We start from the raw sequence: 57,671 nt of genomic DNA, 5'->3' as shown, positions 1-57,671 counted from the left end.
AAGAACGCCAGGCAAGTCTGTCGGAGCCGCAGCTACTTTTGAACGAAGGTGTTGCCGATGCGACTTTCCATGTTGTGAATGCTGCTTTACAAGCAAAAAAACCCTGCCAAGCAGGGTTTAAAACAACTGGCTTATTCAGCTTCTAGAGCGTGATTATTTCTTTTTAAAATGATAAACAACTGATTCGTATGGCCGGAGGGTGATTTCATTTTTAAAACCCTCGGAATCACTATAATTGGAAATCAGGATGCTGGAATTATATTCGTCAAGGTTTAGATCAAGCGGGATTTCTGCGCTTGATTCTTTACCGTAAAAATTATTGATAGACAATAAAATTTCATCGTCCATTGTTCTGGTGTATACAAACAGTTCTGAATGGTCACGAAGCAGAAGCTCGTAATCCCCATAGGTGATGATATTGTGTTCTTTTCTAAGGGCAATTAACTTTTGATAATGGTAAAACACCGATTCTGGATCCTTCATGGCTGCTTCCGCATTTATTTCCGGATAGTTTCCTGCAACTGGGAGCCAAGGTGTTCCTTCCGTAAATCCAGCATTTACGGAGTCATTCCATTGAACTGGAGTCCGGGAATTATCTCGCGATTTCCGCTTGATAATATCCATGATTTCATCGTTTGATTTGCCCAGGTCCTTCATGATTTTGTAATAATTCAGCGTTTCGACATCACGGTAGTCTGAAATTTCATCAAATTTAGGATCGGTCATCCCGAATTCTTCGCCCTGGTAGATGTATGGTGTACCTTGCATCATATGGATGGTGGTTGCCAGCATTTTAGCTGACTCTTTATGGTACTTTCCATCATTTCCATATCGTGTGACGATACGCGGCTGATCATGATTGCACCAAAACAATGCATTCCAGCCTCCACCTTTATTCATTTCCACCTGCCATGTTGAGAGAATATCTTTTAAGGCAAGAAAATCAAAATCTCCTACCGCCCATTTCTCGCCGCCAGGATAATCGACCTTTAAGTGATGGAAATTAAAGGTCATGCTTAACTCCTGCCGTTCCGGATTTGTGTACTTAATGCAATGGTCTATTGTTGTAGAAGACATCTCACCAACTGTCATGCCGTCATATTTAGAAAATACATTTTGGTTCATTTCGTGGATGTATTCATGGACACGCGGTCCATCAGTATAAAATCTTCGGCCGTCTCCCGGCGGAACATCACTAGGGAAATCCTGCCTTTTTGAAATAAGGTTAATAACATCGAGCCTGAACCCATCGACACCCTTTTCGAACCAGAAGTTCATCATTTCATAAACAGTATTCCGGACCTTTTCATTCTCCCAATTTAAATCGGCCTGAGTTATATCGAATAAGTGCAGATAATATTCTCCTGTTTCCGGGTCAAGCTGCCATGCAGAACCGCCAAACTTGGATACCCAATTGTTCGGCTCTTTTCCATCCTCAGCCGGCTCCTTCCATATATAATAGTCCCGGTATGGATTGTCCTTTGATTTTTTTGCCTGCTGAAACCATTCATGCTCTGTCGATGTATGGTTCACCACAATGTCCATAATAATTTTGATTTCTCTATCATGGGCTTCATTCAGCAAACGGTCAAAGTCCTGCATCGTTCCAAATTCTTCATGAATGGAATAATAATCACTGATATCATAGCCATTATCCCGCTGGGGAGATGAATAAATCGGTGTCAGCCAGATTACATCTACACCCAGTTTTTTTAAATAATCAAGTTTGTCAATGATTCCCTGGATATCTCCCACACCATTTCCAGTGGTATCGTTAAAGCTTTTTGGATAGATTTGATAGACTACCGATTTCCTCCACCATTCCTTCATATTAAAAACACCGCCTCTGTATGTTTGAAAAAATTGATCCACTGGCCTCTGAAACCCATTGTAATAATCTGTTCTTTTAAATAGCCAATGAATTTAATCAATTACTATTGTTCCTTTTTGAATCTTGCTAATATCAAAGTGAGCACAAACGGAACTACAATCGCAATAGCCATACCTATAAAGAACGGTACCCATTTTTCTGGCACAATAGAGAAAAATGCAGGCAGGCCTCCGACACCGATGGAAGGTGCCATGACCTTATTGACTGTGATAAAAATGGAAGCTATTGCTGATCCTGCCATAGCAGCAAAGAATGGATATTTGAACCGGATATTTACCCCAAACATTGCTGGTTCAGTAATTCCTAAATAAGCAGAAATCGCTGATGACAAGGACAATCCCTTAACCTTTTCATCACGTGTAACAAACATCATCGCCAGAGCAGAAGATCCCTGAGCAATATTTGAAATCGCAACAATGGGCCATAAAAATGTCCCGCCGATTGTTCCGATTAACTGAAAATCAACAGCCAGGAAGGTATGGTGCATACCTGTAATAACCAATGGAGCATATAGAGCCCCATAAATAAGCCCGCCAATTGCCGGCACTGTATCAAAAATACCGGTAAAAACAGATGTAACTGCATTTCCTAAAGCAAAAGTAACCGGTCCGATTACGATAAACGAGAGGAAACCAGTAACAAGCAAAGTAATGGGAGCAACAACTAAAAGTTTAATCGTGTCTGGAACACGTTTATTAAGAAATATCTCAATCCTCGCCAATAAATAGGATGCAAATAGAATTGGCAAGACCTGTCCTTGGTAGCCTACCTTTTCTATCTCAAATCCGAAAAGATTCCATGCCGGTATCTTTCCTTCCTCCTGTGCTGCTGCATATCCCCAGGCATTCAATAAGTCAGGATGGACCAGCATCAGCCCTAAAACAATCCCAAACAGCGGGCTGCCCCCAAATCGTTTTACAGCAGACCAGCCTATCAGGGCAGGAAGGAAAGTAAAAGCTGTATTGGCAATCAGATTTATGATCCCCGCAAAATCACTCCATTGCCGATGAACTTGAACTACCGATTTATCATCGTAAAAAATTCCGGGTCCAGTCAAAATATTATTAATTCCCATTAATAGACCGGCCGTAACAATTGCCGGCAAAATAGGGATAAAGATATCAGCGAGTGTTTTTACAGCTCTCTGAAGCGGATTCAGGTTTTTTTCAGCCGCAGCTTTTGTTTCTTCTTTTGTAGCAGTGTCTAAATTTGCAACCGACACCATTTCCTTATAAACCTCATTAACTGTTCCTTGTCCAATTACAACCTGGAATTGTCCATTTGTAGAAAACGAACCCTTTACTGCTTCTATTTTTTCTAACTCTTCTTTATTTACTTTATCTTCATCAGCCAAGGCAAAACGAAGACGTGTCACGCAATGTGTTGCGGAAGCAATATTCTCTTTACCGCCAATTGCTGCTACAATTTCTTCGGCTGCCTGCCGGTAATTTTTCGCCATTAACAATCCCTCCTATGATACCGTTTTCATTATAATGTCATGTAAGTGTTAAGACAGACATCATGTATATACAAGTTTTTTTGCATTGTTAGTTTATCTTGTATATACAAATCAGTCAAGAAATACAGAATTCGGTTTCTTTTTCTACTTTCTCCAAAAAAATAATCTTAAACCTCATGATTTTTTTCTCCCATAGAAAGGTAAAGGGTTATCATACGCAAATACAATGCTTTTCGCTTTTTTGTTGAATTAACCAAGGGATAGGGTATATACATAGTAGTAGTCTTTCTGGCAGTCCCGAAATCAACACGGCTTAATGCAGGAGGATCGCAGGGAAATATTCTTTCAGGAGGTTTTGTTAGAAATGCTATTGGATTTACTAAAGGACCTGATCTTGATCGATAGTTCAAATAAAGATGGAGCAAATGAAGCAGTGGAATACTGCGTTGAATGGCTTTCCAAGAGAGGCTTAGAGGTAAAAACAATTGAAAATAACGGCCATCTGATGCTGGTATGTGAAATCGGAAAAGGTAATAAGACGATAATCTTCAATGGCCATGTTGATGTGGTCAGCGGCAAAGCGGAACAGTTTTTTCCAATCGAACGAGACGGAAGGCTCTACGGGAGGGGTTCTGCAGACATGAAAGCCGGGGTAGCGGCCATGATGTGTGCCATGGTTCAGCTAAAAGATAAGGATTTGCGCGTGAAAATCCAGCTCCATATTGTATCTGATGAAGAAACGGGGGGCTTTAATTGTACAGGCTATCTTGTGAAGCATGGTTATCTCGGGGACTTTGCTATTTGTTCTGAGCCAACTCAGCTTGGAATTGGGCTTCAGGCAAAAGGTGTTCTTAGGCTGGAAATCACGGTCCATGGGAAACCGGCTCACGGGAGCAGGCCTTGGGAAGGTATCAATGCCATCGAAAAGGCCTGGTCTGTTTATGAGAATATTAAGCACCTGCCTTTTGCTGAAGAAAACAGCCCATTCTATAGTTCTCCCTCGATAAATCTTGCAAAAATTTATGGGGGCGATGTTTTTAATAAGGTTCCTTCCAAATGTGTGCTAACCTTTGATATCCGGTTCCTCCCGACACAGGATAAGGATGAAATCATAAAACAAATCAAGAGTACTACAGATGGAGAGGTGCTCGTAGACATGTTTTCCATGCCGGTTAACACCCAGCCTGATGATCCCTATATAACGCTCCTTAAGTCCATTATTGATAAAAACTCAAATATTGAAACACGAATGTTTGGCCAGCATGGTTCTGCTGATACTGTCTTTTACGCCGCATTTGGTATCCCAGCCATTGAATTTGGTCCAACGGGCGGGAATTGGCATGGAGATGAGGAATATGTAGAAACAGAGTCATTAATTGCATACAAAAATATGCTTGTGGATTATTGTCTGGAATTTACAGTTTCGGAGGTACATCAAAACACTTAAAAGGTAGGCCCTGCGGAAACGCGGGCTTCTTTTCTGCGAACTTTTTAAACAATCGATTAACCTTGTAACTAACTTGTAATATAAAACACGACAGTTTGAAACACTCCTGTTACATTAGTCTGGTATTATAATCCTACGATTGAAGGTTATGGTAGTAAAGTCCCATGATAGAAAGTAAAGGAGATTCTATTTTGAAGAAACTATTACTCAATGTCACAGCAGCTATTTTAGTAACATTTGGTTTTACCGGGATGGCTTCCGCAAGTTCAAGTACATATCAGGTAAAAAGCGGTGATACTTTATGGTCAATTGCCAAGAAAAACGGACTTACAGTACAGCAAATTAAAACATGGAATAAACTTACATCAGATAATATTAAGCTTTCTCAAGTTTTAAAGCTTACACCTGGCGACCAAAAAGCAGCACCTGTAAAACCTGCAGCTAAGCCAGCAGCTAAGAAAGTCGCATATAAAGAGCTTACAATGACAGCCACAGCTTACACTGCATCCTGCAAAGGCTGCAGCGGAATTACTGCTACCGGGCTAAATTTAAAAAAGAACCCTTCCATTAAAGCAATTTCAGTTGATCCGCGAATTATACCATTAGGCTCTAAGGTATATGTTGAAGGCTATGGATACGCAGTTGCAGCGGATAAGGGCCACGCAGTAAAGGGCGGCAAAATTGACGTATTTATTCCAAATAAAGCACGTGCCCTCCAGTGGGGAGCCAAGAAGGTCAAAGTAAAAGTATTTTATTAATACATTAAAAGAAGCTGCCAATCGGCAGCCTTTTTTTATGAGATCTCAATTTTCAACCCGGACTAATCCTCTTATTCAGAGTTCCTACTTTTGTTCGGAAAAGGAAATCGAGGTACATCTTCGCTTCCAGCTGAATGTTTAATCCTTTCACAGGCATTTCATACGAAAAGTCTTCTACTGCAGAATTTCTCCCATAATCCTTCTTAATTTTCTCAAAATTTGTTCCTTTGCTTCATCAATATCCAGGTTTTCGCTGTTGGCCTCATTAATAAAGCCTAATACATGTTGGGATAATGTTTTCTTGAATTTGCTCTTTTTCAAAAAGGAATTTAGCTCCTAACATTTGCTCTGCTTCATGGTTTTCCAACTCGATAATTGTTGTGATATTCAAACATCTTACCCAGCCTTTTTGCTTTGTTACCCTGATTATAGCATCCATCACACCGCAGAAATTTGACAGGAATGGCACATTTGGGGCCAAAAGTTTTATCTCGGCTTTTCCCATGACCAAAAAGACCAAAATGAACATTATAACCTAAAGGCTGTCTTTTCCGAAATTTCTGTTATTATGAATCAAAGAACTAAAGAAAGCGCTCTCATTAATGAGCACGCGAGCCTTTAACAATTAACTTTTGTTTGCCTTGGCTCACAGCTTATGTAAGACACCATTGCCCGTTGCAAACTTATTCTTTTATTTTAATAACATTGAAAAGGAGAGGAAAAAGCTTGAAAATTTTAAAAAATTTAACTGTTCAGGTAGTCATTGGAATTATCCTTGGTATTATCGTCGGCTTTATGTTCCCAGCATTCGGTGAACAACTAAAGGTTCTGGCTGATGTATTCATTAAGCTCATAAAAATGGTTATCGCACCAATCGTGTTTTTCACTGTCGTAATTGGAATCGGCGGAATGGGCGACATGAAAAAGGTCGGCCGCATCGGCGGAAAAGCCCTTCTATATTTTGAAATTGTTACTACCTTTGCACTTGCTATCGGCATCCTGGTTGTTAATATCGTTAAACCAGGCGTAGGATTCAATAAAGACGCCGTTGAAGGCGGAGATGTATCCCAGTTTACAACAGCTGCTGCTGAAACAAGCCATGGCGCAATCGAGTTTATCGTAGGAATCATTCCTGACAATATCATCGCTGCAATGGCAAAAGGCGAATTGCTTCCTATCCTATTCTTTGCCGTATTGTTCGGTCTTTCCATGGCTGCCATGGGTGAAAAAGCTAAACCAGTTGTATCCCTTTTTGAAAAAATGGCTGATGTATTCTTCGGAATCGTTAATATGATCATGAAGGTTTCCCCGATTGCCGCTTTTGGTGCAATGGCTTACACAATCGGCAAGTTCGGTGTCGGATCACTGGTTATGCTCGGAAAATTAATGGGTTCTGTTTATATCACAATGTTCTTGTTTATCGTTATCGTGCTTGGCTTGATTGCTAAGTTCTATAAATTTAACATCTTTAAATTCATTGCCTATATCAAAGAAGAAATCCTTCTTGTATTAGGTACCTCTTCTTCCGAGTCTGCTTTGCCTGCTATGATGAACAGACTTGAGAAGTATGGCTGCTCCAAATCTGTTGTAGGTTTGGTTGTACCAACAGGCTATTCCTTTAACCTGGATGGGACATCCATCTACCTATCCATGGCTGCAATCTTTATTGCCCAGGCATACGGAATTGATTTAACAATCTGGCAGGAAATTACATTACTTGGTGTACTAATGCTAACTTCTAAGGGTGCAGCTGGTGTTACTGGTTCAGGTTTCATCACACTTGCAGCTACACTTGCCGCTTTCCCTATGATTCCAGTTGAAGGAATTGCATTATTACTTGGGGTTGACCGTTTCATGTCTGAAGCACGCGCCATCACTAACCTGATTGGTAACGGTGTCGCTACAGTAGTAATCTCTAAAACAGAAAACGAATTCCATCCGGAAGTTACTACAGGCGGTCAGGCAATGGCAGGTTCTGTTGCCAAGAAAATTGCTCTTAAATAATACTAAGCCTTAAATCAATAAGTTATAGAGAACCAATCCTTATGGGTTGGTTCTTTTAGTTAATAAACTATTAAAGAAGAATTTCCTCGAATTATTAAGCTTGCTTAATGACAATTAAGAGAAAATGATAAGAACCTTTACAAGAGGGAACAATAAAATATCAAATTAGTTCAATCCTTTTATTCAAGATCTCGATGCTGAGGTGAAGGAAATGTGGGGAAGATGGCATACAATTCGGGGTTTCAAACGGCTGTCGCTTACCATCCTTTAGCAGTATGGCTCCGTCCTGGCCTTGGGACATTATTAAAGCAAGACTTTAAAATGGCTGCAAAAAAGTACAGAAAATGAGGGAAAATAGATCAAGATGATTTTCCTTCCCCATTTTTAAAAATATATAGTTTCCCATTATCAGCTGTTCTGAATTTCGGACCGGTAAAGCCCCTCTTCATCAATTCCTTTCTCATGAACATCATGACCCCGCCATGGCTGACAATCAGCACATTATCATCCTGCTCGAGAACCTTATCCAGAATCATGTTTATCCGCCTGGAAACATCCTTTTTACTAAGCGGCTGCGATTTATGGTTAAACAGCCAAGCAATTCTAATAAAAAGTAAATGGACCGGCAAAGGAAGCCTAATATTTTTTCGAAAAAATGGGGAAAGTGGAATTTCCCTCAATTCTTCCAAGAAAATAATTTCACCTTCAAAGGCCTTTCGAGCTGTTATTTCGGCCCTTGACAAATCACTTGCATAGCATATATTCCATTTGATATCGCATAAGTCAATCTCATTTTCTTCTACATCGGAAGCATCATACTCTTTAATCCACTGCATTAATTCCGCAGATGTAACTATTTTGTTTGGGTATCCTCTTGTCACCTTAAAATGGCGTAATAATCCAATCTTCATTTTTTTCACTCCACACTAACTAATTTGAACCTATAAAAACTTTACCATAAATACCCATTGTATCTGTAGATAAAAGTTTCTAATTACGGCAAAAAACTCCTTAATACTAAGGAGTTCAAGTTTTAATCAAAAAATTTAAGAACAAAACAGATCATTATATTTTCTACTCGAGGATATCAAAATCATCCGGATTTTTTTCATCCTGGATTCCTCGCTTGGAGTCAAGTTCTGCTTCCTTCTGCTTGGATGCGTTTTGGACAACGTTTCCTTCAGCATCATATTGGATTTTGTTTTTTTCGTTTTCCATTATTCAGCACCTCCTAACGTATTCCTTTTTAGAGTGCCAATAATCGTTAATTCTAATCGCATATTAGGAAGTTTTTCTCGGTTATTATGGCTGGAATTATAGAGAAGATTTATGGACAGAACCAAATAAGGAGTGCAATTTCATCTTGACTCTTCCGCATTCTCCCCGTTTTTCAATCAAAGCAATTTTAATCTCATTTTCAGCTTGGGCATATTTTTCTCTATCAGTTTTGTGTACTTTTAACTCAGTCAGCAACATAAGCAATTCTTTTTGATATTTGAAATTGGACATTTTTAATACACCCTTTCTACTGGACTTTCTAACCATTATATTGGATAAAGCATAAAATTATTTGAAATTAACAGTAATTTAACACACATTTACAGAATTTCCACCTTAGAAAAGTAAGCTGCTAAAATTCTCTTTACGTACTTATTATTTTTTGTTGACTCTAACGTTGCGTGATACTTTATATTGTAAATGAAAGGGGAGCAGAGCGATGGCAATGTTTGTGAAAGAGGTTGCTGATTTAGTAGGAATCAGTGTGCGCACACTCCATCATTATGATGAAATCGGGCTGCTGTGCCCCGAGGATACAACAGAGTCCGGTTATCGCCTTTACTCCGATGATAATCTGCAAATGCTGCAACAGATTTTATTTTTTAAAGAACTCGGCTTTCCTTTGAAGAAAATAAAAGAAATTATCAGCAGTCCTTCATTTAACTGGCAGGAAGCCTTGGAACTTCATCGAAAGATGCTGTTTGAGAAATGCCTTCGCCTGGAGAAAATGATTGCGACTATCGATAAGACTATACAATACTCGAAAGGAGATATAGCAATGACAAATGAAGAGAAATTCGAAGGGTTTGACTTTAGCCATAATCCTTATGAGCAAGAGGCACGTGACCGCTGGGGTGATAAGGCGGTCGACGATTCGAAAGCAAAAACAGGAAAAATGTCTAAAGCTCAGCAGAAAGCCGTATTTGATCAAATGAATGCGATCTACCAAAAACTCGCATCCGTGAGGCATATGCCAGCTGATTCAGTGGAAGCTCAAGCAGGGATTACAGAATGGTATGAATTATTAAACGAAATTGGCACATACTCGCTTGATGCCTTTAAAGGCTTGGGCCAGCTGTATGTAGATGATAAACGCTTCACCAAAAATATCGATAAATTTGGCGAGGGCCTGGCACAATTTATGTGCAAAGCTATGGCTGTTTTTGCCGACGAACGCAAGAAATAAACCCGCTACTTTAAATGGATCGGAAAGAGTGTAAAAAAGCAGGGCCATAGCCTTGCTTTTTCTGCTATAATAAGTGCAAACTTTTTAAATTTCAGAATATTCTTTCTCAATTGGAAAGAAGTTGGGGGAATCAGAATGTTTAGTCTATCGACGCTTGGTGCTTTTGTGGCTGTAGTGGTGGGGTTATTCTTAATACCGGGTCCCGCGGTCCTTCTTACCGCAACCCGTACCGTCCAGGGAGGCCGTAAAGCTGGTATCATGGCTGGCCTTGGAATTGCTACTGGTGACCTCGTTCATACTTTATTTGCGGCAGCAGGATTGTCAGCGATATTGATGACCTCTTCTCTTGCGTTTAATGTAATCAAAATAGCAGGAGCAGTTTATTTATTTTACCTTGGTATCCGTGCGATTCTAGAGAAGCCTTCAGATCCTGAGCTTCCAAAGGTTTCTTCCGTATCCAGTCTTCGTGCTTACGGAGAGGCTGTGTTTATTGAAGTTTTTAATCCGAAAACATCTCTCTTCTTTTTGGCCTTTTTGCCCCAATTTATACAAACTGATCGTGGAGCAAGCTTAATGCAGTTCTTGATTCTTGGACTGATCTTTGTCCTGATGAGCATAACCTATACCACGATGATCGCAGTAAGTATCAAACCATTAAGAGGGATAGTCAAGAAAATCTCCTGGATTGGCCATTGGAGCGGAAAGATTGTAGGGGCCATTTATATCGGACTCGGTTTAAGGGTAATGTTTCAAAGCCGGTAATATAAGACAAAGAAAGAGGATTTTTTTACTTCCTCTTTTTTTGTCTTATTTCGCAATCCATTCCCAAGCCTCTTCCAGCTCATCTTTTCTAAAGTGCTTCGACTCAATGCCCGGCAAATATTTTCCCAGCTCTGCCAAGGTTCCAATCCATTCCTTTTCACTGATGACTGCAAATTTGTTGAATTGCTTCCATCTCTTTGCATCGAATTTGATGCCATTTGTCATTCCCTTTAAGGTGGAGCCATCTACATCATGCATGATGGCCAGTATATTAAATTCTTCACTGTCCTTAAATCTTTCTTTTACATGGCTGTCAAGATTTACGGCATCTTCTTTTGTTGCTTTCCCTTCAAATTCTAACGCAATTGTTTTGGCATGCCTGCTTTGAAGAATGGTCAACATGTATGTATACCTCCCTTTTTATTTCCTTTCTATTTGAATTCCCCCTCCTCATCTTGTTAAAACTCAGGGGCAAGCTGAATTTAACTTTTTGAGACCTTGCATTTCTCGTTTCAGCAATCTGCTATATAAAAAAAGAGGCCCCTATTTTAAGGCATCCGCTACATTATTAAATGGAACCTCCAGAATAACTTTGGTACCTTTTCCTGGATTAGATACAATTTCAATTTGTCCCTGTACCGTTCTAGCCCGTTCTTCCATGCCGAACAGTCCCACCCCTTTGCCTGATTGATCCAACACAAATCCTTTACCGAAATCCTCTATCAGCACTCTGATGGAATAGTCACACTCATCTGGTTTGGAAAGGACCTTGGTTAAGTTACTCGGGCCTTAGTTCCAGGTGAAAGTTCAGGTACGTCTTTACTTTTATAAAAGAATATAATCGTCTGCCTTTGAGTTAAGGCCATATTCCCTGTAATATAATAAATAAGAGTTTTTCAGATATTAGTGGTATCAAAAGCAGAATGATCAGGAGGTTTTTTCATGGAGCATTTTAAATTGTTTATCAATGGCGAGTGGATGGGAGATGAGCTTGATCAAATTGAAGTCAGCAACCCTGCAACAGGGGAAATCATCGCCACAGTGCCAAATGGCGGGGCAAAAGAAGCGAAACTTGCAGCAGATGCAGCGTTCGATGCATTCAAGGAATGGGCTGAACGCTCGGTTTATGAACGCTCCGAATTAATCCGAAAATGGTATGATTTAATTAATGAAAACTTGGAAGAACTAGCCACTACAATGACAAGAGAACAGGGAAAGCCATTAAAGGAAGCAAGAGGCGAAATGGCATACGCAAACGGCTTTTTGTCCTGGTATGCCGAAGAAGGAAAACGGATATATGGAGAAACCGTGCCGGCAACACAGCGCGATAAAAGGCTGTTTGTTTCTAAGCAGCCAGTCGGGGTTGTAGCTGTAATAACCCCATGGAATTTCCCGGCAGCGATGATTACGAGAAAGGTAGCCCCTGCACTTGCAGCTGGCTGCACAGCAGTAATTAAACCGTCAGAATTTACACCGCTGACCGCTTTAAAAATTACAGAGCTTGCCGAGCAAGCGGGAATCCCTAAGGGCGTAATCAATGTTGTTACAGGCGATGCTAAAAGTATTGGCGGTGTCTGGCTTGAGGATAACCGAGTAAGAAAGTTGACCTTTACAGGCTCGACGGAGGTTGGCAGGCTTTTAATGAGGGGTTCCGCTGACACGGTGAAGAAAGTTTCATTAGAACTTGGAGGCCATGCTCCTGTTATTGTGATGGAGGATGCGGACCTAGATAAGGCCGTTAATGGTGCTATCAGTTCTAAATTCAGGAATGCCGGACAAACATGTGTATGCTCAAACCGGGTATATGTACACGAGTCTATCTACCAGGACTTTATCGACCGGCTTATCCCCAAAGTGAGGGAGTTAAAGGTTGGAAATGGTTTGGATGAAGCAACGGATATCGGCCCGCTCATAAATGAGAAAGGGGTCGAAAAGGTTAAGGCCCATATCCAGGATGCAGTCAAACTGGGTGCCAAGCTCGAAACTGGCGGCCAGGGAGAAGGGCTTTACATAGAGCCAACTGTTCTTTCCAATATAAACGACCATATGCTTTGCATGCAGGAGGAAACATTTGGCCCTGTATTGCCGATAACTTCCTTCAAAACTGTCGAGGAAGCCATCCAGCGCGCAAATGACTCTATCTATGGATTGGCTGCCTATGTGTTCACTGAAAATATCACCAGGGGTATTAGAACAGTCGAAGCGCTGGAGTATGGAATTATCGGGCTAAACGATGGGCTGCCATCGACACCGCAGGCTCCATTTGGCGGCTTTAAACAGAGCGGGCTCGGACGCGAAGGCGGACATTGGGGTATTGAGGAATATTTAGAAGTAAAATATATCTCACTCGGGCTTTAATCCAGTTTGAACTATGAAAGAAGAGGGCTTCCACCCGCAGGCGGGAGCCCTCTTCTTTGTTATTGGAGAAATAAATTATATTCGGCGAGCGAAAACGGCTGCAGTGATCCTAAAGAGGCACCCGTAATTGCACCTCTAGTGCCATTTGGCCAAATAAAATAGAAATCAGCCAAATTATCTTTTGTTTTAGCCAAATAAATTAAAATCCGGCGAAATTAATTAAATCCGGCGAAATAATTTTTAAAAATACCTTTACAGTACCTCTGGAGGCACTCTCATGTATTAATTTTGTAGCTTTTTAAACAATTTGGCGGTTATTACAGCCATTAAAATTGAATTTGTAACCATTCCGATTAACATTTCTGAAGCCGCAATAGCGTTGGAAAAGACACCTATTGATGTGATATCACCATAGCCTGTCGTGGTAAAGCTTGTAATACTGTAGTATAAAAAATCATCCCCGGAAAGATTTTTACCAGTAAAGCTAAAAGCTTTTTCTCCTTTTAACCTATAGATCAGGTAATACAGATTTGCGTACGTAAGCAGTATTAACAAAAGCAGCATTCCCGCTCCGGCTGAGATTTTCTTGAGGTTTGCTTTTGTTTGGGGAATGTAAATAATAAATTCAATAAGAAGCAATACACAGCTTACCAATATCAATATCAGAACTGATAACAAAGCGTATAGGCCTATTCCCTTTTTCAGGGTAAAAACGGAATTGATAATCAGTAATCCAATCATAGCTATATTTAGTATCGCATAAAGAGACAGCCTTGTTTTAGCAAAATCTCTCCCAGGGAAAATCTTAGTTTTCATGGAAACCTCATTGTACTTTTTATAAATAATTTTCCCATCTGGAGTTAGTTCATTCTAATTTCTTAAATATATGAAACAATTTACTTAGCTAATAGCGGATATACTTGCCAATGTTTTTCTGATTCCTTCTTCATAAGAAGTCCGCGGTATTAAACCAATCTCGCGTTCATATTTACTTCCATTTAAAACTACAGGTTCTTCCGTCAAATAGTACATCTCTAAATATTCCCTCATAAATTTATCAAAGAACCCTATGAAGCGAATCATATTCTTCGAAACAGCTGAAACCTTTTTACGATATTTTGTATATCCCATTGCTATATCAATGATTTCTTCGCCTGAAATCGTACCGGCTCCTGGAATGTTCCAATTTTGGCCGTATGCTTGATCCCGCAGAGCCAATTCCACCAGCGCCTTTGCACCATCCGGTGTATAAATATATTCTCTTTCTATCTTTTTGTCTCCGATAAACCTAGCCGTTTTTCCTTCTGCCATTGCTGTTAATGTATAGTTAAGCAGTGTATTCCCGGCATTTGGGCCGTAAAAATCAGGGAAGTGTGCAATGAACATTTCCACTCCTGACTCTTTAGCTCTCCGTTCGAGATCCACACGAATTTTCCCCTTTTTCGTGTGCGGTTTTTTCTCATCCTTTTCGCTCACTGGAACCCCTTTGGATCGGCCATACCCATATATATTATCAACAATAGCGAGCCGCGCCTTTGACTTTTTAGCTGCATTCAATATATTACCATTCAAATCCCGAAGCTTTTCCTGCCAATCCTGATAAGGGATATTCACTGCATTAAAAATTATTTCAACACCACTGGCTGCCTGGTCTAAATCCTTTTGGATAAAACCATCTCCTGCAACCACATTGACCTCCAGGTTTTGAAAGAGTTCATTTAGCCTTTCTTTATTCCGGGCAAAAACAGATACCTCAACTCCTCTTTGAACCAATTCATGAACGATTGCACTCCCCATACTTCCCGTTGCACCCAATACTAAAGCTTTTTTCATGATATGCCCTCCCATTTATTGTCCAGTGGTTAATTAAATTTAAAAAAATTTTCCTTTGCCCATTCAAATGAACCTGACATTCCGTTAAATTCATCATCATTATAAGCTGATAACCCTTTGCTTAACTTTTTAATAAGCTTCTAAATTAATTATCCAGTGGTCAATAAAATAATAAAAAAATTACACTTGCCCGATTGCCTTTAAAAGCAATTGAACATGAGATTCTGCCAGGTCCCTGGCATCTTCGTAAGATTTTCCAGTTCGGCAATAAACTGCTACGAATCCATGAAGACTTAAGAAAAGAGACCAAATTGTTTTCGCAGCAACTCGTTTGTCACAAAGAAAATATACTGCCTGGGCGAATCTTTCATAGCTATGATCCGGTTCAGTTACCGTATGGCTCTTAATCTCTTCATCAGTAATCAAAAACATAATCTCATAGTGGTTGGGATTATCGAGACCGAACTTTATGAAAGAAAGTAGAATCTGTTTAAGTTTTTCAGAATTCTCCAGATCCTGTGCCATTACCCGGTTCAGTTCACCGTCCAAAAGGGAAAAGTCTTCTTTAACCAATGCATAAAAAAGTTCTGCTTTATTCTTGAAGTGATAATAAATTGCTCCATGTGTATAATCCAATTCTTTGGCGATTTTCCTCATCGACACATTGCGATAGCCTTCTTTTACAAACAAGCTGCGAGCAGTGTCCAGAATCCGCACCTTAGATAGTTCCACATCGACTGCTTTTCTTGGTGACATCTAATTCTCCTTTTATTGACCACTGTTTAATAACAGTGTAAATTAATTCCAATAAAATTTCAAGTTCATTTTAATAAAATAGAAAAGATGTTGCCTGGACCTTTTTATAACCTTTTGCCACTTTAAAAAAATCATTTCCACATTACATTTATGAAAGATTTTTTTCGTAAATCTTAAATACAATATTGTTAACTGCACCCATTGAAAATAGCCATCCGATTGAAGATGGCTGTTTTTCTCATTAAATATTCTTTTGCCGGTCAAGCAGTTTTTCAAGTTCTTCCAATGGAAGATCCAAAAGAATGAGCCGGTCGTCAGGATGGTATATTTTATTTAAGATAAGAGCGTTAATAATTTTTTGTTTTTTCGCTATTACAAGCTTCACTAATCTCCCCATCTGCTATCCTCCTAACCAATTATCTGCCGGCCAGAGTTTATTTATCATTCTTTAAGGCTGCATGCCCTTCTTCTCCCGTTCTGATTTTGATGACATTGGCGAGTTCATAAATGAAGATCTTCCCGTCTCCTGGTTTTCCGGTATTTAGAAACTTCCTGGCTACGTCGATCACAGCCTGGACAGGCACCTCACAAACAACTATTTCTATCTTTATTCTTTCATGGAGGGTGATTTCCCGTTTTACTCCGCGATACGTTTCTACAAAACCTTTCTGAAGCCCTGTTCCTTTCACGTCTGAAACGGTGATTCCGCTAACGCCAATTTTGGCAAGCTCCTGTTTAAATTGTTCAAATTTATTTGGCCTTGTAACGATATCAATCTTTGTTAATACCTCTCCCATAGTGCCATCTCCTTAAATGGTTTCGTGATACGCCTTTTCCCCATGCAGCGTGATATCCAGACCTATTGTTTCTTGTTCTTCATTGACACGGATCGGCATGAATACATTAATCACTTTCACAATTACGAATGTAATAGCCCCAATAAAAATATAGGTGGCAATGATAGCAATTGCTTGCTTCCATAGAAGTCCAGGATCACCATAAAATAGGCCGTCAGCTCCTGCACTATTAACAGAAGTTGTAGCAAACAGACCGGTTGCGATCCCTCCCCATGTACCGCCGATACCATGCAATCCAAAAGCATCAAGTGTATCATCATAGCCAAGCTTCTTCTTCAGAGAGGAGACTCCCCAGAAACAGACTGCGCCGCCAACGAAACCTATTATTATAGAAGCAGCAGGAGTAACAAATCCGCAGGCCGGTGTGATCGCAACCAATCCCGCGATTGCACCAGAAAGTGCTCCAAGCATTGTCGGTTTCTTATTAATCATGTATTCAACTATCAGCCATCCTACAATCCCTGCCCCAGCAGCCACCGCTGTGTTGATAAAGACTGTCATGGCAACATCATTGATCGTTAATGCACTGCCGACATTAAACCCATACCAGCCAAACCAGATGAGCGTAGCCCCTAAAACGGTTAGCGGTAAATTGTGGGGCGAGCTTTCATTGCCTTCCTTTCGTTTGCCAAGCATAACTGCCAGGACCAGTCCGGTAACACCTGACGAAATATGAACCACGTTTCCTCCTGCAAAGTCAAGAGCTCCAAGTTCACGCAGCCAGCCGCCAACTCCCCATACCCAGTGGGCAACCGGTGCATACGCGACAACTGACCATATGACAATAAATAAAATATAAGCGGAAAATTTCATTCTTTCTGCTATAGCTCCTGAAATAATCGCAACTGTCAGGACTGCAAACGTCATTTGGAACATCATAAACAGATTGTGGGGGATTGTCGCGCTGTAATCCGGATTCGGTTCGAAGGTGACCCCTTTTAATCCTGCCCAGTCAAAGTTTCCCAGAAACGCATTACCTCCAGTGGAAAAAGAAATTGAATATCCAATTAGTACCCATATAATCGATACAATTGCCATTGGCATATAACTGTGCATCGCTGTGCTCAGCACATTCTTGCTTTTTACCATCCCCCCATAGAAAAGAGCAATCCCCGGAGTCATAAGCCAAACCAATAATGTTGCGAAAAACATAAATACCGAATCACCTAATTGCATACCGACTACCTCCTAATTAAATTTCATGTTAGATTTTCTAACATCATATGCTGTATGAACTTATAATAAACACAATTTTTTATAAATTCAAGCTAATTATTTAAATTCATGTTAGATTTTATAACATTACTTAATGTAAGGGGTTACAATTTTCTGAAGCATAAAAAATCCGTAACCCAATAAAATGGTCACGGATTACGTTCGATAAAGTTGGCCATAGTTCAGCTTATCTTGTCATTGAACTGCCCATTAAAAAGACTGTGGTAAAACCCTTTTTCGCTTAACAGCGAATCATGCGTGCCTTTCTCAATTATTCGGCCATTCTCCAAAACCAGTATTTGATCTGCCTGCTGGATTGTATTCAGCCGGTGGGCAATTACAAAGCTTGTGCGTCCCTTCATCAACCGCTGGAGGGCTTCCTGAATCTTCAGTTCTGTAATAGTATCAATACTTGAAGTTGCTTCATCCAGGATTAATAAAGCGGGATCAGCCAGAATCGCTCTTGCTATCGAGATCAGCTGCTTTTGACCCTGGCTTATTCCGCTTCCATCCTGATTCAGAACTGTTTCATATCCATCCTCCAATTTACTGATAAACGAATCGGCGTTTGCCATCTTTGCAGCTATTTCAACTTCATTATCGGCAGCATCCAGTCTCCCGTAACGAATATTTTCCCGGATTGTTCCTTTAAATAGAAACGAGTCCTGAAGCACAAACCCCATATGGCGCCTGAGGCTATCACGCTTTATTTTTTTACTATCGATTCCATCGATCAAAATAGTTCCGTTGTCACTGTCATAAAAACGGGATAACAGGTTAATTAATGTTGTTTTTCCCGCTCCTGTCGGGCCAATAAGAGCTACTGTTTCTCCCGCATTAGCTATAAAGGCTATATCCTTTACAGTATCTCCGCCTTTTTCATAGGAAAAAGAAACATTATGAAACTCTACCCTTCCTTTCATGTTTGGAAGTTCTATTGACATTTCTTCATCTTGTTCTTCCTCTGTCTCATCCAGGATCTCAAAAACCCTTTCTGCTCCAGCCACAGCTGATAGAAGAGTGTTAAATTGGTTAGCCAAGTCATTCAGCGGCCTTGTAAACTGCCGGGAATATTCAGTGAATATCACAATTACCCCGATTGTGATCATACCTTTTAATGCAAGGATTCCGCCAACACCCGCGATCACAGCAAAACTCATATTATTAAGTACGTTCATCAGCTTTGGAATTAACCCTGAAAAAGCCTGAGACCAGAATCCTGACTGCTTCAGCATGTCACTCTTCTCTAGAAATTCAGCAATAACCCTTTCCTCCTGCGAGAAGGTTTTGACTATCCTTTGTCCTGATATCGTCTCCTCTATAAAACCATTCAGTTGTCCAAGATTGCGCTGCTGTTCTTTATACAAAGGACCTGTTCGTTTAGTGATCCACTTTAACCCCAAAAACATCGTCGGTACGATTAATAATGTCAGAACCGTGAGCAGCGGGCTTAGCCAGAGCATTACCCCAATTGTTCCTATTAGCGTAAGCAAGCTTGAGAAAATTTGAATGACCGAGCTATTCAATGTCGAGCTGACATTTTCAATATCATTTGTTACCCTGCTCATTAGCTCACCGTGCTGCCGATGGTCAAAAAATTGAATCGGAAGCTTATGAAGATGGCCGAACAGATCAGTCCTCATCCTTGAAACCGTTTGCTGGGCAATGCCTACCATCCAATAATTTTGCATCCAAAGCGAACACGAGTAAACAAGATAGATTCCTGCCAGCCCTAACAAAAGACCGCCTAAGCCACTTGTTTTCCTTGTTACAATATAATCGTCTATGGCCATTCCGATAAGAAACGGACCTAACAGCCCAAAAGCAGAGCTTAACAGAACCATTGAAAGCACCAAACTAAGCATTCCTTTATTCGCAGCAAGATACCCCCAAATTCTTTTCAGTGTAGCCTTCCGATTTTTCCTTTTCTGCACTTTCTTTGGCGGCTGTCCCTTCTCATCCATACTGTATTTTATCTTCTTATATTGAAAAGGTTTCATTAGCTGGTTCCGCATTCGGCGTTTATCCCCTTTCCCGCCTGTGACTCATGAATCCGTTGATATAGCCCTGATTCCTTTAGAAGCTCTTCATGATTTCCTTTAGCTAATACTGTACCGTCCTCTATTAAAATAATTTTATCCGCTTTCTTTGCTGTACTGATTTTTTGAGTGATAATCAGAGTTGTACATCGAAGACCGCTAATTCCCCGCAGCAGTCGTTCCTCTGTATTAACATCCAGCGCGCTCGTACTGTCATCAAGCAATAACAATTTCGGCTTTCTCACAAGTGCCCTGGCTATCGCAATTCTTTGCTTTTGCCCTCCGGAAAGATTTACTCCTTTTTGGCCTATTAACGTGTCATATTTCGCAGGAAGCTTTTCAATGGTCTCATGAATCTGTGCAATTTTAGCTGCTGACATTATCTCATCCATGGAAGCATTCTCTTTCCCCCAGGAAATATTCCCCCTCACAGTACCTGTAAAAAGCAGTGATTCCTGCGGTACGTATCCAATCGCACCTCTTAGAGCCTCCAAGGAAATATTTCGAATATCCACTCCATCAACTTCAATACTGCCTCCCGTATTATCATATAAACGCGGGATCAGCTGAAACAAAGATGTTTTCCCGGAACCTGTTGCCCCCATTATGGCAACCATCTGGCCCTGACTGGCATTAAAAGAAATATTATGGAGTACCTCAGCATTTGCCCCTGGATAAGAAAATGAAACATTTTCAAAACGGAGAGTTGCCTGATCTTCAATAGCAATACTTCCGGGAGTATCCAACATATCTGCCTCTGTATTAAGCACATCGGCAATCCGTTGAGCAGAAGCTCTCGCCCTTGAAAATGCCATGATAATAAAAGTAAATACCGAAAAGGCAGACGTCATTTTAGTCGCATAATTCACGATCGCTACAATTTCACCTGCACTCGCAGTCCCCGCAGTGAGCTCTGCACTGCCAAACCATAAGACCGCCATGATCCCTGCATTCATAATCAGCAGCAATACCGGGAGTGCCAGTTCAATAAGCCTTAATGCCGACACAGTTTCTTCCATTAAATCCCTGTTTGCAGTTGCAAACCTTTTTCTTTCATGGCTTCTTCGGAGAAAAGCTTTAATAAGCCTCATACCGGCCAGGTTTTCCCTAAGCACCTCATTTACCGAGTCGAGTTTAGACTGCAACACCTTAAAAAGCCTGCCCGCTTTAGTCATCGTGAAAATTAAAAAGGCAAGCAGAACAGGGACAACGGCAGCCAAAATCAGTGCTAGTTTGATATGAACAAAAAAAGCCATAATCATTCCGCCAATGATGAGCAACGGCGCTCTCATCATAATCCGAAGGCTCATAAACACCGTGTTCTGCATTTGGTTTACATCATTAGTCATTCTTGTTATCAAAGATGAATTTGGAAAAATGCTCAAATTGGAGAACGAAAAGGACTGTACCTTTTCAAACAGGCTTTTCCGGATATCAAAACCAAAGCTTTGGCTCACATGTGATGCAAAAAAGGAATTAACAATTCCCGAAGCAAAAGCAAACAAAGACATCCCAATCAAAGCCATTCCCCATTTAAGGACAAGATCCAGATCTCTCCTTAAGATACCTTGGTCGATTATTTTCGCTATCAGCATCGGCTGACAAAGTTCCACAGCGAGTTCAACCAGCATCAGGCTTAAAGCAACCGCTACATGAAATCGATACGGTTTTAAAAAAGATAACACTTTTATCATAGAGCAATCCCACCTCTGTTCATTCCATGCAAAGAAACTTAGATAACCGAATATCTCGACAATATACTTAATCTTTATCATACATTCTTTATATTTAATTTTAAATAGTCTGAATCTTCACCCAGTCTCAAACTGTTTAAAGCTTTACCGCAGCATTAACGGTTTATGGCTGCCTGTTTTTTTATTAAAAGCCTTTCACCCAGCGCCACGCTGCTTACGCAAAAGGCCAGCCGCCAAAGCATAAGCTTCATTATATGCCTTCATTTAACCCTTTATTATTTCCGGCAAAACATATTCTGCAAGACAGTTTTCTTTAAATACTTTTTAGTCTGATTTTTGGGTTTGTATATGGTAAAGTGAAAGTATGAAATTGAAACAAGGAGTGAGTGTAGTGGGCGTAACTTTAAGCAAAGGGCAAAAGGTAGATTTAACCAAGTCCAACCCAGGGCTTTCCAATGTAGTTGTAGGTTTAGGCTGGGACATCAGCAGCCAAGGATCCAATTACGACCTGGATGCTTCTGCGTTTTTAGTCGGAGAAACCGGCAAAGTGCAAAGCGATTTAGATTTTGTTTTTTACAATAATCCTTCCGGAGGAAACGGGTCAGTCATATATAGCGGCGATAACCGGACCGGAGTTGGCGAGCGTGATGATGAACAAATCCGAATCGATCTGCATAGAGTTCCAGCGTCCATTCATCGGATTGCGTTCACCATTACCATTCACGATGCACAGATCAAGCAGCAAAGCTTCGGACAGGTCTCGAATGCATATGTGCGCATTTTCAATGAAATGACGAACGAAGAACTGCTTCGATTTAATCTTGGACGGGATTTTACAGTGGAAACAGCGATTGTCGCCTCTGAACTTTACCGTCATAACGGCGAATGGAAATTCAATGCTATAGCAAGCGGATTCCAGGGCGGCTTAGCTGCGCTTTGCCGCAATTTTGGCGTTACAGTGGATGACGCACCTGCTCCAGCTCCACAGGCTCAGCAGCCCTCATACACTCAGCCAGCTGCTTACAGCCAGCCGCCCGCTTCCCAATCATATCAGTCTTTTAGTTCACCACAGCAAAGCTATAGCCAGCCGGCTTTCAATAACTCACCGCAGTCCTTTAATTCTGCTCCTCCGAGCCAGGTCTACGGCAGTGAGAATATCACATGCGTCCGATGCAATTCGACGAATGTACGTACAGGAGAGAAAGGCTTCGGACTCGGGAAAGCGGCTGTCGGCGGATTAATCCTCGGCCCTATCGGATTGCTGGGCGGTTTTATAGGCAAAAATCAGCTTAAGTTCACCTGCAACAGCTGCGGCAACACCTGGTCTCCTTCTCAGACCGATTACACCGAGTGGGCGAAGCAGCAAAAAAATAAAGCAATGGAACTTTTCAATCGCTTCAAAAGCCAGGATGTACTTGATGCTGTTGTCGCTGCCTGTGCCCTGGTCGGCATGGCAGACGGCCGTCTTGATCCATCTGAACGCCAGAAGATGATGGAATTTGTTCATCAAAGTGAAGAGCTGCGTGTGTTTGATACAAATAAAGTGATTCAGCAGTTTAATATGTTTGTCCAGCGAATAGAATTTGACCAAATCATCGGCCGTGCCGAGGCCTTCAAAGCATTAGGAAAAGTAAGGTCGAAGCCTGAAATTGCCCGGCTTGTTGCCCGGTATTGCATTGCAATCGGATTTGCGGATGGGCACTTTGATCCGAACGAGCAGCGGGTCGTCAGTGAAATATGCCGTGAACTAGGCTTAAATCCAGCCGAATTTTTATCTTAAGATAGAAAAGCGGAAGCGCCCTGATCAGCCCCGACAAGCATAAGACAAGCGCTGACAGAAGGCGCTTTTTGCCTTCCGAAGTGATTGGCTTATGACCTCGAGGGGCTGGGCGCTGCAGCTAGACATTATAGAAAAGCGGAAGCGCCCTGATCAGCGGAAGAACGGCTAAAGTCGCCACGTCCTGTGGCAACGCCGTTCTGACCCACTTCCTGTGGGCCTCCGACAAGCATAAGACAAGCACTGACAGAAGGCGCTTTTTGCCTTCCGAAGTGATTGGCTTATGACCAGGGTTGCGATGGCACTTGATCGAACAATTGAGGCCGACTTAAACCGCCACGTCCTGTGGCGACGTCGGCACTAGCACGTCCTCACAAAGCTGACGCTTTGTTTCGTGCGATGTATCGCTGCCGTAGCGTTCCTTGTCCTGTGCGTCGGGGCTGGGCGCTGCAGCTAGACATCGAGAAAAGCGGAAGCGCCCTGTTCAGCCCCGACAAGCATAAGGCAAGCGCTGACAGAAGGCGCTTTTTGCCTTCCGAAGTGATTGGCTTATGACCTCGAGGGGCTGGGCGCTGCAGCTAGACATCTGTCCCATGTTAAAACAGTTCTTATTTTTAAAGGAAAAACCTTGTCCATTGAAGTGACAAGGTTTTTTCGTTGCATTTATTTATTTTGCGCTTCATAAGCGGAAAGCACTGCCCTCAATATATCTTCAGCCGCCTGAATACCTTGCCTCTCCGTTCTATGGATAGGCCTTCCCGGATTCAGAGCTGTTTCAGCTAGCTCCCCATGCAAAGGAGCAATTGCGAAGTCAGCGACCTCCAGCATACATAGATCCAGCAGCGAATCTCCCGCTGCAGCCACGAAGGTTTTCCCCATTTTTTCTTTAAGATAAGCTACTGCATCCCATTTGTTAACACATTCAGGAACAAGGTATAGCTTTCTGCCCTGCAATGACATCCGCCAGCCCTGGCATTCTATTTCTTTTCGAAAATCTGCCAGTTCATCAAGCGGAGCAAGATCCTTTTGGATAACGCAATAATGAAATAATTCATCTGCTGTCTTTTGTGACAGCACCCAATCTTCACGGGCTAGCCTGCTGAAGTTTTTCAGCAGATCCTCACTTGCTAGCGAGCTGCCATCTATCTTTTTTTCAATCTGGCGTTTCCAATCCTCATCGGCTTTTCCATTAACGAGAATATTTCCGCCGTTGCTCGTAACCGCTAAGGACGGTACGATATCGTTTTGAAAAATAGCAATGCGCCTGAATTGCTCCATCGTTCTTGTCGTGACTGGCAGGAACATCATTTTAGAGCTAACCTCTTTTAATAGTTCAATAGCTTTGTTGCTCATGAAGGAGATTTCACGCTCTTCATATGTCTCAACTAAGGTAATCTCAGGTTCCGCTTCTCCCTCTTTCAAACGGAAAGCTCTCCTGGAGTAAATTAGCGTTTGATCTAGATCACTTGCAAAAATCATATATCCGTTAACTCCTTATTGTCTTGATTAGACCGCAGCAGGAATAAGACATGCTTTGATATTCCAATACAGGCACGCCACGGTCTTCCGCCAGCAAAATGATATGTTTTAATTTTTCATCATTTTTATCCTTTACAAGGATTTTCCATGGCACTCTCCGCAGCAGCACCCTTGTTGTTTCACCGACGCCCGGCTTAATCATATTCATGCTCTCAATGCCGAACTTAGCTTGTATTTGCTTAACTTCCTCAAGCCCCCTCCAGTCCGGCACTGAAGATGATTGCTTAACAAAGGAAAGCTCTTCTTGAATTTTTTCTCTTACTTTGGGAAATTCAGCGACAACCCGTCCAATAAACTCATTTGAAACATCTTCATTTTCTAAGTGCCGGTAATATTTCGCACCATGAAAATCGCCTTCCTTGATAAACTCCTTATTGTGAACCGTACGGCTGACCAATCCTGAAACCGTGGAATTCAGGCAGGCACTTGGAATAAGAAAATCTTCCCTAGTACCGTAAATATCAGCGCAATATCCAGGATCTGCAAGGACAGCAAGTTTTTCATCGATATCATATCCGTATTCTTCCCTTAGCTGCTTGCACGATGAGGTTAATTCACGTGTAATGGCTCCTTTTCCTGTCCAGCCATCGATAAATTGAATTTTCCCCTCCGGATGCTGATCCATGATAAAACGGATTGCATTCGTATCTATTCCTTTACCGCGGATTATTGACACGCTGTAATGCGGGACACTAAAACCATGAGCAAAATACAGATATCTTTTTATCAGAATACCAATCGGCGTTCCCGCTCTCGCAAGTGACACAAGCACAGCCTGATTCCCTTTACCTTGGACGATCTGTTCAGCAACAACCCCTACAGCTATTGCGAGCTTGGAAGCATTTTCATTAAGTGACTGATGATAAAGATCCATATATTCAGAGGAAGGCTGGTATTCAATCGGCAGCATTTCTGAATAATGGACTCCTGATTGAATCGCCTCTTCCCGGTCTTCCGTGCCTCTTTCTATCATCACGCCGCTTAAATCTTTTAATAAAAAAGTGACATCATCTTCCGGGTAACTCCCCATTGAACTGAAACGGTTCTGAGTAGTAGTGCTCATTGTCTCTCCTCCCTCTTTTATTAATTCAGGAATACAGTAAACAAATTTGCCGCACCTGTCTTTTTTAGCTGCTCAACCAGCGGCTGCAAACTTTCTTCAATGATCGTTCTTTCAAAGAAAATATAAATATCATCATATTGTTTATATTCAATATTATAAAAATAGTTAGTGATCGTCTGATCTTCAGGGCAATGGAACGAAAATCCGCTCCTTACCGCATAACCCAGCTGATTTACCCTATGTATCGGGCTACGAGTGGTAGATTGATAGAAAAGATTTTCCCCCATGGCAGCTGCTATTTTCATAGGCAGATACATAAATTCACCTGTTCCAAGGCATAACGCTCTGCCTCCGGATCTTGTCTCTGCCAGTACCTGTCCGATTTCTTGGGTATACCGGTCAACTTCTGACCTCTGCTCCGCTGATAGTCCGCTGAATCTGCCGGTCATCCCCGAATAAGGAGTTTCATTGAGTTGTCCGCTGCTGTTTACCGAAGTAAAGGGTATATCTGGGATACTCTTAAAATGTGAATAAGGGTGGAGATCGATTCGATGGACCGAAGGAATGGCAGGCAGCTTACGGCTTTCATAATTCCACTCCTTTTCTTTTTCAACAGGGTCCCCATCCACCTCGATTTCTCCCGCACATAAAGCCACAGACTGAATCGAAATTCCCAGTCTTTTTTCAAGGTCTGTATACCTCTGTATATCCTGTTCAGATCTCCAATCAAGCAGTGAGGCAATGATATATTGACGGCGTGGATATTGGGAGTGAAGAGATTCAATGATATTGAGGGCAGTTTTCCCTGTAGTAATTTCATCGTCAACCAGCACAATTGGCCCATCCCCCTCCAAGAGTTCCCTGCTTACAAAACAGGCCTGGTCGGTGGCGTGTGAGTGCTCTTCTTCAAAATTAACGATTGGTTTAATTTCGTTAATTTTTTCTCGAGTCGTATGGATATAATGAGCGTTGTTAAACATATCAAACATACTGTGGCCAAGGGCGGTTGCTGTTTCAGCAAACCCGATGAACAGGGTTTCCTCAGGCAGGTTAAATGCAGCCTTGCTCATGGTGCGGTAAACCGCGTCCGCGTTTTCGCCATGAAGCAAAGCCCTGATTACTTGATTCTTACTGTCAGATGATAATCCATATATTTTTTCCATAAAGCGAATCCCCAGCAGCGCACCGCTAAGAATGGAAGTTACAGGTTTAACAGGGATATGCTTTCCAAGTATGCGGCTGACAAAAAGAAACCCCCGCTTTTTATTTTTGCGGGCAGCCATCTCAAACAAAAAATCGAGCGGGATATTATAAGGATTTTCGGTTACCTGCACTTCAACCTTGAGCGATTCAAGAATATTAAATGTAAAGTGTTTCTGGTTCTGTGAGTAAGTCGATGTATGAGTTGTGGTCATGGAACACCCCGTATGATTTTGCCTTTGTAATAATTTTTTTAGCCCAGTTATAATGAGGCTTAATTTCATTCATTTTATTGGAATGCCGGCTTTTCATCACGCCTGCTAAACCATCGGCGCTTTCAAGAATGCTCTTAGCATCCATATATTCTTCAAAAGTAATAACACTTAGAGCATGTACAGGTTTAATATGCGTAGGATGGATAATCGTTTTTCCTGTAAGTCCGTTATTTTTATCAAGATTCACTTCTTTAATCAAGCCATCCAAATATTGGTTCAGTATTCCTTTACGGAAAGACAGTCCTTCTTTTCCCATACTTTCAAATGGGCTTTGCCTTAGCTGAGGCTTGAAGATTCTATCTCCTTTTTTAAAATACTCCCACACCGGTCCGGAAACTGTATATTCCTGTTCACTGCGCGCGAACATATTGATAATGTCAGCAATGCAATCCCGGATAACCGATATATCGTAAACAGTAGTATCACTGCTCCTGCGAATACCAAAAAGGCCGCTGAAATCTGTAGCTCCTATTCTGACATTTAAAATATTGACAAAGTTTTGGTCAAGAAGCTGTTTAATTTCCAGTAAGGCTGACATCCGCGTTTCTTTATAAATAACTTCAGCAGTTTCTAAAATAGGCATTCCATATAGATGTAAATGGTTTGAGGCGTTAATGGAATGCAGAGTATCCAAATACTTCTGACCGCCTTCAAATGAGAACTTCGGAAAAACAAATCCGGTAAGCATGGCCAAAGAATTGCCAAGCTGCTCTGCGACAAACCGCATTTGCACTTCATTCCGCACCCTTATGAATATGAGCGGAAGATCTTCATATGATAAAAGCCCTTTTTCAATATTCATTGATAGCTGCTGAAGCTGAGTTATCAAATTCCATTCCGCTTTTTCGACTTCTTTATCGCTGATGGAATCCTCTAAACAAACCACCAAAGAAGTCAGTCCATCATGCTTCCTGGACACTATATCAGCACAAATAGACGCACGGATACCTGGCATATAGAGCGTGGCACCTAAAGAATGTGCAAGCAATTCCCTGTCACTATCCTTGGTAAATCTTAGAGGTGCCTGATAAAACACGGCAGCTTCCTTGTCTTTGGAAATATATTCAAAATGCCTCAACCGAAGCCCTCCTTTCATTTTGTTTGCTTTTGAATAAAAAAAGAAGCAGGATGCCGAATCCTGCTAATTTAATCTTAATTATAAACCGCGGAAGCGGCGAGGTTAACCCGCTTCTATTTCCCTTCTAAGGAAATTTCTAGTCCGCTGGACTGTTAGACCGAAAGACCATAGTTTTGGCATAACGCGGCAAGGCCGCCAGAGAATCCGCTGCCGATTGCGCTGAACTTCCAATCGGACCCATGGCGGTACAATTCGCAAATAACTACAGCTGTTTCGATAGAAAAATCTTCGCCAAGATCATAGCGCAGAACTTCCTGGCCGGTATCTTCATTAACTACGCGGACAAAAGCATTCGAAACCTGTCCAAAGTTTTGTCTTCTGGCTGCAGCGTCATGAATCGTAACTGTAATCGCAATTTTATGAATGTGGGATGGAACTTTACTGAAATCGATGTTGATCTGTTCATCATCCCCGTCCCCTGCGCCTGTTCTGTTATCGCCCGTATGCTCAACGGCTCCGCTGGGATCTTTAAGATTATTGTAAAAGATAAAATCAGTATCATTAGGGCATTTGTTATTTTGGTCCGTTAAAAAGGCAGATGCATCCAAGTCAAAATCAAAGCCGCCGGAATAGCGGTTGGTATCCCAGCCCAACCCGATGATTACCCTCGTTAAACCTGGATTTGACTTTGTTAAGTCGATTCTCTGGCCTTTTGCCAATGAAATTGACATCGAATCCCCCTTCCGAAAAAAAGCGTAAGCGCCCTGGTTACCCCTTCCGCCGCCTTGGTCTTTAGAGGCAGCAAAAGAATTGACAGGTTTTGTCCAATATATAAGGGCTTTATTTTTCTCCTGACAAAGGCAGATAAAGGCAGATGGGCGCTCACGCTAACGTCTGTACAGATTTATAAATTTGGAATCCCTTCATTCTAAGAAGAGAAACAACATGTCTTACGCTATATCAGCCTACTTGTAAACCGTAATCCGTTACAAGAGCAGCCAATCCGCCCTGGTATCCGCTGCCGATTGCGTTGAATTTCCATTCTCCGTTATGGCGGTAAAGTTCAGCTACTACAACCGCTGTTTCGATAGAGAAGTCTTCTCCAAGATCATAGCGGATTAATTCTTGGTTGGATTGCTCGCTTACTACACGGACAAACGCATTGGAAACCTGGCCAAAGTTTTGGCGGCGCGCTTCGGCATCATGAATTGTGATTGTAAAAGCAACTCTTTCAACTTCAGCCGGAATCGCAGACAGATCGATTTTAATTTGCTCATCGTCACCTTCTCCTGCACCAGTTAAGTTATCTCCGCTATGTACAACAGAACCATTTCCGCCCTGCAGGTTGTTAAAGAAAACAAAGTCTTTTTCAGAGCTTACTTTTCCTGAAGCATTAAGCAGGAATACTGAAGAGTCTAAATCGAAGTCATTTCCGCCGTCATACTTGTTTGTATCCCAGCCAAGACCCACAATAATGTTTTTCAGCCCTGGGTTGGATTTAGTTAAATCTACTTTTTGACCTTTGCTTAGAGAAATCGCCATGAATGAAAACCTCACTTTTATAATTTTTTTTATGTTAAAAAATATTAAACGTACTTATTTGCAATTTCAGTGATGGTAGTATCCTTCGTGCCATCGCCGATAGCATTGAACTTCCACTCGCCATTATGGCGATAGATTTCGCCGGCAAAAAGGGAAGTCAATCCTGAATAATTATCGGAGAGATTGAAGTGGATCAGTTCTTCTCCAGTAGAGTTGTTTACGATGCGGATAAAGGCATTTCGGATCATTCCAAAATCCTGTTTTCTGGATACCGCGGAATAAATGTTTACTACAAATACCATTTTATGAACCGAAGGAGAAACTGCATTCAGGTTAACAACGATTTGTTCATCATCTCCATCGCCGTCACCGGTCAAATTATCCCCGGAGTGTCTGACGCTTCCATCGGCACTGGTCTTATTGCCAAAGTATATTAAGTTATTCTTGTTAGTTAGTTTTCCGTTTTCATCAAGCAGGAGCACAGAAGCGTCACAATCAATATTGGGCGCACCGCCCCCTCCGAATAACCCGCCAAGAAGCCCCTTTGGTTTGTCCGGTGTTACCGGGTCCCAACCCAGGCCAACCATTAACGAAGTTAGTCCCGCTCTCCCTTTCGTCAGGTCTACCTTCTGACCTTTTTGCAATGATATTGCCAACTAAATCACTCCCTATATCCTTTTTATCCTGGATACTAAATCACGCAACCCGTGATAATTTCATTCTAACATTTCACTATGCTATTGCAAAATCTAAACCACTGTATAATTATTGCTGGATCTGCTTTCTTTGATAGTTTTCCCGCAGCTCGAGAAGACGTCTTGTTCCCTCTTCCCGGGTCCGTTTATTTTCCTCTTCGATGCTTTTCGTCTCCTCCAGCCCCTTGAGGATAATATTCCACGATTCTTCAATTGTTTCGATCTTTATGCTCGGTGCACCGGCAAGCCGGGCAATCTGTGTACTCTGGCTGGAAATATTTTTGGCATTGCGGACAAGCATCTCATTTGTCCGGCGGTCAAGCTCGCTCATGGAATCGGCAACAAGCTTTTGCCGTTTTGCAGAAACAGCCTGTATCAATCCATTTTTAAAGATCGGAATCGTAGTGACAAATGCGGAATTAATCTTCCCAATAAGCTTTGTATTCCCGCGCTGGAGGAGCCGAATTTGCGGTGCAGTCTGCAGCGCAACCATCTTGGCCATCTCAAGGTCATAGATTCTTTGCTCAAGCGTTTCAATACCGTTTCTAAGTGAATCAAGTTCCATTGCGGCAATTTGATCCCCAGAAGCGGCCCGCTGCTCATACTGCGGAAGCAGCGAAGATTTAAGCTCCTCCGCCTTCATTTCAGCAGCGATCGCATACTTTTCGAGTGATAAGTAATAATTGAAATTCTGTTCATACATTTGTTCAAGATTTTGAGTAGAATTCACCATTTCATTTTGGTACTTGGATATCTCAACATATACCTTATCAATTTCTCCGCCCATTGTCTGGTACTTCCCAAATACCTTTTCCATCATTTTTTCACCACGATTAAAGACCTTTGCGAGAATTCCTTTCTTTTCAGGGGCAAAATCCTTTTTATCGAATTTATCCATGATCCTGCCTAAATGCTTCAATAGCGCACTTGAATCCTCCATGGAGCTGGACTTCATCGTGCTAAGGATCCGGTCGGAAAACCGGGATATTTCAACTGCGGGCTCTTTGCCGAATTCCAGGAGAGACATCTGGTTTTTGACATCTATTTTTTCAGCCAGGCGGATGACTTCCGGTTCGTTCCGCAGTTTAAGCTTTATTTCCTCAGCTTTTGTTAAAGAGAGCTTGTCTGTTTTTTCATCTGCCAATTCCATCATATTAAAGTCTGCCATTTAAATCCCCTCACTTTTGGATGTTATTTTTCAGATTGATGAGCCTGCGCCAAATCGAAACAGGCCGTTCCTTATATTCCATATTAAACTCAAATTGATCCATTAAATGAATATCAAAAAACCGTTCGTCGATATATATTTCCAGATCTCTGAGACCTGAAGGATTGAATAGTAATATATCTAATCCCAGTTCATTTAATAGTATCAAAAGAGCTGCATCAGAACGCGTCAATCCTGCACCCGCCCCGTTATTATATAGGACGACCCGGGGCACCTCCTGCGGATAATCGAATTTTAAAAACAGTTTAATAACTGACTCGGGCAGCCTGGTAAGCTGGGCAAATAAATAAAGCTGTAAATCATATAAGGATTCATGGTCTTCTTTTATAAGCTTAGGGTTTTCACAAACCCGGGAAATTCCTGCAGCAATTGCGTGCTGGACACCTACTGGCAGCTGTTTATGCTTCCACCAGTTGCTTTTTATCATCTTTTCAGGATCTAGAAAACCCTCCCGGTTCAAGGAGTGATGATAGTGGTATTGCTGGTTTACCGTTACATTGTGGGTGAATGGAAAATAACGTATAAACAGTGTTAATTCCCCTTCTTTTAATTCCTCGAGCCGTTCCCAGTATTCCTTTTGACTGGCAGTTATACCCGATATTTTTGCAAATAGGGACGGAATAAAAACTGTTTGTCCTTCAATATGAAAATTGGGCCTGATGAATGCCTTTTCCCTGCTCATTAAAAACAGCTCATCATATGTTGTTTTCAGCGTAATCGAAGCAGGTACATGCGACCGGTACTGCCAGGCCTTATAAATGGGAGAATTGTCAGTGTGCAAAATCCTTTCAATCTCCTTGGATGCCTGATAGGCCACTGTTGCTTTTCTTATAGCCCTTGCTTTAGGGAATTCCCTGGGCTCCTTCTTTAAGCTGAATTCCTGCACGACCATTAGCTTTCTTTCCGGGTCCAAATTTTTGAAGATATCCACCCCATCCGGTTCAAAAATCAGCAAATCTAAGCCTAGCAATTTTGCCATATATAAAAAGTAGACCTCGCTTTTGCTTGCAGTTCCATACCACAATATGCACGGACGCCTGCCTACTGCGACTTTAATTGGAATTGTGCCATCAAGATGGTTCCAAGTCCATTTGATTAAATCAACAATCACCCTTCGGAAGTCTGGATGGTGCAGGCCTCCTGGATGTTCTTGAATAAACATTTGGAGAACCCCCGCCAGGCTTTCACGGAAATGCCTGTGTACAGAAGCATCCTCATAAGAAGGAATTAAGTCCCTTCCCTCAAGGAAAGCAATGAACCGGTTGACGGAAAGCGTTTCACTTTGATTGATTTCCAAAACGGTTTGGATGGCCTGAAACTGCTCCCGCGCGATTTCCTTACGTAAATGCCCGCTTAATACATGTACATCGATACCTGGATTTTGTGTAAGTTCAAAGAGCATATTGTAGTAATCATCTTCATCACCATCGATGCCCAAAAACCGTGCGCATACTTGCCCAAACTGGATGCTGTTGTTTTGTGTACTATAATGTTCCCGTTCGGAGAGGCTTTTTTCCAACAGGCTCAGCCATTCATTATTATTAAAGATGATCAATACAGGATTGATCTTAGAGTATTGACCGAAGGCGCCCAATTGCAAAAACTCCTTTCCCAGAAAATTTCTATCTCTATTATACGATATTTCAAAAAAAAGGTTTCAATTTAGACCTCTGCCTGTTCATTTTTTCCAAGACTTCATCTGCTAATCATTAACACCCGCAGAAGTGATATTGTTAAAATGGAAAAAACAATGAAATAAGGAGCGGATTTTTATGACTCAGTTAGTAAAAGGCCAGAGAATAAATTTGGCACAGCAATTTCCTCATTCGAACAAAATGACAATATCTATTAATTGGGAATTAAAGCCTGAGTTTGTTTCCAGCCTTTATGAAATCGATGTTTCTGTATTTATGCTTAATGAACAGCAAAAAATTCCCGCAGAAGAATATTTCGTTTTCTATAACAATCCTTCCTCACCTGGCAATGCTCTTTCTTTATCGGGCAAAGATGGAAGTTCATTTCAGCAAACCATCTCTATTGAATTTTCCGAAATCTGCAAAAAAGTAACCAAGATGGTCTTTGTATTAACTATTCATGATGCCAATTCTGCCCAGCAGAACTTCAGTCAATTCAGCTTTGTTAAAATGACGGCCAGCGATTCGGAAACCAAACAGCATTTATTTACATTCATACAGGATCAGTTCACAAAAGAAACCGCCTGTGAGCTGGCGAATATTTACTTAAAAGATTCCAGCTGGAGGTTCAATCCTGTTGGTCAGGGTTACGAAGGCGGACTGCAGGAATTTTTAAACCGCTATCATGATGATGAAGATGCAGAAGAACCGCCAGCTCAGGAGGCTATTGCCCCGCCCGATCCTGAACCAGTAATGCTGAGTAAGCTGGACTTATTAAAAAAGAAAGCAGATGTAGTTATTCTCAAAAAGTCTTTGCAAAAAACAGCTGCAAGAGTTGGCGTTGTCCTTGATATTTCCGGATCTATGCGACAATTGTATAACAATGGCACAGTTCAAAATGTGGTAGAGCGCCTCCTTGCCCTTGCCACCCGTTTCGATAATGATGGAGTATTGGATGCATGGGTTTATGACGTCCGTTTTTCAAGGCTTCCGTCTATAACAGAGGCCACTTTGCCTGATTTTGTAAATCGCGAGATTCTTAACAATAAATCCGTTTCCAAGTTCCGGATGAACAATGAACCTCCTGTAATGAGGGATGTACTCCAAAAATACCTGGAAGAGGAAAACAGCAGCCTGCCAGTGTATCTAATTTTTATTAATGACGGCGGGATTAAGAAGGCTTCACGCGGACAGGACAGTGTCACCAAGATATTAAAAGAGTCCTCTGACAAGCCTGTTTTCTGGCAATTCGCCGGAATAGGAAATGGTAACTTCGAAGTATTGAGAAAGCTGGATGAGTTGGAAGGACGTTATATTGATAATGCAAACTTCTTCCATATTCTCGATATTGAAAAAGAAACCGATGAAGAATTATACGAGAAATTATTAAATGAATTTCCTGACTGGCTGCGCGAGGCAAAAAATAACAATGTTATCGGCTAGAACTTATTACCAATTGTATGGCTAAGACAGATGGTATATTATAATGGATTGAGTAAGTAACTGCAGGAGGACCTCACTTTGTACGATCTAATTATTGCAATCTGCTGTATATCAGGGATTACTCTTTTTATCTTTCAACATAAACGCTCATTAATAAAACCTCTGCTTTGTTTTTTTCTGACTTTAATCTCGATTTCTGTTACTGCAGGCTGCACTGCTGAATCACCTGCCAAGAAGCCGGCTGATACTGAAACTGCCCAGAAAGCAGATGAGTCAGAGGAAAAGAAAGTACAGGAAAACAAAGATGTTGAGAGTGATATCCCAGCAGCAGAAAAAGAAACAAACACCGACCAGGAGTCACCTGTTAAAGAAAACCTGATCCCCGCTTTAGTAACCAGAGTGATTGACGGTGACACGATAGAAATTGATATGAATGGAAGGACAGAGGATGTCCGTCTTCTTCTTGTTGATACGCCTGAAACAAAGCATCCTTCCAAACCGGTGCAGCCTTTTGGACCGGAAGCGAGCAGCTTCGCCAAGTTAACGCTCACAGGTAAACAGGTTGGGATTGAGATTGATATTTCTGAACGCGATAAATATGGCCGCCTTCTTGCGTATATCTGGATCGGCGACAGAATGTTTAATGAAATGCTGCTGGAAAAAGGTTTGGCGAGAGTAGCTTATATTTATCCGCCGAACACCAAGTATGTCGACCAGTTCAGGAAGGTTCAGGAGAAAGCACAAAAACAAGCCATAGGTATCTGGAGCATTGAGAACTATGCTTCTGAGGAAGGCTTTGAAACCGAAGGGCAAGATGGGAATGGTTCTTCTGGAAAAACAAGTTCTTCAGCAGGAACCTCTCCCAAAACAGATTCTTGCAATATAAAAGGAAACATTAGCTCCAGCGGGGAAAAAATCTACCATGTTCCCGGAGGCCAGCATTATGAAATAACCAAGGCTGAGGAAATGTTCTGTACAAAAGAGGAAGCAGAAGCAGCAGGATATCGGGCCTCAATGCGATAAATTCACAAAATGAAATTTCGTAAGCTTCTTCTTGTTATTGAGTAATGATGGTTCACATAATCCAAAAGACGCCCAAATTCGTTTGAAATTTGGGCGTCTTTTAATAACGTTTAATTGGTTACTAGCTGTTCCTTTTTTGATAACATAACGGATTGCTCCACATGTGTAGCGAAAATATCAAGCTTAGGAATGGGAACGTCGGCATATCCATTCAGCAGCAGCTTGACAGCAAGATATGGGAAATTTACACCTGAAAGGCAGGAAATGTGCAAACCGCCAGCCATGCGCGGATTTATTTCAAGCAGCTTTGGTTTCCCCTGGCTATATTTCACCTGGATATTGTAAACGTATGGAATCTGATAAATACTATTTACTTTATTGGCTAGGTCCAGCAGTTCCGGAACATCTTCAAGCTCCCTTATCCTGCCGGCAGCTTTTTTTCGCGGCACAGCTGCCAGAAGCTGCCCGTTATATGCCAGGCAATCGATACTGTATTCCACCTCTTCCAAGTACTCCAGTACCATCAGCTCCTCAAAAGAGGATACAGACGACAGTATTTTTACAGCGTTCGCATAAGTAATCTTATGGCTGATTGGGCCAAACAAGTCTTCAACTGTGTTTTCTGTCTCTGTCACTACCCTAAAGCCTGCCCCGCCCCTGCCATTCGCAGGTTTAAAGCACGCCTTTTTTCCCTCGTTCGAAATCATATGATAAGCTTCCTCAAATTCTTCAACAGTCCGGACAATTCGATAAGCAGGGACAAGGCTTGATAAATTGTGTGCCTGGAATGATTCATACAGCTTCCCTTTATGGGACATCGTGTCCATAAGGCCGAAATCCTCACACACCAGCACATTTGTTCCGATTTCCCAAAAGCGGGCAATATTCTCCGAAACTTCAGGTGCATAATGGTATGGAATAAATGCATCAATTTGATGCTTTCTGCAAAAGTCAAGGCAATATTCGATATATTCCCCAGCCTCAAGATCCGGTTCGACTTCATAGTAATCACAAACAGTAAAGTAAACAGTGTCCTTAACAGGGTGCGTTCCGTAAATCTCAAATTCAATACCATCAGAATTTTTTTTAATTGCTTCCATTAAATGATAAGCAGTTGAAAACCAGCGGTTGAACCAAATTTTCTTCTTCATCAAATTCCTCTTCCTTTTGCAGCCTCAGTCATTTTTTCTTCCTATATTATTGTAACAGCTGCATTCATGATTGGATTTCTTTTTTTGAAGAAAGGGTATAACTAAAAAAAACGGAAGAGGAGGTTTTAGCATGAATGGTGATGATCTCTTTAGAATCATGTTTGTTGTCGCAATTGTAGCAGTGCTTGCTGCGGTGTTTTTCTCCTATTGGGCTGCCACCCGAAAGAGTGCCCGGAATAAATAACGGCTTCCTTACTCAATTTATAAGTAAGGAGTTGATATTATGCCGGAAGATAGACGTCAGCCGCATGTAGAATCATCACCGCATTTCGATGGGGCGAATGAAGGAATTGAAAATGATCCAACCGGAACAGCGGGATCCCAAATGGGCATAGTCATGGATACAAAAAAAGAATTTTCTCAAAATCGAAATGGAATCCAGATCGAACTGGAAACTTCAGAGGATATGAGGGAATTTGAAAACATGACAAAGGGAAAGAAGCTGGAAGAAATCTAATCTGTTAGGAGCCTGATGATGAGCGATTGGAACGAACAAGCAGCACCAAACAACAATATTGGTTCAAGCACACTGCTGACCTCAAAGACTCCGGCAGGACCTAAGGGGAAAGCAGACAAAAAATCTATTGGTAACCGAAAAAAGGAAAAATAGAAGAACATAGTGAATGTATTATCCATGACTTAACAAAATGCCAGCAGAACTAAAAACGATCTGCTGGCATTACTATCGGACAAAATCATATTGAGGTGAAATTACTGCGGGGATCACTATTTATTGATTGTTTATAATCTCCAAAAAACTCATCATATAATGCCCTGACAGCCGTATCTGCTTCCTCTTCCATGACTCCAAACATCATGCTGACCTCGGATGACCCCTGATTAATCATTTCCAGGTTCACTCCCGCCTGGGCTAATGCCCTCGAAGCCCGGGCTGTTGTACCGACATTGTGCCGCATACCCTCACCAACAACCATTACCAAAGCAAGATTATGTTCAATATGAACTTCATCTGCTTGAAGTTCATTTGTAATTCTTGATATGATTTCGTCCTCCATTTGCTGATTCACTATTTGGTTCTGCCTTAAAATAATGGAAATATCATCTATTCCAGAAGGGATATGTTCATAAGATAATCCAAAGTCCTCAAATATTTGCAGAATCCTGCGGCCAAATCCTATTTCTCTGTTCATTAAATATTTGCTCACATAAATACTGCAAAATCCCCCATCGCTGGCGATCCCGATTACCGGCCCATTCGTATTGCTTCGTTCATTTACAATCCGTGTTCCTGGAGCGGAAGGATTGTTTGTATTTTTGATATTCACCGGTATCCCGGCTCTAAAAGCCGGGATTAGAGCTTCTTCGTGGAAGACGGAAAACCCCGCGTAGGAAAGCTCACGCATCTCCCGGTATGTTAATTCACGGATTTCTTTAGGATGGCTGACCAGCGAAGGATTAACGGAATATACAGCATCCACATCTGTGAAATTCTCATACACTTCTGCTTTCATGCCGTTTGCCAGTATGGATCCTGTAATATCTGAGCCGCTTCTGGAAAATGTCAATACCTCCCCATCCTTGCTGTAACCGAAAAATCCAGGAAAAATCAATAAACCAGGCCACTCACGAAGTTTATAAAGGTTATCATAAGACTCAGGCAGAACCTGTGCGTTCCCAGGCTCATCACTGACATATAAGCCAGCTTCCTTAGGATTCACATAGCTTGCTTCTATTCCTCTAAATTGAAAATACGCGGCAATCAGCCTGGCATTATTATCTTCACCAGTTGCTTTCACCGCATCCAGATATCTTTCCGGATTGGTTTTATCACCGTTAAGGGCATACAGCAGTCCCGACTCTATCTCATCCATAATATCCGCAGACAATCGGAGTTCCCGCGCAATTCCTAAGTATCTATCAAGTATGTTATCTACTAAGCTATCAGCTTTTCCTTTCCTTAGATAAGCCTCTGCACATTCTATCAGCAAATCTGTAACCTTGATATCATTTGCGTGCCGTTTTCCAGGAGCTGATACAACTACAGCCTTTCGGGTTTGGTCAGAAATAACGATATCGAAAATCTTTTCGATTTGTGAGCCTGATGACAATGAAGAACCGCCAAATTTTACAACCTTCATGTTTGCATCCCCTAATGCTTCCACAGCAATTTTATTTACCATTATTGCGCATTCTTTCACAAGAATCAAGTTTTTTTCTTCTCTAAGAGAACAAATGTACATCTAATATGTACAATATAAATTAAAAAGGGTATCCCCTCGGCCTAAAGGGATACCCTTTTTATTGCTTTTTCCGACAAACTAAATGTTTTTCTTATCCCCAAACAGGGTATTGTCTGTTCCTCGATTCTCTTTATCAACATGTGCTTCCTCTCTTTTCACTGTATCAGACACATGCTTTGTTTCCTCTACTGTCCGTTTGCCAATAACAATTTCTTCAGTCACGACCGGTTTTTTGGTCACATGAATTTGTTCTTCGACAACCGGCACTCTAATCGTTTCATCTTCATCAATGCTGCCTGCATCCGCTGCAGTGTTTTTTGCAGGACGGCGTTCAACATATACTTCTTCATGCTGAACAGGAACCTCTACAGATTTTTGCTCCTCAACAACTTGTTTATTTACCTGTACTTCCCCGGTTTGAACAGCTTCCTTATTTACCTTGAGCTGTTCTTCCCGCAGCTTCATTGTTTTCTCCTCATCTCTCCCTAACCTTTTGTCTTTAGAGAAGCCGGAAGTTCCCGTGTTCATATTTTCAGATGTTTCGGAGGTATCATATCCAGCACGCAAAGAGTCCAGTCCGCGGTCCGCATTTGTGCCATAAGCATTCATATTTTCATCACTATTTGAAGTAAAAGCATTTGGCTCAAGTGCATCAGTCGCTGTGTCCGAATACGTTTCGTACGTATTGGCAGCCGGCCGTTTATCTGAATACACGGCAACCAGAATCTTATCATTATCCAAATCTGATGCGTAGCTGGAAATGTCGTTTGCAGAGATACCATAATCCTTTAAACGTTCACGTGAGTCTTTTTCGTGATCCATCATAAATGAATTTTTGAGCTTATCCATAAATGATTGATGTTCCGAATTTTCGGCAGATGGCCCATCCACCGCCAGCCCTGTCCGTGATTCGATTGGGAAAATATCCTCCCGGTTAGTAATAACTGATAAATCCGTGGCATCATATCCTTTTGATGTTAACGCTTCAATACCTTTGATAGCTTCTTCTGCTGTTTCATACACACCTACTATTTCTCTATTCATGTTGAATTCCTCCCAGTAAGTTTGTTTGTTCAGCAACCTTTGCTGTCGCTACACAAAAACTTTACCCGCCATAAAGAGGTGTAAACAATTAATAATTGACAATACCTTCCACTTCAAAAGTAGCATGTCACAGGTTTTGTCCCCTGCCTTTTTTGGTATACAACAATAAACATCTTTGAAAGGATATGAAAAAGACAATGGTACAAGTAACGATGAGAGTAGATTATTTAGGAAAAACCTATGAAACAAATGTGTTGGCAAAGCCTGAAGCAAACGAGGAAGAAATTTACCAGCAGGCGCTCGACCAAGTAAAAAAACAATGGAGTCTTGAAGATTCCATTCAATGAGGACCGGCCCGTATGCCTGTTTAAGGATTAACATTAAAAAGGCTAAGAGCCACTTACCTGCGCACTCTGTAAAAAAAGTGCCATGTCGATGACAGGCACTTTCCCTATTTTCATAGTTATATTTCGCTTACTCAATTCCCTTATCAATCTCTTTAACCATTTCAGCTACTGAGATTAATCCGCCTCCAGACAGATACCAATAATCAGGGCTTAAATACACGATATTATTATCTTTGTAAGCATTTGTGTTTTTAACCAGATCGTTTTCCACTACATTTTTTGCTGAAGAAGTACCACCTTCAACTACAGCCCCTCTATCAACAACAAATAAATAGTCTGGATTTTTTTCAACGATATATTCAAAAGAAATGCTTTGTCCGTGCTTTGAAACCTCGATATTTTCGTCAGCCGCATCAACACCAAAGACATCATGGATCAGGCCAAACCGGGAATTCTTTCCATAAGCACTGATTTTTCCATCATTAGCTAGGATGATAAGAGCTTTTTTATCAGAAGGAGAAGCCTTTTCATTCAGTTTTTGGATGTCTGCTTCCACTTTAGCTAGCTCTTCCTTCGCCAGGTCTTCTTTATCAAAAATTTGGCCAAGCTTTGTAACATTTCCCTTAAACGACTCCATATACTTTGTTGTATCCAGCCCCATAAAAATGGTTGGTGCGATTTCCTGGAACTGCTCATATGAATCCTGCTGTCTTCCCGAAATGATAATTAGATCTGGCTGCAATTCATTAATAGCTTCAAAGTCAGGTTCCATGAGCCCGCCTGTGTTTCCATACTTTTCATCCTTAAACTTCTCAAGGTATTTTGGGATGTTGTCTTTTGGCAAGCCGGCAGGCTCAATCCCTAGCTTATCCATTGTGTCTAATGTTCCGAAATCAAATACAACAACTTTTTTAGGGTTTTGCTTTACTTTTGTTTCGCCAAGCTGATGCTCGATCGTTAGCTCATTTGACTCAGTGTTCTTTCCTTCAGAGCTGCTGCCTCCTGTTTTCTCTTCAGCTGCTCCACATGCCGCGGTAAAAATTGCAAGCATCATGATTACAACAAATAACGTTAATTTCTTTTTCACTATTGGTCACCTCATTGGATTTTTTTATTTTTAGCTCTGTGAAACACACCTGTTGATTTTCGCTGCAGGCACTCGCTTTCCGCCGGCGGTCCGGGAGCCTCCTCTTACGTTTACGCCTGCGGGTCTCCCTTTGACACGCTACTCCATGGTACATTATCCTTGAAAAAACACCGCACGAAGGAAATGCGAAGCATTTTCGAGGAGCCAAAATCAGCATGAACTTTAACAAAGCCTATTCTTAAGCGTAATAAACAGCAATCTTATTGTCATTGATGTGTTCAATTTTAATGTCCATGTCATACAAATGTTTTAATACCGATTGGTCGATGACACGGTCTGTTGGGGCATCTTTTACAATTTTTCCATCCTTCAAAGCGATAATATGGTCGGAGTAGCAGGAAGCAAAATTAATATCGTGAATTACGATAACAATTGTCTTTCCCAATTCATCCGCCAGCCTTCTAAGCACTTTCATAATTTGGACAGAGTGCTTCATATCCAGATTGTTCAGCGGCTCATCAAGCAGAATATATTCTGTGTTTTGTGCAATGACCATGGCGATGAAGGCCCGCTGCTGTTGGCCGCCGCTCAGCTGATCCAAAAATTTGTGCTGGATATTTTCCAGCTCCATATAGGCGATGGCTTCATCTACGTATTTCCAGTCCTCATTTGTCAGCTTTCCCTGGGAATAAGGGAAGCGCCCGAATGACACTAGTTCTCGGATAGTAAGCCTGATATTGATATGGTTAGACTGCTTTAAGATTGATATTTTTTTAGCCAAGTCACTGCTTTTGCATTTGCTAATATCCTGGCCGTCAATACAAATCTCGCCGCTGCTTTTTGTCATGATGCGGCTGATCATGGATAGCAGCGTGCTTTTACCTGCTCCATTCGGTCCGATAAAGGAAGTAATTTTTCCTTTTTCAATAGTTAGAGAAACATTGTCAATTACATTCTTATTGCCGTATTGCTTGGAAACTTGTTTTACAGTTATCATGATTTATTCTCCTTTAATAGAAGATAGATGAAGTACACTCCACCGATAAAATTGATGATTACGCTAAGCGTGGTCGTAAATGTGAAAACCCTTTCCACAATCAGCTGCCCGCCTACCAAAGCAATGATGGCTATCAGGACAGAGGCTATAATTACATATTTATGCTGATATGTTTTCATAAACTGGTATGCGACGTTTGCGACCAGTAATCCCAAGAATGTAATCGGGCCTACAAGTGCGGTGGATATGGATATTAAAATGGCAACAATAATCAGCAGCCTTTTGACCACATAATCAAAATCCACACCAAGATTGATCGCATGTTCCCGTCCCAGTGACAAAACATCAAGGAACTTCATAAACCTTAAGAAATAGATTCCAATACCGGCGATTCCTATGGCGGCAATTATCAAAAGATCGGTGTTGATATTATTAAAACTCGCAAACATTCTATCCTGGATTACCATAAACTCGTTCGGGTCGATTAAAACCTGCATAAAGGAAGTCAAGCTCTGAAACAGTGTTCCAAAAATAATTCCAATTAGCAGGAGAAAGTATATGTTGGAGCCCTCCCTTTTAAAAAGAACTCTGTATAATATCCCGGAAAAGAAAACCATTAACCCGACGGAAAGCATAAAATTGAAGTTTTTATTCATGACTGTCAGGTTATTTGATCCAAAAACGAAGATTAAAAACGTCTGGATAAGCATGTAGAGAGAATCGAGCCCTATGATGCTCGGTGTTAAAATTTTATTGTTTGTAACCGTTTGAAATACGACTGTGGAGAAAGCGATTGCCGCCCCGGTTATCACAATGGCCAGAACTTTTAAAGCTCTTCTTAGCAAAGCATATTCCCAATAGTTCCCCAGATCTGCAAAAATAAATATCGAGATTAATATAGCTGAAATGATAGCGAGTACAGCTAACTTGACCTTGTTATGCATATGCCTTTCTCCTCATCAGTAAGTAAACAAAGATAGCACTTCCGATGACACCCACGGTCAAACCAATTGGAATTTCATAGGGGTAGATGATGATACGGCCGAGAATGTCGCATGCCAGGATAAACACTGCTCCCAGCAGGGCGGTGTAAGAAAGGCTGTTTTTCAGGTTATCACCCTGATAAATGGTGACGATATTTGGGATTATAAGTCCTAAGAACGGTATAACTCCCGCCGTCAGGATAACCACCGCTGTGATCATCGCAACCAGCGAAAGGCCAATGTTTACAACCTGCTTATACTTAAGCCCAAGATTGATGGCAATCTCCTCACCCATTCCGGCAACCGTAAATTTATTGGCAAAGAGATAAGCAATTATTACTAACGGAATACTGAGATATATAAGCTCATACTGCCCCTGGATGATCATGGAGAAATCCCCCTGAAGCCAGGATGCCATATTCTGAATCAAATCATTTTTATAAGCAAAAAAAGTAGTTATAGAATTTATAATACTGCCAAACATCAAGCCTACCAGCGGTATAAAAATAGCATCCTTATACTTAACCTGATCAAGAATTTTCATAAATATGTAGGTTCCCAGCAAGGCAAACAGAAAAGCAATCAGCATTTTCACCATTGGACTAGCAGACGTAAAGACCATCAATGAAACAAGAATTCCAAATCTAGCGGAATCCATTGTTCCAGCGGTTGTTGGTGAAACAAATTTATTGCGGGTTAGCTGCTGCATGATCAAACCAGCTATGCTCATGCTTACACCCGCCACAATGATGCTAACCAGCCGGGGAATCCGGCTTTCGAGCATTATTTGCACTTTATCTTCGCTTAGGTCCATTAAATCGAACGGGGCGATATCTTTCACGCCAATGAATAATGATGTAACGGAAAGAATAATCAAGGCTGTAAACAAATATCTTTTTTTCATCATTTTTCCTGCTCTTTCCCTGATCTCCTCCGCGAAAGAGAATCATTCTCAGTTATTGCTAAAAAAATCAGCTGTGGTATTTACAGCTTTAAAAATGTAATTATTTTGTATACTCAAATGATAATGAATATCATTATCTTTTGCAAGTATATTTTTATAAAATTTTTAAATATGCTGATTATTTATTCTTTTTTCAAACTTAATCACTTTCTTTACAATACGGAAAAACCCTTTCCTTCTAAGAATACAAAGGAAAGGGTTTCACAGAAATACACTGAAGATGGCAAAGCTAAGGAGCAGCACTTTCTCTAAGCCAAGTTCTTATCTCTGGCTTGTTTATATTTTAAAGGACGCAATAGCTGTTTGCAGATCGTCCGCCATTTTTGTCAGCGAATTAGCTGAAGCTGCTATTTCTTGCATGGAGGCGACTTGCTGCTCTGTTGCTGCCAGGACTCCCTGGGTAGAAGAAGCTGACTCATTGGCAACCTTGGATATTTCATTGATTGAATGAACTACTTGCTGTGTTCCCGCTGACATGCTTTGGATGGAGGCTGAAACTTGCTCAATTTGCTCTGTAACTCCGTTTACAGATTGATAGATTTCGGTAAAGGAACTGCCCGCATCATCCATGATCTTAATGCCATCTTCCACCTCATTGTTCACTGCTTGCATCGTTCCTACAACTTCCTGTGTCTCTTCCTGGATTTTAGATATTAATTGGCTGATTTGCTGTGTTGCTGTCGCTGATTGTTCTGCAAGTTTTCTAACCTCATTGGCAACTACTGCAAACCCTTTGCCCTGTTCTCCTGCTCGTGCTGCTTCAATTGCTGCGTTCAAAGCTAATAGATTGGTTTGGGCGGCAATCCCATTTATAACCTCAATAATATTGCCAATTTCCTGTGACCGTTCTCCTAGGCCCTTTACCACCCGAGAAAGCTCTGTGACATTTGAGTGGATGGAATTCATCTGCTCGCCTGCTGTTTTAATGGAATCTGTACCAGAATTAGCTTTTTCCAGCGATCCGTTTGTATTGTTTGAAACAAGATTAGACCGCTCAGCTACTTCTGCTAGACCAGCAGACATTTCGATGATTACCTGAGATGCTTCCCGCATACCCTGCACCTGCTTTTCGGCACCTTCTGCTACATCCTCAATAATTTCAGATATATGATCGGTAGCCTGCGTTGTCTGTGTTGCCCCCTGCTCAAGCTGGAGGGAGTATACTGAAACATCCTTTGCAGCTTCCCTTACCTGGGTTAGTACTTTACTCCAGGAATCTACTGTTTTATGCAAGCTAACGGCAACTGAGCTTAATTGGCCAAGCTCACTTTCATTGAGGCGATTCGTTAAATCGCCTTTCGATAACTCTTCTAAATATGTATTAATTTTTGCAATTGGAGCAATGAATTTCTTGTGGTTTAATACCGATGATAGAATCCCCACTATAGCCCCTAAAGTGACAACTGATATTATTGTAATCCAAAAAGACATTCCGGTTAGGCCGTTTCCAAAGGAAACTCCTAATCCAATTAAAAATGTGGCGGGAATTACAACAGCCAGCGTCCGAACCATGTAGCTTAAACGACTCATGAATTTTCCTTCTTTCTTAAAACTGGTAAAGACCGGCTTAACACATAGAACCCTCTTGTTTTAGAGGATAATGTATCTGAAATGAAGTAATAAAGGATAAAAATAAGCTGATTATTTTGTTTTTTTATCATTAATAGGTATATCGACGCCAGTTTTCTATTATTTTAGTAAAAAACAAATTAAAGACGATATTAATAGGGAAAAATAATTGCGCTTTATCCAATGAGGCTCAATTAATAGATAGCTCATTCTTGGCAAAGCAGATAAAAGAAATCTGTACGTCCCTGTACTCGATGGATCATCTAATTTTTATATCCACTCGGGAGTTACGATTATACCCATTCCAACAGTTCAATTCGGTTGCCGAATGGGTCGTTGAGATAAATACGTCTGGCACCCGGAAGTTTTCCGTCCTCAATAAATTCGATTTTATGTTCGTTAAGCCGATCTATTAAGGCAGGCAGATTTTCAATCTCTAAGCCTGGATGTGCTTTTTTTGCGGGAGAAAAAGGCTCTTCTATTCCAATATGAATTTGATAATTCCCAAAACCAAACCATACTCCGCCCCGTTTTTGTAATTCTTCTGGCTTTTCAAGCTCGGCCAATCCAAGAATTTCACCGAAAAATCTCCGATATGAATCCTCGCTTCCTTTTGGAGCAGCCATTTGAATGTGATGAACCGATTTAAAAACAAATTCCATCTCAATTCCTCCTCAAACAAATCATATTCTTAGCTTAAATTTATCCTTTAAATTCCAATAAGAAAATGTTTGTTTTTTTATGAGATGTAATAATTTTTACTTATGTCTGATTGTACAGACATTAACACAGTAAAATAACTTCGGATCATTAACCATCGCTCATAATAAAGTTCTGAAAAAGGTAAAATTAATTCTTCTGAATAAAGAATAAGGCAATCTATCTTCGCCCCATTTTTCTGTAGATCAAACAGAAGCGCATGTGGATTTGTGTAATAGGGATATAATTGGTGGGGATTCAGGGTGATAATGTCAATGTTCCGCTCAGCAATCAGCTTTAAGAGAGCTTCTTTTTGCAGCGAGATAGTTTCTTGTCTTGATAAGCCGCCAATGCTTGTCCGCTCATTAATCAAATAAATTCCGTTCACGATAACACCCCAAACAATCAGATATTATCGTTATGGACGAAAAAAGGCATGTATATACGCTATATTAGCAAACGCAAGAAAGAATACTGTGGGTTTTTCGATTTCTTGGAGGATAACTGCCCTTTATGATATACGCTAACTAGATGAGCTTATTTAGTGCGGCCATCACATTTGAGTCAAACGTAAGGTCTTTAAAATATATGCCAGTTTTAATTGCCATCTGCGCAACTAATGGTTGAATTCCTGAGATTATGGTTTTGACTCCAATCAATTGAAGTGCCTGTATTAGCTGTATAAGACTTCGGGCTCCAGCTTCATTAATAAATGTAACTCCTGAAACGTCTATTATCAAATGTTTGATTTCTTTTTCAGAACATTTTTTTAATATTTGACTCATGGCTGTGTGTGATCTCTGAGTATCAATCTTTTCCATTATTTGAAGCAGGGCTACTCCCCTGGAGATAGGAATTATCACATTGCCGAACTCATTACGTCCTGCTTCTTTCGCCATTATTTCTCCCCCTTTCTGATAGTTTAGTAGTCACTGTACAACAGAAATCAAATAAAATGTAAAAAGCCAAACCAAAAAAGCAGCGAGATCCTGCATTTTTGGTTTGGCTCATGTCTGGCTCTACGAATAGTCCAATTCATTTCCGCCTAATCTTTTGGTTTTAAAAAGAAAACAATTACACTTTTATCTAGATCAAGATCCCAATCGACAAAAATGTCCACTATTTTTCGGTTTAATATAGCTTCAAACTCATTATTATGCAAATACTTCTTTTCAAGTATCCGTTTGGTAGTTTTTAATATCTCCCCATACCCTTGACGAATAAGTTCTTTTTCAATTCTGATTAAAATGCCGATGCGAATAAATAATATAGTTCTCTCATTGATCATAAACGAATATAGCTCATCCGGAGCCTTTTGAACTTCCTGGCTAATTTCAGTAATTTTTTGGTCTGCTTCTTTTTTCCTGGCAAAATCCAGGCCAATTTTTTTGTTCACCTTTTCCGGATTAGCAGCAATGCCGATAAATGCTCCTGATTTATTGTGCAATCCCCAATCATAATAAAACTCGCTAATTTCGATATTTGAAAGCCCTTTAATATATGCTTTTATTTCAGGAACCAAGCTTTGAAAAACCAGTTCCCGAGTATTTTGTACAGTATTTTCTTTTTCCTGCTTTAGCAAAGCGATTTCTATCGGCGATATAAAGTTTCGGATATGAATGCAGATGTAAGGTTCAGAAATCGAAACAAATACCGATTCTGGACCCTTTCCAAAATTATCCCTCAATAGCTTTCCTATATAGCTGGCGATTTCTAATTCAGGAGATTTGTTTTCCACGTTATCATACACCCTTTTATAGAATAAAACTATACTTCCTTTTTCCTTTTATATTAAATGGTACCCTTTTTCTCCATTAAAATGCAAAATCGCCAGGTTAAAATCCTCTTCTATATAGATTTCCTTTTAGGCTGTAAAATCAATGTGATTAAACTTTCGTCTTTTGTAAAATTCCAATCAACAAACATATCACTAATTTTATTTCCCAAATATGACTCAAGTAAGTAGGCATCATTATTCAGCAGATCTTTTTCCAATTTCTTTTTCTTCCATCTCATTAAATCCGAGTAGCCATCCTTTATGATTTCCTTTTCAATCATCGTCAGCACACCTGCTCTTTTAATCAAAAGCAGTCTTGAATTCAGTAAGAAAGATGAGATTTCCAGGGGTCGTTTTTGAGCCTCTTCACTTAAAAGCCCAATTTTTTCTTCCACTTGTATTTTCCCTGGATAACTCCACCCTTCACTTTTTTTCAGATTATCAATATTAGAAAAAACACCTAAGATCAATCCGCTTTTATTTAATAAATTCCAGTCGTAATAAAATTCAGCTATTTTTAATCCTGTCATAATTTCAAGCTGAATTTTCATTTCCGGAATCAGCATATTCATAATAATTTCTCTGGTCTTATAAACTGTAAGCATTTCATCCTGATTTAAAAGAGCCTTTTCCAATGGCGTTAAAAAATTTCCAAAATAAATTGCTATAACAGATTTATTGAACGTTACAAAGACAGATTCCGGTCCTTTACCAAAATGTGTACGAAATAGTTTTCCAATAAAACTGCTGAATTCTATATTTATATTTACCTGACCCTTCATTCTGCCCTTCTTTCCTTCACTCTTAATATAGTAAAAATAAAAAAGCCAAATAGAAACAGCATTCACTGTTTCTATTTGGCTCACGTCTAGCTCAATAGTCTAGCCCATTTCCACCAATATAATAAATCTGAAATGTGTGCGTTATGATTCTTAAACAGATAACGGCTTTTTTTCCGTTTCCCTCGATTAATTTTATGTGTAGTTCCCCAATTATTCAACCTTTTTATGTTTTTTTGCTGAATTAAACCTTGATCTCAAAAGAGGTACCTGATTGGTTTGCTTTAAAACGGAAATGCATTAACAATGTGTCCATTTCTTCCAGCCGTAGTGACAGCCTGTAAAAGAGAATTCAAAATCGCCTCTTCAACAGCTTCTGCAGCTGCTGTGAAAATTTCATTCATGACTGGATGGTCTTCCCTCACTTGATCTCGGGACTCCGTGATGATATTTGAATAGTGTGGTATCTTGTGTGCAGTGGAAAAAGCTATTGCAATATCACCGCTGCCATGGCTGTAGTGGCTTCCTGTTCGGCTTAGTCCAACTCCAGTTCGCTTTGCCACTCTGAGCAGCTGCCTGTCGCTTAATGGAGCGTCCGTTGCGATTACAAGTATGATGGATCCATCCGATGTTTCAGATAAGCTACCTGAATTTTGCTTGCCAAGCGAGTACCTGAACTCCTGGAATTCTTCCTTTTTCCCAAAATTGCTTAATACCAGGCAGCCGATCGTAAAACCATCTTCGGTAATCCTGGACGAAGTTCCAATTCCGCCCTTATATCCAAAGCAGACCATTCCTTTGCCTGCACCGACAGCTCCTTCTTTTGCAGTTTCTTTACTCGCTTGCTGTATTGCTTCTATAGCATGCTCCGGCTTAACCGGAAAATGTCGGATCGAATTTAAATAGCTATCATTGCACTCGCCTGCGACAATGTTAATCGTTCCCGTTGTATCCCCGATATCAGGGTTATTTTCAAGCATATATTGGAGGGTGCCCTGTGTAACCGCCGGAACCCCGAATGTGTTCGTCAGCATGATCGGCGATTCGAGCAGCCCCAGTTCATTCAGCTGGATAAGCCCTGTTGTTTTTCCGAAGCCATTGATCACATAACTGGCTGCAGTTACTTTTTCCTGGAATAGGTTCCCCTCATGCGGCAGGATGGCAGTCACCCCTGTGCACGCATAATCCCGGCTATTGTTATCAAACGGATAATCGAGAGTAACGTGCCCTACTTTTACCCCCTTTACATCAGTAATGCAGTTTTTCCTTCCAGGAGGTATTCTGCCAATCTTCATTCCTCTTTCCCTGGCTTTCATCTGTTTTCACCAGCCCAAGCTCTCTGCGGACGATGTTCCATAAAGTTTTGGTACGCAAAACCCCTTACCTCGTCTTCCTTATAATGCTTTAATAATTCATTAATTAGATTCTGAGTTTGTGAGGCATCCTCAAGCCTCTCTATAAAAGAGGAAATTCCATCAAAGTCAGAACCAAAACCAATGTGTTTCACTCCTCCGAGAGAGCAAAAATGGTCTATATGTTTCAGCAAATCCGGGATTGTTGTGATACCATCCGGTGTTGTAAAGTAAGGGCAATAAATCACGTGTACCATGCCGCCGTTTTTAAACATAGCAATAGCCTGTTCATCGGTCAAATTCCTTGGATGGTCGTATATTTGCCGTGAATTGGAATGGCTGGCAATAGGATAGCGGGCTATATCCATGACATCCCAAAATCCTTTATCGCTTAAATGGGACACGTCTGTCAAAATTTGATGTTCATTATTAAACTGGACAATTTCCTTTCCGAACAAAGTCAAACCTGCACCGCGCGGTTCACCTGCCCCATCTGCCGCGAGGTTAGCATTATTCCAGGTTAACCCAACTGACTTAACACCCAGCTGCTGTAAAATACTAAGTTTCTTTATATCGTTCCCAATTGCATCGACGCCTTCAAGGGTAAGCATTGCACCAATTTCTCCGTCTTGCAGTAAATCAATGTCAGACCAATCCTTGATTGGTTTCATTTCAGGATGCTGGCCGATTACTTCTTTATAAAAAATATCAATCTGTTCAAGTGCAGCCTGGAATTTTTGCTCCTGCTTCATATCTGGATCAATCCAGATAGCGAAACCCTGGAGCATTACCCCTCCCTGCTGAAGACGGGTTTTATTAGTCTGAATCTCAGGAGCATTCCCAAACCTCAGATTCCCTTTTGAATCCCATAGTCTTAGCAGCGCATCACAGTGCAAGTCGATTACTTTCATTCAAATATCCCCACTTATAAATTATAAATTTTCTTAATTTTTATATTAAAAAACGATACCACAATTGCGGTATCGCTGCCATCTTTCATATTACGAATAGTTTATATTTTTGGTTATATTAAATAATTCTATTTTTACAATTAATTAACAGAGCTTATGCCACGCTTCTTGCGGTATTCATCCTCCAGAATGCTCATCATAATTGAATCATGATATTGGTGGTTATAATACAGAGCATCTCGCTGTACTCCTTCTTTAGTAAACCCGAGCTGTTCATATACGCGGGCGGCTCTTTCATTATATGAAAATACATTGAGCTCAATGCGGTGCAAATTCAGAATCCCAAAGCCATAATCAAGCATCAAGTTCATTGCTTCCTTGCCATAGCCCTTTCCTTGATGGGCTGCCTCATCAATCGATATTCGAATATTTGCATTACGATTCATGCTGTCTACATCCTGGATAGCGATATCGCCAATGACGCTGTCATCATCGCATAAAGCTATAATGAATAACAAGCTTGTCGGATCCTTTGTTTTGCGGTCAACATAATCATAAATGAATTCGCGGGTAAAGCTTTTTTGTGTTCCAGTCAGCTTTCTGGTTTCCGCGTGAAACAGCTTTGTGAAATAACTTTCCGCATCATCTATGCTGATCGGCCGCAAGTAAACCCTCTCTCCCTCTAAAAATCGAACCGGTTTTTTTTCACTTTTATTAAGAGTCACTTTTTTTCATTCCTTCCAATGTTATACAATTAACGTATCAAAGAACTGTATATATGAAAATGGACAGATTTGATAAATTCCAAGTGACAGTTGAGGAGATTTCCCATGTTAATCATGCCTAGTTTAGATGCCCAAAGCAGTTTGCCACATTATATACAGCTGTACGAATACATAAAAAAAGAAATTATTGCTGGCCGGCTCGAGGTTCACGATCGTTTGCCATCCATCAGAAAATTAGCTGACTTTCTGTCAATCAGCACAACCCCTGTTGAAATGGCTTATCAGCAGCTGCTCGCAGAGGGCTTTATTGAAAGCCGTCCTAAAAGCGGTTACTTTGTCAATGAACTCCCTGAATCGTACTTTACTAAAATCAAAAATGAGGTACTAAACCCGTTGTCTTTTATAGAAGAAGAGCATTCGTATTTGTATGATTTTCACCTATCCAAAAACGATTTCACGCTCTTTCCTTTTCAAATATGGAAACGGTTATACAGCCAAACCCTTCACAAAGATAGCCAGGAGCTGCTTTTTTACGGCAATCCCCAAGGGGAGCTTGGATTGCGAAAAGCAATTGCCCGCTATCTGCACGATTTCCGGGGAGTAAACTGTACTCCAGGACAAATTATTATTGGTGCAGAACAGCATTTGTTAATATCTATCGCCAGCAGGATATTAAAAAAGTATACAAAGATAATCGCTGTTGAAAATCCGGGATACAAATTAATACCTGAGACATTTAAACATAATGGATTCAGCCTTTGTCCCCTTCCGCTGGATGATGGCGGTCTTAATATTGAGGCCTTATACAAGAGTCCGGCCAGGATTGCGGCTGTAAGCCCTTCACATCAATTTCCTCGAGGAATGACAATGCCGATTTCAACAAGGCTGAAGCTATTGGATTGGGCAAGGATAACTCAAGGATTCATTATCGAAGACGATTACGATGGCGAATTCAGGTACCACGGCCGCCCGATTCCGTCGCTCCAGGGACTCGCTCCTGACAGCAGGGTTATTTATATAGGGGGATTTTCTCAGATTGTTGCTCCGGCTCTATGTATCCATTACCTGGTTTTGCCTGATGAACTGTTGCCCCACTACCATCAGTTAAGAATAGAAACTATGTTTGAACAATCATCCTCCAGACTCCATCAAAGGGTACTTCAAGTATTTATTGAGCAGGGCCACTTGGAAAAACATATTCGCAAAATGCGAAACATATATCGCCGGAAGCACGATCGGATCATTGAATCCATCAAGCAGCACTTTGGACAGAAAGCTCGAATAATCGGAAAGGATGCTGGCTTCCATCTTTTGCTCGCCATCAACACCAATGCCTCAGAGAAGCTATTGCTGGAGCTGGCTGCAAATGCCGGAATTCATATTTCCTCCGCTTCTTTTACATGGATTGATAACCCTGGCGGGAGAATAAAGGAGTTTTTTCTTGGGTTTGCAGGCATTCCTTTCGAGACGATCGATGATGGCATCCGGCTGCTAAAGGAGGTATGGGATAAACTGCTGGAGGATTTTTAAAAAGCGGTGGTGCAAGCTGGATCCTTGCAAACAGGAGGAATATTATTCCCGTGATAATGGATTGCTTTTCTATGAAAACGCCCCAATTCCGTAAAAATCCCTTAAAAATGGGGTTTAATACTGTGAAAACAGTTGTTAATTCCGTAAACCCATAAGATTCATAACAAAGCAATGGAAAAACGCCTGGGGGAACTAATTAATTAAACTTCATTCAGATTTTTTCTCCAAAAAAAGACAGAACCGTCAATACTCAGCGGTTCTGCAATCTTTTTAATTTGGGTAGTTTATCGATTCTGGCGTATTCCATATTCCAATAGTTTTTTCAGATGCAGGTGCCACACGACTGATATACCATTGGTAATCCTTCTTTTCTACAACTACAATGGCGCTATCGATGCCCGCTGATCCTGAAGAAGTGGCAAGCTCAAACTGAACTTTATATTCGATTTCTGTAGAGCTTATCTTCTTTTTATCAACAATTTTAGATTTTTCCACCCATGGACTTGACACTCCAGTAACCCAGTGATATGTTTCAAACGGTTTCTTTAATATTGCTTTAGTATTATCGGTTGAAAGGGCATACTGAAGGGCTCCATTTCTGTTCTTCACTGCTTTTGCCCAAAGTATGACTGTTTCTTTCGGATTTGAAGGAACCAAATCTCTTTGCAGCAATGCCAGTTGTTCTTCTGCGCTTGTTTTTGCAGCGGTTTGCACCTCAGTTTCCTGGTTCACTACCGGTTTCTGATCTGACACTGCCGCATAAGAAACAGAGGATAAGCCTCCTAAAGTAATCGCTGTAGCCATTATTAATGATTTTTTCAATTTTTCTTACCTCACTAAAAAATTTACTCATAAGGGCCCTTATGGTTTCACTTATAATAACGGGCAGCTTTTCATTTTGTAACAGAACATATAAAACTTTTTCTTAATAAGGGTGAAAAAAGAGACGGCTAAAAAATGCCGCCTGAAGACTTGCTATTTTACTCAAAAAAAAAAAAAATGAACAACCGTCTTGAATGTAAAAAGCCAGCAAAGCGCTGGCTCCCATCTACAAATTCCCAATCTTCAACTTGATTGGATCAAATATGTTTAATTTTCTTTGTTTTCCATAATACGTTTCAAAAACTAGATTATTTCCCTTCCAAAATACCATATGCGATGATGGCGATGTCTTAATGAGCTTGTTCTTCTGAATATCATAAACCATCAAGAATTTCTTCTCGCCTGATTCCAGGTTGACTGCAAAATGTTTTCCTGAAGGAGCAAATGCCAGGCTTGTAATTCCGATGCCATGTTGTCCATTAAGATTGTTAACTTCAGCAATGGAAGAAACCCGATCTTTCTCCATGTCATATTTGAATAAGCTGACACTGTTAGCCCGGCTTTTGTTTTCTGTTTCTTGAAGACTAAAGATGATTGTTCTGTAATTAGAATCTGCCGCAAGTGAACTGATTCGTACAGGATTCTTCTGGGGAAACTGTTTCTTGACATCCTGAAGGGTGAAGAGTTCCCGTTTTCCTTTTGAAGAAATAAGTGAAACAACTCCTGTATCATCACCTGTTACTGTGTCGAAGGTTGATATTTCCTTGTAGTCTAACTCTTTTGCATGATGGATCATATAGCCTTCTCCGCCTTTAACCATCTCAAATTGGTACTTAGTAATGGAGTAAAAGGCGTTCGCAGTGTAAGTCCGGTAAATTTCAGCTTCGATAAACGTTGATTTCCCTTTTACTTTCGAGTTCAAAATTCTATAACTTACCGGATATGGATTAGAGTATGTAAGGAACTCTGGCGGATTTTCCATTAAGCTTTTCGCGTAATCTTCATCACGGACAATCAGCGCCTTGATATACCTATCCACACTTTCCTTAGCTGTTGCCTCTTGGCCCCCAAAACTAATTTTCATTATTCTTACAGCTGAATCACCAATCCGTTTCTTTAGCACGAATAATTGGCGCTGGTCAGAGTTCCAAATCGGTGAGAAATATTCGTACAATCCTTTTGATCCGACGTCTTCCTGCAGAACAGCATTAAATGTTACCTTCCTCTTTGTCTGTAAATCTGCATCCGTCACCCATACATTATCTACATGATCTTGCTCTTTCACATACCCAATATATGAACCATCCTTCGAAACAGACGGCTGCCTTCCCGTGTCAATTATTCTCTCTTTTTCCGTTTTAATATCCTTTACTATTATCTTTTTCCCTCTTTCAAACACTAGTAAATTAGAGTTAGGATGATAGGCTGGATTCGCGCCGTCAGTGATAACTCTCTCCCGTTTTGTTTTTATATCAATCTCTACGATTTTTTTGTTCTCCCCCATTGCCTTGGCTGCAAAGATATGAAAAGTATCCTTCCAGACCGGGTGCCGATACTCAGATGACTCGTCCCAAATGATCAACTCTCTTTTTTTTGTATTGTTATTAAATACATAAATGCTATCATCCTGTGAATAAACGATTTTCTTTCCTCCATCTTGAACATCCAAATCATCCATTTCATAGGCGGCTACCTTTTCAATCCCTTCATTTGTTTCAACAAAAGTACCTGTTTGTTTTTGCGAGAAAAAGAGTTTCCCCCCGCTATGCGAAATGGTTCCAATGTCTCCGGCTGCGATATCAAAAAAAGACAATGAATCAGTGATATTCAGTGAACTGGCAACAACGCCTGATGTATGAAATCTTCCCTGGATGAAGAATGCGATGAGAGCAGCCGCTGCCAGTCCCGACATACTGATTATTTTCCATCCTATTCGGCTTCTTTTCTTAAATGATTTTCGGAGTTCACTTTTTAATGTTTGGTTTACATAAAGTTGGCCGCGAAGCTTGTATAGCTGCTGTTCAATTTCTTTTTCCTCCATCCTTATTCCCCCATGCACTTTTTCAGTAGTATCCCCATTTTTTTCATAATGCGGTTTGATTTGACACGGATCGTGCCGTCTGTCTTTTGTAAAACCTCGGCAATATCCTTGAATTTTAACCCGCTGAAGTAACGGAGATTAACAATCTCCAAATCTTCCCTCGGCAAAACATCCAGACTTTTTTTTAAACAATCAAGTTCATCAGACTCATCCAGAGGATCTTCAAATTTCACGGGCTCGATGTAATAATCTATTTCATCTGGGACTAAGACCGTTTTCCTTTTCCGGTAAAAATCAATTACTGTATTTCTGGCAATGGTAAACACCCAGGCTTTTTTTGCCGTAATAGTTTCCAAGTTGGCGCTTTTTTCATATACTTTACGGAATGTTTCACTGACAATATCATCCGCATCCCACTTGTTTCCAGTTTTTACATATACAAATCTATATACATCTTCGAAATACTCTTCATAAACATGTTCAAACAGCTTTTCCACTGCATTCCCCATATTCTCACTTACCTTCCTGCCATATTAGACGTTCGAGTCCCGAAAATGTAACAAATGGTTCGTATCAGCGAAAAAAAAAAAAAAAAAAA

The 57,671-nt window shown here is 40.9% G+C and carries 58 protein-coding genes; 14 read left to right on the top strand and 44 right to left on the bottom strand.

The window, feature by feature from the left end; genetic code table 11:
• Positions 1 to 153: 153 nt before the first annotated feature.
• Both treC and treP read right to left on the bottom strand, forming a co-directional pair.
• Positions 154 to 1,830: an alpha,alpha-phosphotrehalase gene (gene treC / locus CVD28_RS19740; RefSeq protein ID WP_101595657.1), complete on the bottom strand. Its 1,677-nt coding sequence runs from the start codon at positions 1,828 to 1,830 to the stop codon at positions 154 to 156.
• 104 nt (positions 1,831 to 1,934) lie between these two features.
• On the bottom strand, positions 1,935 to 3,350 hold the full coding sequence (gene treP / locus CVD28_RS19735) for a PTS system trehalose-specific EIIBC component (protein WP_101595655.1): 1,416 nt from the start codon (positions 3,348 to 3,350) through the stop codon (positions 1,935 to 1,937).
• Between the two features lie 364 nt (positions 3,351 to 3,714).
• Between treP and CVD28_RS19730 the strand changes: the two genes are divergently transcribed.
• Both CVD28_RS19730 and CVD28_RS19725 read left to right on the top strand, forming a co-directional pair.
• Entirely contained in the window at positions 3,715 to 4,797 is a 1,083-nt protein-coding gene (locus CVD28_RS19730) for a M20 family metallopeptidase (protein ID WP_101595652.1), read from the top strand.
• Positions 4,798 to 4,988: 191 nt separating this feature from the next.
• The gene (locus CVD28_RS19725; protein WP_101595648.1) at positions 4,989 to 5,555 is read left to right on the top strand and encodes a 3D domain-containing protein; all 567 of its coding nucleotides are present in this window, start codon (positions 4,989 to 4,991) and stop codon (positions 5,553 to 5,555) included.
• Positions 5,556 to 5,729: 174 nt separating this feature from the next.
• Here the strand turns inward: CVD28_RS19725 and CVD28_RS28245 are convergent, their stop codons facing one another.
• Positions 5,730 to 5,876, bottom strand: coding sequence for a hypothetical protein (locus CVD28_RS28245; protein WP_180954241.1), 147 nt, complete (start codon positions 5,874 to 5,876; stop codon positions 5,730 to 5,732).
• Positions 5,877 to 6,248: 372 nt separating this feature from the next.
• Between CVD28_RS28245 and CVD28_RS19720 the strand changes: the two genes are divergently transcribed.
• Together CVD28_RS19720 and CVD28_RS28905 are read left to right on the top strand one after the other, a co-directional pair.
• Positions 6,249 to 7,559: a dicarboxylate/amino acid:cation symporter gene (locus tag CVD28_RS19720; protein WP_374702554.1), complete on the top strand. Its 1,311-nt coding sequence runs from the start codon at positions 6,249 to 6,251 to the stop codon at positions 7,557 to 7,559.
• A 213-nt stretch (positions 7,560 to 7,772) separates the two neighbouring features.
• Positions 7,773 to 7,907 (top strand): hypothetical protein, encoded by a 135-nt coding sequence (locus CVD28_RS28905; RefSeq protein ID WP_257985930.1) that lies wholly within the window; start codon positions 7,773 to 7,775, stop codon positions 7,905 to 7,907.
• A gap of 11 nt (positions 7,908 to 7,918) precedes the next feature.
• On the opposite strand, the gene CVD28_RS19715 is transcribed toward CVD28_RS28905, so the two are convergent.
• From CVD28_RS19715 to CVD28_RS19710, 3 genes are all read right to left on the bottom strand, one after another.
• Entirely contained in the window at positions 7,919 to 8,470 is a 552-nt protein-coding gene (locus CVD28_RS19715; protein ID WP_101595642.1) for a histidine phosphatase family protein, read from the bottom strand.
• Positions 8,471 to 8,633: 163 nt separating this feature from the next.
• Positions 8,634 to 8,777: a hypothetical protein gene (locus tag CVD28_RS28240; RefSeq protein WP_180954240.1), complete on the bottom strand. Its 144-nt coding sequence runs from the start codon at positions 8,775 to 8,777 to the stop codon at positions 8,634 to 8,636.
• A 96-nt stretch (positions 8,778 to 8,873) separates the two neighbouring features.
• Complete coding sequence (locus CVD28_RS19710; protein WP_101595639.1) at positions 8,874 to 9,068, bottom strand: hypothetical protein; 195 nt, start codon at positions 9,066 to 9,068, stop codon at positions 8,874 to 8,876.
• Positions 9,069 to 9,276: 208 nt separating this feature from the next.
• Here CVD28_RS19710 and CVD28_RS19705 point away from each other — a divergent pair, with 208 nt between their 5' ends.
• Together CVD28_RS19705 and CVD28_RS19700 are read left to right on the top strand one after the other, a co-directional pair.
• Entirely contained in the window at positions 9,277 to 10,023 is a 747-nt protein-coding gene (locus CVD28_RS19705) for a MerR family transcriptional regulator (RefSeq protein WP_101595637.1), read from the top strand.
• Positions 10,024 to 10,158: 135 nt separating this feature from the next.
• On the top strand, positions 10,159 to 10,785 hold the full coding sequence (locus tag CVD28_RS19700) for a LysE family translocator (RefSeq protein WP_101595634.1): 627 nt from the start codon (positions 10,159 to 10,161) through the stop codon (positions 10,783 to 10,785).
• Between the two features lie 45 nt (positions 10,786 to 10,830).
• On the opposite strand, the gene CVD28_RS19695 is transcribed toward CVD28_RS19700, so the two are convergent.
• A complete protein-coding gene (locus tag CVD28_RS19695) occupies positions 10,831 to 11,187 on the bottom strand; it encodes an STAS/SEC14 domain-containing protein (protein ID WP_101595629.1) in 357 nt (118 codons plus the stop codon).
• Between the two features lie 141 nt (positions 11,188 to 11,328).
• The gene (locus tag CVD28_RS19690; protein ID WP_180954239.1) at positions 11,329 to 11,484 is read right to left on the bottom strand and encodes an ATP-binding protein; all 156 of its coding nucleotides are present in this window, start codon (positions 11,482 to 11,484) and stop codon (positions 11,329 to 11,331) included.
• Positions 11,485 to 11,727: 243 nt separating this feature from the next.
• Here CVD28_RS19690 and CVD28_RS19685 point away from each other — a divergent pair, with 243 nt between their 5' ends.
• A complete protein-coding gene (locus tag CVD28_RS19685; RefSeq protein ID WP_101595623.1) occupies positions 11,728 to 13,143 on the top strand; it encodes an NAD-dependent succinate-semialdehyde dehydrogenase in 1,416 nt (471 codons plus the stop codon).
• 282 nt (positions 13,144 to 13,425) lie between these two features.
• Here CVD28_RS19685 and CVD28_RS19680 read toward each other — a convergent pair whose 3' ends face one another.
• The 8 genes from CVD28_RS19680 to CVD28_RS19650 all read right to left on the bottom strand — a co-directional run bounded on the left by CVD28_RS19680 (position 13,426) and on the right by CVD28_RS19650 (position 21,537).
• Positions 13,426 to 13,959: a potassium channel family protein gene (locus tag CVD28_RS19680; RefSeq protein ID WP_101595620.1), complete on the bottom strand. Its 534-nt coding sequence runs from the start codon at positions 13,957 to 13,959 to the stop codon at positions 13,426 to 13,428.
• 84 nt (positions 13,960 to 14,043) lie between these two features.
• The gene (locus CVD28_RS19675) at positions 14,044 to 14,976 is read right to left on the bottom strand and encodes an SDR family NAD(P)-dependent oxidoreductase (protein WP_101595618.1); all 933 of its coding nucleotides are present in this window, start codon (positions 14,974 to 14,976) and stop codon (positions 14,044 to 14,046) included.
• A 180-nt stretch (positions 14,977 to 15,156) separates the two neighbouring features.
• The gene (locus CVD28_RS19670) at positions 15,157 to 15,732 is read right to left on the bottom strand and encodes a TetR/AcrR family transcriptional regulator (RefSeq protein ID WP_101595615.1); all 576 of its coding nucleotides are present in this window, start codon (positions 15,730 to 15,732) and stop codon (positions 15,157 to 15,159) included.
• A 241-nt stretch (positions 15,733 to 15,973) separates the two neighbouring features.
• Positions 15,974 to 16,129 carry a Fur-regulated basic protein FbpA gene (gene fbpA / locus CVD28_RS27575; RefSeq protein WP_142384803.1) on the bottom strand — a complete coding sequence of 52 codons (156 nt, stop codon included), beginning with the start codon at positions 16,127 to 16,129 and terminating at the stop codon, positions 15,974 to 15,976.
• A gap of 37 nt (positions 16,130 to 16,166) precedes the next feature.
• Positions 16,167 to 16,529: a P-II family nitrogen regulator gene (locus CVD28_RS19665; protein WP_101595613.1), complete on the bottom strand. Its 363-nt coding sequence runs from the start codon at positions 16,527 to 16,529 to the stop codon at positions 16,167 to 16,169.
• A gap of 12 nt (positions 16,530 to 16,541) precedes the next feature.
• Positions 16,542 to 17,765 (bottom strand): ammonium transporter, encoded by a 1,224-nt coding sequence (locus tag CVD28_RS19660; protein ID WP_101595611.1) that lies wholly within the window; start codon positions 17,763 to 17,765, stop codon positions 16,542 to 16,544.
• A gap of 221 nt (positions 17,766 to 17,986) precedes the next feature.
• Positions 17,987 to 19,819, bottom strand: a complete 1,833-nt coding sequence (locus tag CVD28_RS19655) for an ABC transporter ATP-binding protein (RefSeq protein ID WP_101595609.1) — start codon at positions 19,817 to 19,819, stop codon at positions 17,987 to 17,989.
• Positions 19,804 to 21,537: an ABC transporter ATP-binding protein gene (locus CVD28_RS19650; protein WP_101595606.1), complete on the bottom strand. Its 1,734-nt coding sequence runs from the start codon at positions 21,535 to 21,537 to the stop codon at positions 19,804 to 19,806. The genes CVD28_RS19655 and CVD28_RS19650 overlap by 16 nt, the downstream gene beginning before the upstream one ends.
• A gap of 391 nt (positions 21,538 to 21,928) precedes the next feature.
• On the opposite strand from CVD28_RS19650, the gene CVD28_RS29130 reads away from it, so the two are divergent.
• A complete protein-coding gene (locus CVD28_RS29130; RefSeq protein WP_101595604.1) occupies positions 21,929 to 23,317 on the top strand; it encodes a TerD family protein in 1,389 nt (462 codons plus the stop codon).
• A gap of 660 nt (positions 23,318 to 23,977) precedes the next feature.
• Here the strand turns inward: CVD28_RS29130 and CVD28_RS19640 are convergent.
• The 9 genes from CVD28_RS19640 to CVD28_RS19600 form a co-directional block, all read right to left on the bottom strand.
• The gene (locus tag CVD28_RS19640; RefSeq protein WP_101595601.1) at positions 23,978 to 24,793 is read right to left on the bottom strand and encodes an HAD family hydrolase; all 816 of its coding nucleotides are present in this window, start codon (positions 24,791 to 24,793) and stop codon (positions 23,978 to 23,980) included.
• A gap of 7 nt (positions 24,794 to 24,800) precedes the next feature.
• Complete coding sequence (locus tag CVD28_RS19635; protein ID WP_101595598.1) at positions 24,801 to 25,916, bottom strand: cysteine protease StiP family protein; 1,116 nt, start codon at positions 25,914 to 25,916, stop codon at positions 24,801 to 24,803.
• A 20-nt stretch (positions 25,917 to 25,936) separates the two neighbouring features.
• The gene (locus CVD28_RS19630; RefSeq protein WP_101595594.1) at positions 25,937 to 27,331 is read right to left on the bottom strand and encodes a phosphoribosyltransferase family protein; all 1,395 of its coding nucleotides are present in this window, start codon (positions 27,329 to 27,331) and stop codon (positions 25,937 to 25,939) included.
• Positions 27,276 to 28,469 carry an HpcH/HpaI aldolase/citrate lyase family protein gene (locus CVD28_RS19625; RefSeq protein WP_180954238.1) on the bottom strand — a complete coding sequence of 398 codons (1,194 nt, stop codon included), beginning with the start codon at positions 28,467 to 28,469 and terminating at the stop codon, positions 27,276 to 27,278. The genes CVD28_RS19630 and CVD28_RS19625 overlap by 56 nt, the downstream gene beginning before the upstream one ends.
• Positions 28,470 to 28,621: 152 nt before the next feature.
• Positions 28,622 to 29,200 carry a TerD family protein gene (locus CVD28_RS19620; protein ID WP_101595588.1) on the bottom strand — a complete coding sequence of 193 codons (579 nt, stop codon included), beginning with the start codon at positions 29,198 to 29,200 and terminating at the stop codon, positions 28,622 to 28,624.
• 229 nt (positions 29,201 to 29,429) lie between these two features.
• Entirely contained in the window at positions 29,430 to 30,011 is a 582-nt protein-coding gene (locus tag CVD28_RS19615; RefSeq protein WP_101595585.1) for a TerD family protein, read from the bottom strand.
• A 44-nt stretch (positions 30,012 to 30,055) separates the two neighbouring features.
• Positions 30,056 to 30,667 (bottom strand): TerD family protein, encoded by a 612-nt coding sequence (locus tag CVD28_RS19610; protein ID WP_101595581.1) that lies wholly within the window; start codon positions 30,665 to 30,667, stop codon positions 30,056 to 30,058.
• Positions 30,668 to 30,776: 109 nt separating this feature from the next.
• Positions 30,777 to 31,874, bottom strand: a complete 1,098-nt coding sequence (locus tag CVD28_RS19605) for a toxic anion resistance protein (RefSeq protein WP_257985929.1) — start codon at positions 31,872 to 31,874, stop codon at positions 30,777 to 30,779.
• A 10-nt stretch (positions 31,875 to 31,884) separates the two neighbouring features.
• Positions 31,885 to 33,528: a YceG family protein gene (locus CVD28_RS19600; protein WP_180954237.1), complete on the bottom strand. Its 1,644-nt coding sequence runs from the start codon at positions 33,526 to 33,528 to the stop codon at positions 31,885 to 31,887.
• Positions 33,529 to 33,706: 178 nt separating this feature from the next.
• Between CVD28_RS19600 and CVD28_RS19595 the strand changes: the two genes are divergently transcribed.
• Together CVD28_RS19595 and CVD28_RS28890 are read left to right on the top strand one after the other, a co-directional pair.
• Positions 33,707 to 35,011 (top strand): VWA domain-containing protein, encoded by a 1,305-nt coding sequence (locus tag CVD28_RS19595; protein WP_101595574.1) that lies wholly within the window; start codon positions 33,707 to 33,709, stop codon positions 35,009 to 35,011.
• Between the two features lie 78 nt (positions 35,012 to 35,089).
• Positions 35,090 to 36,034 (top strand): thermonuclease family protein, encoded by a 945-nt coding sequence (locus CVD28_RS28890; RefSeq protein ID WP_257985928.1) that lies wholly within the window; start codon positions 35,090 to 35,092, stop codon positions 36,032 to 36,034.
• Between the two features lie 110 nt (positions 36,035 to 36,144).
• On the opposite strand, the gene CVD28_RS19585 is transcribed toward CVD28_RS28890, so the two are convergent.
• Positions 36,145 to 37,185: an ATP-grasp domain-containing protein gene (locus CVD28_RS19585; RefSeq protein ID WP_101595571.1), complete on the bottom strand. Its 1,041-nt coding sequence runs from the start codon at positions 37,183 to 37,185 to the stop codon at positions 36,145 to 36,147.
• A gap of 283 nt (positions 37,186 to 37,468) precedes the next feature.
• Between CVD28_RS19585 and CVD28_RS19580 the strand changes: the two genes are divergently transcribed.
• Together CVD28_RS19580 and CVD28_RS28885 are read left to right on the top strand one after the other, a co-directional pair.
• Positions 37,469 to 37,702: a hypothetical protein gene (locus tag CVD28_RS19580; RefSeq protein WP_101595568.1), complete on the top strand. Its 234-nt coding sequence runs from the start codon at positions 37,469 to 37,471 to the stop codon at positions 37,700 to 37,702.
• Between the two features lie 18 nt (positions 37,703 to 37,720).
• Positions 37,721 to 37,855: a hypothetical protein gene (locus tag CVD28_RS28885; protein WP_257985927.1), complete on the top strand. Its 135-nt coding sequence runs from the start codon at positions 37,721 to 37,723 to the stop codon at positions 37,853 to 37,855.
• Between the two features lie 85 nt (positions 37,856 to 37,940).
• Here CVD28_RS28885 and CVD28_RS19575 read toward each other — a convergent pair whose 3' ends face one another.
• A complete protein-coding gene (locus tag CVD28_RS19575) occupies positions 37,941 to 39,344 on the bottom strand; it encodes an aspartate kinase (protein ID WP_101595725.1) in 1,404 nt (467 codons plus the stop codon).
• A 180-nt stretch (positions 39,345 to 39,524) separates the two neighbouring features.
• Complete coding sequence (locus CVD28_RS19570) at positions 39,525 to 40,490, bottom strand: YsnF/AvaK domain-containing protein (protein ID WP_101595565.1); 966 nt, start codon at positions 40,488 to 40,490, stop codon at positions 39,525 to 39,527.
• Positions 40,491 to 40,687: 197 nt separating this feature from the next.
• Between CVD28_RS19570 and CVD28_RS27570 the strand changes: the two genes are divergently transcribed.
• Positions 40,688 to 40,837, top strand: coding sequence for a BA3454 family stress response protein (locus tag CVD28_RS27570; protein ID WP_180954236.1), 150 nt, complete (start codon positions 40,688 to 40,690; stop codon positions 40,835 to 40,837).
• 127 nt (positions 40,838 to 40,964) lie between these two features.
• On the opposite strand, the gene CVD28_RS19565 is transcribed toward CVD28_RS27570, so the two are convergent.
• The 13 genes from CVD28_RS19565 to CVD28_RS19505 form a co-directional block, all read right to left on the bottom strand.
• Positions 40,965 to 41,891, bottom strand: a complete 927-nt coding sequence (locus tag CVD28_RS19565; RefSeq protein WP_101595721.1) for a siderophore ABC transporter substrate-binding protein — start codon at positions 41,889 to 41,891, stop codon at positions 40,965 to 40,967.
• A 271-nt stretch (positions 41,892 to 42,162) separates the two neighbouring features.
• Entirely contained in the window at positions 42,163 to 42,921 is a 759-nt protein-coding gene (locus CVD28_RS19560; protein WP_101595563.1) for an iron ABC transporter ATP-binding protein, read from the bottom strand.
• The gene (locus CVD28_RS19555; protein ID WP_101595560.1) at positions 42,918 to 43,865 is read right to left on the bottom strand and encodes an iron chelate uptake ABC transporter family permease subunit; all 948 of its coding nucleotides are present in this window, start codon (positions 43,863 to 43,865) and stop codon (positions 42,918 to 42,920) included. The genes CVD28_RS19560 and CVD28_RS19555 overlap by 4 nt, the downstream gene beginning before the upstream one ends.
• Complete coding sequence (locus CVD28_RS19550; protein ID WP_101595558.1) at positions 43,858 to 44,808, bottom strand: ABC transporter permease; 951 nt, start codon at positions 44,806 to 44,808, stop codon at positions 43,858 to 43,860. The genes CVD28_RS19555 and CVD28_RS19550 overlap by 8 nt, the downstream gene beginning before the upstream one ends.
• Before the next feature lie 336 nt (positions 44,809 to 45,144).
• A complete protein-coding gene (locus CVD28_RS19545) occupies positions 45,145 to 46,398 on the bottom strand; it encodes a methyl-accepting chemotaxis protein (protein ID WP_101595554.1) in 1,254 nt (417 codons plus the stop codon).
• Between the two features lie 332 nt (positions 46,399 to 46,730).
• Complete coding sequence (locus CVD28_RS19540) at positions 46,731 to 47,099, bottom strand: VOC family protein (RefSeq protein ID WP_101595551.1); 369 nt, start codon at positions 47,097 to 47,099, stop codon at positions 46,731 to 46,733.
• Positions 47,100 to 47,176: 77 nt separating this feature from the next.
• On the bottom strand, positions 47,177 to 47,524 hold the full coding sequence (locus CVD28_RS19535) for a hypothetical protein (RefSeq protein ID WP_101595548.1): 348 nt from the start codon (positions 47,522 to 47,524) through the stop codon (positions 47,177 to 47,179).
• Positions 47,525 to 47,663: 139 nt separating this feature from the next.
• A complete protein-coding gene (locus tag CVD28_RS19530; protein WP_101595544.1) occupies positions 47,664 to 48,035 on the bottom strand; it encodes an STAS domain-containing protein in 372 nt (123 codons plus the stop codon).
• A gap of 146 nt (positions 48,036 to 48,181) precedes the next feature.
• Positions 48,182 to 48,874: a Na-translocating system protein MpsC family protein gene (locus CVD28_RS19525; protein WP_101595540.1), complete on the bottom strand. Its 693-nt coding sequence runs from the start codon at positions 48,872 to 48,874 to the stop codon at positions 48,182 to 48,184.
• A 110-nt stretch (positions 48,875 to 48,984) separates the two neighbouring features.
• A complete protein-coding gene (locus CVD28_RS19520) occupies positions 48,985 to 49,695 on the bottom strand; it encodes a DUF2294 domain-containing protein (RefSeq protein WP_142384801.1) in 711 nt (236 codons plus the stop codon).
• Between the two features lie 281 nt (positions 49,696 to 49,976).
• The gene (locus CVD28_RS19515; RefSeq protein WP_101595534.1) at positions 49,977 to 51,008 is read right to left on the bottom strand and encodes a DmpA family aminopeptidase; all 1,032 of its coding nucleotides are present in this window, start codon (positions 51,006 to 51,008) and stop codon (positions 49,977 to 49,979) included.
• The gene (locus CVD28_RS19510) at positions 51,005 to 51,955 is read right to left on the bottom strand and encodes a dipeptidase (RefSeq protein WP_101595531.1); all 951 of its coding nucleotides are present in this window, start codon (positions 51,953 to 51,955) and stop codon (positions 51,005 to 51,007) included. The genes CVD28_RS19515 and CVD28_RS19510 overlap by 4 nt, the downstream gene beginning before the upstream one ends.
• 140 nt (positions 51,956 to 52,095) lie before the next feature.
• On the bottom strand, positions 52,096 to 52,680 hold the full coding sequence (locus CVD28_RS19505; RefSeq protein ID WP_101595529.1) for a GNAT family N-acetyltransferase: 585 nt from the start codon (positions 52,678 to 52,680) through the stop codon (positions 52,096 to 52,098).
• Positions 52,681 to 52,785: 105 nt separating this feature from the next.
• Here CVD28_RS19505 and pdxR point away from each other — a divergent pair, with 105 nt between their 5' ends.
• Entirely contained in the window at positions 52,786 to 54,210 is a 1,425-nt protein-coding gene (gene pdxR / locus CVD28_RS19500; protein WP_101595526.1) for a MocR-like pyridoxine biosynthesis transcription factor PdxR, read from the top strand.
• 270 nt (positions 54,211 to 54,480) lie between these two features.
• On the opposite strand, the gene CVD28_RS19495 is transcribed toward pdxR, so the two are convergent.
• The 3 genes from CVD28_RS19495 to CVD28_RS19485 all read right to left on the bottom strand — a co-directional run bounded on the left by CVD28_RS19495 (position 54,481) and on the right by CVD28_RS19485 (position 57,582).
• Positions 54,481 to 55,032 (bottom strand): hypothetical protein, encoded by a 552-nt coding sequence (locus tag CVD28_RS19495; protein WP_101595523.1) that lies wholly within the window; start codon positions 55,030 to 55,032, stop codon positions 54,481 to 54,483.
• Positions 55,033 to 55,258: 226 nt separating this feature from the next.
• Positions 55,259 to 57,073: a TolB family protein gene (locus tag CVD28_RS19490; RefSeq protein ID WP_101595520.1), complete on the bottom strand. Its 1,815-nt coding sequence runs from the start codon at positions 57,071 to 57,073 to the stop codon at positions 55,259 to 55,261.
• Positions 57,074 to 57,075: 2 nt separating this feature from the next.
• On the bottom strand, positions 57,076 to 57,582 hold the full coding sequence (locus CVD28_RS19485) for an RNA polymerase sigma factor (protein ID WP_101595518.1): 507 nt from the start codon (positions 57,580 to 57,582) through the stop codon (positions 57,076 to 57,078).
• Positions 57,583 to 57,671: the final 89 nt, after the last annotated feature.

The sequence above is a fragment of the Bacillus sp. M6-12 genome (assembly GCF_002860285.1).
Classification (GTDB): domain Bacteria; phylum Bacillota; class Bacilli; order Bacillales; family DSM-1321; genus Peribacillus.
Note: the sequence above shows the minus strand (reverse complement) of the source record. Positions and strands in the feature narration are given on the sequence as shown.

Bases quoted from the DNA above. Each gene is read 5' to 3' on its own strand.
- treC (WP_101595657.1), bottom strand. From the start codon at position 1,830: ATGAAGGAATGGTGGAGGAAATCGGTAGTCTATCAAATCTATCCAAAA.
- treP (WP_101595655.1), bottom strand. From the start codon at position 3,350: ATGGCGAAAAATTACCGGCAGGCAGCCGAAGAAATTGTAGCAGCAATT.
- CVD28_RS19730 (WP_101595652.1), top strand. From the start codon at position 3,715: ATGCTATTGGATTTACTAAAGGACCTGATCTTGATCGATAGTTCAAAT.
- CVD28_RS19715 (WP_101595642.1), bottom strand. From the start codon at position 8,470: ATGAAGATTGGATTATTACGCCATTTTAAGGTGACAAGAGGATACCCA.
- CVD28_RS28240 (WP_180954240.1), bottom strand. From the start codon at position 8,777: ATGGAAAACGAAAAAAACAAAATCCAATATGATGCTGAAGGAAACGTT.
- CVD28_RS19710 (WP_101595639.1), bottom strand. From the start codon at position 9,068: ATGTCCAATTTCAAATATCAAAAAGAATTGCTTATGTTGCTGACTGAG.
- CVD28_RS19705 (WP_101595637.1), top strand. From the start codon at position 9,277: ATGGCAATGTTTGTGAAAGAGGTTGCTGATTTAGTAGGAATCAGTGTG.
- CVD28_RS19700 (WP_101595634.1), top strand. From the start codon at position 10,159: ATGTTTAGTCTATCGACGCTTGGTGCTTTTGTGGCTGTAGTGGTGGGG.
- CVD28_RS19695 (WP_101595629.1), bottom strand. From the start codon at position 11,187: ATGTTGACCATTCTTCAAAGCAGGCATGCCAAAACAATTGCGTTAGAA.
- CVD28_RS19685 (WP_101595623.1), top strand. From the start codon at position 11,728: ATGGAGCATTTTAAATTGTTTATCAATGGCGAGTGGATGGGAGATGAG.
- CVD28_RS19680 (WP_101595620.1), bottom strand. From the start codon at position 13,959: ATGAAAACTAAGATTTTCCCTGGGAGAGATTTTGCTAAAACAAGGCTG.
- CVD28_RS19675 (WP_101595618.1), bottom strand. From the start codon at position 14,976: ATGAAAAAAGCTTTAGTATTGGGTGCAACGGGAAGTATGGGGAGTGCA.
- CVD28_RS19670 (WP_101595615.1), bottom strand. From the start codon at position 15,732: ATGTCACCAAGAAAAGCAGTCGATGTGGAACTATCTAAGGTGCGGATT.
- fbpA (WP_142384803.1), bottom strand. From the start codon at position 16,129: ATGGGGAGATTAGTGAAGCTTGTAATAGCGAAAAAACAAAAAATTATT.
- CVD28_RS19665 (WP_101595613.1), bottom strand. From the start codon at position 16,529: ATGGGAGAGGTATTAACAAAGATTGATATCGTTACAAGGCCAAATAAA.
- CVD28_RS19660 (WP_101595611.1), bottom strand. From the start codon at position 17,765: ATGCAATTAGGTGATTCGGTATTTATGTTTTTCGCAACATTATTGGTT.
- CVD28_RS19655 (WP_101595609.1), bottom strand. From the start codon at position 19,819: ATGCGGAACCAGCTAATGAAACCTTTTCAATATAAGAAGATAAAATAC.
- CVD28_RS19650 (WP_101595606.1), bottom strand. From the start codon at position 21,537: ATGATAAAAGTGTTATCTTTTTTAAAACCGTATCGATTTCATGTAGCG.
- CVD28_RS19640 (WP_101595601.1), bottom strand. From the start codon at position 24,793: ATGATTTTTGCAAGTGATCTAGATCAAACGCTAATTTACTCCAGGAGA.
- CVD28_RS19635 (WP_101595598.1), bottom strand. From the start codon at position 25,916: ATGAGCACTACTACTCAGAACCGTTTCAGTTCAATGGGGAGTTACCCG.
- CVD28_RS19630 (WP_101595594.1), bottom strand. From the start codon at position 27,331: ATGACCACAACTCATACATCGACTTACTCACAGAACCAGAAACACTTT.
- CVD28_RS19620 (WP_101595588.1), bottom strand. From the start codon at position 29,200: ATGTCAATTTCATTGGCAAAAGGCCAGAGAATCGACTTAACAAAGTCA.
- CVD28_RS19615 (WP_101595585.1), bottom strand. From the start codon at position 30,011: ATGGCGATTTCTCTAAGCAAAGGTCAAAAAGTAGATTTAACTAAATCC.
- CVD28_RS19605 (WP_257985929.1), bottom strand. From the start codon at position 31,874: ATGGCAGACTTTAATATGATGGAATTGGCAGATGAAAAAACAGACAAG.
- CVD28_RS19595 (WP_101595574.1), top strand. From the start codon at position 33,707: ATGACTCAGTTAGTAAAAGGCCAGAGAATAAATTTGGCACAGCAATTT.
- CVD28_RS19585 (WP_101595571.1), bottom strand. From the start codon at position 37,185: ATGAAGAAGAAAATTTGGTTCAACCGCTGGTTTTCAACTGCTTATCAT.
- CVD28_RS19580 (WP_101595568.1), top strand. From the start codon at position 37,469: ATGCCGGAAGATAGACGTCAGCCGCATGTAGAATCATCACCGCATTTC.
- CVD28_RS28885 (WP_257985927.1), top strand. From the start codon at position 37,721: ATGAGCGATTGGAACGAACAAGCAGCACCAAACAACAATATTGGTTCA.
- CVD28_RS19575 (WP_101595725.1), bottom strand. From the start codon at position 39,344: ATGAAGGTTGTAAAATTTGGCGGTTCTTCATTGTCATCAGGCTCACAA.
- CVD28_RS19570 (WP_101595565.1), bottom strand. From the start codon at position 40,490: ATGAATAGAGAAATAGTAGGTGTGTATGAAACAGCAGAAGAAGCTATC.
- CVD28_RS27570 (WP_180954236.1), top strand. From the start codon at position 40,688: ATGGTACAAGTAACGATGAGAGTAGATTATTTAGGAAAAACCTATGAA.
- CVD28_RS19565 (WP_101595721.1), bottom strand. From the start codon at position 41,891: ATGATGCTTGCAATTTTTACCGCGGCATGTGGAGCAGCTGAAGAGAAA.
- CVD28_RS19560 (WP_101595563.1), bottom strand. From the start codon at position 42,921: ATGATAACTGTAAAACAAGTTTCCAAGCAATACGGCAATAAGAATGTA.
- CVD28_RS19555 (WP_101595560.1), bottom strand. From the start codon at position 43,865: ATGCATAACAAGGTCAAGTTAGCTGTACTCGCTATCATTTCAGCTATA.
- CVD28_RS19550 (WP_101595558.1), bottom strand. From the start codon at position 44,808: ATGAAAAAAAGATATTTGTTTACAGCCTTGATTATTCTTTCCGTTACA.
- CVD28_RS19545 (WP_101595554.1), bottom strand. From the start codon at position 46,398: ATGAGTCGTTTAAGCTACATGGTTCGGACGCTGGCTGTTGTAATTCCC.
- CVD28_RS19540 (WP_101595551.1), bottom strand. From the start codon at position 47,099: ATGGAATTTGTTTTTAAATCGGTTCATCACATTCAAATGGCTGCTCCA.
- CVD28_RS19530 (WP_101595544.1), bottom strand. From the start codon at position 48,035: ATGGCGAAAGAAGCAGGACGTAATGAGTTCGGCAATGTGATAATTCCT.
- CVD28_RS19520 (WP_142384801.1), bottom strand. From the start codon at position 49,695: ATGAAGGGTCAGGTAAATATAAATATAGAATTCAGCAGTTTTATTGGA.
- CVD28_RS19515 (WP_101595534.1), bottom strand. From the start codon at position 51,008: ATGAAAGCCAGGGAAAGAGGAATGAAGATTGGCAGAATACCTCCTGGA.
- CVD28_RS19510 (WP_101595531.1), bottom strand. From the start codon at position 51,955: ATGAAAGTAATCGACTTGCACTGTGATGCGCTGCTAAGACTATGGGAT.
- pdxR (WP_101595526.1), top strand. From the start codon at position 52,786: ATGTTAATCATGCCTAGTTTAGATGCCCAAAGCAGTTTGCCACATTAT.
- CVD28_RS19490 (WP_101595520.1), bottom strand. From the start codon at position 57,073: ATGGAGGAAAAAGAAATTGAACAGCAGCTATACAAGCTTCGCGGCCAA.
- CVD28_RS19485 (WP_101595518.1), bottom strand. From the start codon at position 57,582: ATGGGGAATGCAGTGGAAAAGCTGTTTGAACATGTTTATGAAGAGTAT.